The organism is Microtetraspora malaysiensis (genome assembly GCF_001528665.1).
Lineage (GTDB): Bacteria > Actinomycetota > Actinomycetes > Streptosporangiales > Streptosporangiaceae > Microtetraspora_A > Microtetraspora_A malaysiensis.
Window position 1 is genome coordinate 176,992 of record NZ_BBYJ01000014.1, and the last position, 56,945, is coordinate 233,936.

Genomic DNA, 56,945 nt, shown 5'->3' on the forward strand with positions numbered 1-56,945 from the left:
CCAGAAGGTCTCGTTGCCGAACATCCGCCGGAAGTTGTCCAGCCCGACGAAGTCGAGCCCGGCCGAGACTCCGCGCCAGTCGGTCAGCGCGATCTGGAACGCCTGCACGTACGGGCTGATCACGAAGACGACGTAGAGGAGGACGGGGAGGAGCAGGAACCCTGCGACGAAGCCGTGCCGCCTCATCGGTCAGACGCTCCGGGTCTGCTTGGCAATGGAGGAATCGGCCTTGAGCTCGTCCGCCTTCTTCTGCATGTTCGCGCAGAACTGGTCGGGAGTGATGCGGCCTGCCATGACCGAGTTGGTCTGCGTCTGCCCGTAGTCGAACAGTTCCTTGTACCAGGTCTCGAAGCGGGCGTCGGTGATGGTGTTCTTCCCGGCGGCCTCCTGGGCCTTGGCGGCGCTGTTGACCGCCGAGGTGAGCTGCAGGCCGTCCACCAAGCCGTTGACGATGGTGAGGTTCTTGGTCATCTCGGTGTAGCCGCGCGCGCCCTCCCTCGAGAGCATCATGCGCAGGTACTCCAAGCCGCCCTGCGGGTTCTTGCCCTTGGCGGCGACGAAGAAGGCCTCGGAGACCCCGATCATGATCGCTTCGTACGGCAGGGCGTCCGCGGAGGTGATGCTGGGCACTGGTGCGATGGCGTACTCAAAGGTGTCCGGCTTGTCCTTCGCCATCTCGTTCTCCAGCCAGGAGCCGCACGGGTAGAAGAGGACCTTGTCCTGCAGGTGCTTGACCTGGGTCTGCGTGTGGTCGAGACCGAAGTAGGCCTTGTCTCCGTAGTCCTTCTGGATCTGCGCCCAGGCGGCGACGGCCTGCCGAACTGGCTCGGCGGTCCAGGCGCCGTCGGCCAGGTTGTCGATGTCGATGATGACCTTGTTGCCACCGATCTTGGCGGCGCTGTAGATGAGGTTCCACAACTGGTAGAACGGGCCGACCTGGCCGGGGTAAGCGAACAGGGCGATCCCCGCCTTCTTCGCCTCCTCGCCGAGGGCGTTGAACTCCGCCCAGGTCCTGGGGACCGACCAGCCCTTGGCCTCGAAGAGCTTGGCGTTGTACCAGAGGGCGCGATGGGCGACGGTGTACTGCAGGACCCGCGGCACGCCGTCGATCAACGAGTTCTCGTAGGCGCCGCCGACGAGAGTGTCCTTGACCTTCTTGCCGGGGAAGGCCAGGGAGGGGGCCTCGAAGAGCGGGGTGAGGTCGGCCAGGTGTCCCTCCTGGACCAGCGACTGCAGGTCGAGCGCCTCCGGCCCGGAGTTGTTGACCACGTCGGGCACGTCACCGGCGATGAAGCGCGGGCGCAGCTGGGTGCCGACCTTCTGCGTGGCAACGTGCTTGATCTCGGCCTGCGGGTAGGTCCTGCGGTAGGCGGCCTCATGCAGGTCCACGGCGTACTTGTCGCCGTTGCCGCCGCTGAAGATGACGACCTCCAGCCGCCGGGCGGCGTCCACCCCGAGTGGGTTGTTCGCGGAGGTCGCGGCGGCGGAGGCCGTGGGGCCGGGGGCGGCGTCGCGGGCGGCGGTGGCGCAGGCGGCGAGAGGGGTGGCGAGCGCGGCGAGACCGAGCCCGCGCAGGACGTCGCGGCGGGTGGGGGGCATGCTTCCTCCTGGGACGCTAACCGTCCGGATACCTTCCAGACGGTTAGCGGCCGACTATAGGTTGCGCTTCCGTTGCCCGTCAAGGACGCGGCGGGCCTGGAATCACCGGAGCTCAGAACCGCCGGCGCAGCCGGGCTTTCGCATCCTCACCTGCGCCGATGTGGTCCAGGGCGCTCAGTGCCGCGCCCGCGATGGGCGGCAGTTCGGCGACGACTCGCTCGGCCAGCGGCGCGCGGGCCGCGAACCGCTCGTCGAGCAGTGCGGTCAGCAGCGGATCACGGGCTCGCAGAACTCCCCCGCCCAGAACCACCTCGGTCGGCGTGCCGAGCAGGTCGAGACGGGCGAGGCAGACCTCGGCCATCGTGGCGATCTCGTCGGCCATTCGCGAGACCAGCCCGAGCGCGATCTCATCCCCTCCGGCGGCCACCTTGAACAGCCCCGGCGTCAGCTCCAGCAGCCGTTCCCGCTCCAGAGCGCCGAGGTGCACGTCGATCACCACCTGCTCGACCGTGCCCGCGCCGAAATGCGATTTGACCAGCTTGGCCAGCTCGGTCGGGGCGCCCCTGCCGTCCTCGGCGCGGATGGCGTACCAGAGCGTCTCGGCCGACAGGCCGAGACCGCCACCCCAGTCGCCGCTGATCGCCCCCAGGGACAGAAAGCGAGCGATCCGCCCCGTCGGCGAGACGCCGACCGCGTTGATCCCCGCGCCGCAGACCACCGCGACGCCCCACGGGCCGGATGCTCCCGACCGGAGGAGGGCGAAGGTGTCGTTCCGCACCACGACGTCGCGGGCCAGCGCGCGTCCCGAGATCTCGGCTTCGATCGCCTGTTCCTCCTCCGGCAGGTCCGCCCCGGCCAGAAAGGCGACCAAGTGGTCGGCCTGGCCGGTGAAACCGACCGCCTGCCGCACCACGCTCTCGATGACGTCGGCGGCGGGCCCGACTCCCTCGCTCTGCGGAACGAAGGGCCCGCCGCGGCCACGAGCGAGGATCTCCCCCAGCTCGTTCAGCAGCACCACGTCGGTCTTGCTGTTGCCTCCGTCGACGGCCAGCACGTTCACCACGACAGGAACCTTCCGTTCTTCCCCAGCAGAAGCGTGGTCAGCTCGGCGGCGATCGCCTCCTGCCCCACCAGCGGGTGCGCCAGAAGCGCGTTGCGCACCCGGTCCGCTCCGCCGTGCAACGCCGCCTGGAGAGCCAGCTCCTCATAGGCGGAGACGCCCGCGATCAGACCGGCGTAGAGCGGCTCGATCGGCTCGACCGGCAGCGGTACGGCTCCCGCCTTGGTGATCTTCGAGGGCACCTCGATGACCGCGTCGTCGGCGAGGAAGGGCAGCGTGCCGTCATTGCGGGTGTTGACCACCTGCACGTCGCCACGGTCACCGAGCAATGAGGCGATGAGCGCCACGGCCGCCTCGGAGTAGAACGCTCCGCCGCGCTTGGCCAGCTGCTCGGGTTTGGTGTCGAGGCTGGGATCGGCGTACAGCGTGAGCAGCTGCTCCTCCAGCGCCGCAACCTCGGTGGCCCGGGAGGGCAGAGTCTTCTGTTCTTCGACCACGAGATCGTGGGCGTAGAAGTAGCGCAGGTAGTAGGAGGGCACGACCTGGAGGCGCTTGATCAGCTCCAGCGGCAGGTGCAGGTCGTCGGCGATGGCCTGCCCGTGCTCGGCGATCAGCTTGGGCAGAACGTTCTCGCCGTCCACGTGGACCGCACGCTCCCAGGTCAGGTGGTTGAGCCCGACGTGACCCAGCTGGACCTGCTCGGGGGCCAGGCCGAGGTAGCCGGCGAACCGGCGCTGGAAACCGATCGCCACGTTGCACAGTCCGATCGCGCGGTGCCCGGCGTCCAGCAGTGCCCTGGTCACGATGCCGACGGGGTTGGTGAAGTCGACGATCCAAGCCTCGGGCGCGTACTCCCTGACCTTGGACGCCAGGTCGAGCACGACCGGTACTGTGCGCAGGGCCTTGGCCAGGCCTCCGGCGCCGGTGGTCTCCTGGCCGACGCAGCCGCACGCCAGCGGGAACGTCTCGTCGACGTCGCGTGCCGCCTGGCCGCCCACTCTGAGCTGAAAGAGCACCGCCTGCGCACCTTCGACGCCCTGCCGGACGTCGGCGGTGGCGACGACCTTGGCCTGATGTCCGGCCCGAGCCAGCATGCGGCGGGAAACCCCCGCCACCAGCTCCAGACGGGAGGCATCGGGATCGACGAGCGCGATCTCGGTCAGCGGGAGCTCGTCGCGCAGGCGGGCGAACCCGTCCATCAGCTCCGGTGTGTAGGTCGAACCGCCTCCGACAACGGCGAGTTTCACTCTGACATCCTTCCTGAAGTTAGGAAACTTTCCTAACATTTGCCTCAATTTAGGAAGGCGAGGAGTATTCAGTCAACCCGGGGCATCGATGATCGAACGGTCCGGCGGAGGCCCGCCCCACAGGCTTCGGCGGTCAGCGGCGCCGGCGGGATGACGCCGCCGACATCCTCCCGTCAGGACGTGGACCGGCTGAGACTCTCGATGCGCAGGCCGTCGAGGAGCGCCTGGAGCCCGGTCTCGAAGATGTTGTCGAGGTCGAAGTCGTAGCCTCCCGCACCGAGTCCCGTGATCGTCTTGGTGAACATGGGGTACCGGCCGGAGGTGACGAAGGCGCTCATCGTCCGTCCCTGGGTGTCGAGCCACTGGTCGCTGGACAGCCCGGTGGCCGACATCGCCTGCGCCTCCCGTTCGATGTGCACGGCGAGCCCCTGCACGTAGGCGTAGATCAGGACCTCGATCGTGAACATGGCATCGGACGCGAGCCCGAGGCCGTCCAGCGCGCGCAACAGCTGCTCGCCGTGCCGGAGCAGTCCGGGCAGCGGAAGGGGACGGTCGAGCGGAGTCAGGTTGGGCAGCCACGGATGCCGCCGGTAGATCTGCCACAGCGTGCGCGCGACCGTCTCAATCCGCTCCCGCCTGCTGAGCGTGCCGGCCGGGTAGCGCCACTCGCCGTAGGCGAGATCGGCCATGCCGAGGACCAGCTCGTCCCTGCCCCGCACGTGCCGGTGGACCGCCGCCGCCGCGACACCGAGCCGCGCGGCCACCGCCCGGACGGTCACCGCGCCCAGCCCTTCGGCATCGGCGATCGCGACCCCCTCGCGCACGATCCCCTCGCGCGTCAGCTCCACCGGCCCGGCGCGCCGTCGCGGCCGGCTCCGCGTGGCGGCCACCACCGTCGCCGACCTCGGCCTGGCCTCCACGAGGCCCTCTTCCTTCAGTACGGCGAGCGCCCGCGCCGCGGTGGCCAGTGCGACCTTGAAGTCACGGGCGACGGCGCGGGTCGAGGGCACCTTGTCGCCGGGGGCGAGTTCGCCTGAGTGAATGCGCCGCCGGAGCTCGGCCGCGATCCGCAGGTACGGGGGCTCCATCGATCTGTCCTAGTACAGATAAGGCGGGAGACGGGCGGACCTGTTCTAGCACAGTTGGGCGTCGCGCGGCGGACGGGGATACCAAGGACTCATGACTTCCATCCTGATCTCCGGTTCGAGCGTCGCCGGGCCCGCGCTCGCGTACTTCCTCAGCCGGCACGGCTTCACCGTCACCGTGGTCGAACGAGCCCCCGCGCCGCGCCCCGGCGGGCAGGCGATCGACGTACGCGGCGTCGCGCTCACGGTCGCCGAGCGCCTGGGAATCCTCGCCGACCTGCAGCGGTGCCGTACCCACATGAAGGGCATGTCCATGCTGGACGGCGACGGCAACGAGCTGTGGCGGTCCACGGAGGTGGCGCTGTCCAGCGGGCGGCTCGACAGCGAGGACGTGGAGGTGCTCCGCGACGACCTCTCCGGCCTCCTCTACGACAGGACGCGCCAGGACGTCGAGTACGTCTTCGGGGACTCCATCACCTCGCTCGTCCAGGACGAGCACGGCGTGCACGTCACCTTCGAACGCTCGGCTCCGCGCACCTTCGACCTGCTGGTCGGCGCGGACGGCCTGCACTCGAACGTGCGCAGGCTCGCCTTCGGCCCGGAGCGGGACTTCGTCCGTCACCTTGGGACCTACGTGTCGATCTTCTCCATGGAGAACTACCTGGGCCTGGAGGACTGGCAGACCTGGTTCAACGACGGCACGGTGGGCGGCGTCATCTATCCCGTGCGCGGCAACGCCGAACTCCGCGTCAACATCGGCTTCCAGAGCGAGGACCCGGTCGAGTACGACCACCGCGACATCCAGGCGCAGAAGCGGCTCGTGGCCGAGCGCCTCACGCACGCACGCTGGGAGGTGCCCCGGCTGGTCAAGGCGATGTGGAGCGCGCCGGACTTCTATTTCGACTCGATGGCCCAGGTCCACATGGACCGCTGGTCGGCCGGCCGGGTGACACTGCTCGGCGACGCCGGCTACTGCGCCTCGCCGCTGTCCGGGCAGGGCACCAGCCTGGCGCTGATCGGCGCGTACGTCCTGGCCGCCGGGCTTGCCAGGTCCGGGTACGAAACCGCGTTCGCCGCCTACGAGGCCCGGATGCGGCCGTTCGTCGAGCTCAACCAGGCGCTGATCGAGCAGAACCGCGAGCACATGGAGCAGAACCCGGAGGGCAAGAGCCCGCTGGACGACGTCAAGAACGCGATCGAGCTCCCGGAGCTGTGAGAAGCCGGGCGGGCGGGACCGGCGCCGTTCGAACTGATCCCCTTGGCCGGCGAGGCGTGCGTTAAAGGGCTTAAAGGGCGGCGCAAGGCAGCTGAAAGGCCCCCGGCCTATCACTGAGGAACACCGACCCCGAGGAGCCCCCCCATGAGCAGCCTCTTACCGTTCTCCCGCACGCCGCGGCGACTCGTCCGCGACAGCTCCGTGGCATGCCGCCGACGGACCGCCGTCGCCGTGACCGGCGCCCTCCTGTCGAGCCTGACCGGCGCCGTTTCCCTGGCACAGCCGGCGGCCGCCGCGGCCCCGGCGCTGAAAGGCGCCGGAACCTGCGCGAACATCGACATGATCTACCAGCCCGCGTCCGCGTTCCCCGACACCGTTCGGGGACGTTTCGACTTCAGGATGCAGGCGAACACAATCGAGTTGGCGGTTCTGTGCCTGGTCAACGCCGAACGGACCACCATGCAACCGCTGACGAGGCCCATCGGGCTGGGCAAAGGGACCCTCACGCTCGGTGCCGCCGCGGCCCGGCACGCCGCGGACGCCGTCGCCCTGCACTGGTGGGGGAAAGTCGAACCGGGTAAGAACTGTCGCCCTATGAAGGGCGACCCCACCACGTGCGATCCGCACATCAATCCGGAGACCGGCTCGACCCCGCTCAGCCGGGCCCAGGCTGTGGGCTACGGCCGCCGCTGCGCCTCGTTCTCCGTCGCCGAGAACACCTACGTGGGATGGGGGTCCGCTTCCGTCACGCCGCGCGCGGCCGTCACGTGGTGGATGAACAGCAAGCCGCACCACGACAACATCCTCAACCCGGCTTTCACCGTGATGTACGCCAGAACCGCCCTGGGGAGCGCGGATCCGGCCGCCGGGTCCATCACTCCCGCAGTGACGTACGTGCAGATGTTCGGCCGCTGCACCTGACGCCGTCGTCATTCCTGCCGAGTCGCCCGGGGGCGGAGCGTGCCGGCACGCTCCGCCTCCGGCCTCGATCAGGTCGAACCTGTGGAGTCCGTCGTCAGAAGCGGAGCCAGGTGGCTCCCGTCCGCTGCTGGGACACCCCCGGCTTGGAGTGGTCGTACACCCCGCGAGGGAAGATCGTCCGCAACCGGTCCCATTGCCCGCCGGTCCACGTCACCACGTAGTCCAGGACGACCCACCGAACGGTGACGGCTGCTCAATCGCATCGGGGGACAGAGTGGGCGTCCAGGCAGGCGGTCAGCGCCTTGCGAGGCGGACCAGGAAGACCGTGGCGGCGACGAGAAGCAACGCGACTACCAGGAACGGCCATGGACTCCACGCCTCTATGCATGACGTGTCCGTGTCCGTGGTCTCGCACACCCGCCCAGGCCCCCCGCGGTTCAACCAGGCCAGATAGAGCGCCGCCACGCTGAGACCAGCCGGAACCGCGGCAGCCGAGTGGTTCCGCAGAGCCTTGAGCAGGATTCCCGCCACAGCGAGCACACAACCCACGAGCAGTAGTACAAGTCCGATCGTGAGGATCGACGCGAACCCGAAGCCGAGGAGGACTCCCACGACCGCCCACCAGGCGAACGCCCAGAGTGCTGGACGAGACCTCGAGTTCGGTGACGAGATGTGCTCAGCCTTCATCGGAATCTCCCGACTTGTCGGCGGCAGCGAAGTTGAAGACCACCTTCCAACCCGTGGCATCCTCTCTTGCCAGGTGCACGAGGAATACCGGCGAGTCCGTCTTCGGATCATAGTTCTCGATGCAGTCGGTGACCGGCGCCGAGGTCGAGTTCTTGGAAGCCACCTCGGTACGGCACATCTTGCCGAGGATGGAGACGGTGGCACTATCTCCATCCTCGACCACTTCACCTAATGACACCTCACCTGTGACCTCCGGCAGGGTTCTGGGTCCCTGTCCGAGCGCGACGGCCTTCAGAATTTCCCGCTGGCTCGGGGCAACGAGCGGGATCGCGGCCTGGAAGTCACCGCGAGCGACGGCGCGCGTGTACTCCAATGCCACCCGTCCCGACCCAGAATCGACCGCACTCGGCAACGTGTGCCCAGAGGTCGTGCCCATCTGGTCGACGCAGGCTGTCACGCAAGAGATCAGCAGTACCCCGGTGAGCCAGGCAGTCAGTGTCCGCCGCGCAATGGCCTGGCTCACCAGGCAGTCCCCTTGCGGTCAACGTCAGAGCCGCCGGGGGCCGGGCCGAGTGGACCCAAGGGGATGTCAGAACCCGTAGGACGCACCGGTCTGATTACCATGATGGACGAGGTTCGTGCACGCGCCGCTCTTGGAGTCGCTCCAATTCCACGCTGAGCCTCCGTTCTTGTAACCCGTAACCGAGTCCGTGTGATAGAAGTCCGCCTGAGAACTGGTCGGGAACCCGCAGGCCGCCCAGCCCGATGCGCCGAGAATCGCGACGACCCATTTCGCGAACGACGTGTTCCTGAAATGGACGTTGGCAGTCTTCTTCCATCCATTGGACAGCGTGGAGAAACTGTCGGAGCCGGAGTAGATGTAGGTCTTGTCGAGACAAACGCCGCCGATGCAACCCTTAAAGGAGTCGCGTTTGTAGGCCCAATTAAGCCATGACGAGCTCGTCCATTTGAGCCCCACCTTCTGCGACGAGATAGTGATGTTGATCGGGTCGATCCAGGAGGTCTTCAGGTAGCGGCCATACGTGGCAGCGAGAGGTGCCACGCCCCCGGCTTCCTGTGATGCGGCCGCGTCTTCTGTGGACGACACGTCGCTGGGCGCGGCGTCGCTCATGGAGTTCAGATCGGCGGCCTGTGATGGCGTCAGGTCGGTGACAAGGATGTCGAACTCGCACGTCGCGGGGTTGTAGGCCACTTCTTCGGTGTATGTCGCCTGCATCGAACCGAGCGACGCCTCGTCTGAACCGGAGAGCGTGCAACCGCCGTCTTCCTCGCGCTTCCCCGCGACGCGAGACGTCTTGCCACTTGCGCCCACACTGCGAAGCATGGACTTGTACTCGATCCAGCCATCCGGCCGTACTGTGATCCCCACGGCCGACAACGCGTCGGCCACGCCTTGCCCGCTGTCGTCGACCACCGGAGGGTCCTGAGGCGTCGCATAGGACGTTCCCTGGGTCGCCGCCAAACAACCAACGGTGATGGCGGCAATGAACGCGGCAGCCTTTGGCGTCCGTCTCGCACCTGATGAAACGCGCACCGATTTCCTCACAGCGATATCTCCTGGGGGGTGAGAGATGGGTTGAGGACTCGCAGCCAGCGACGCTCTAACGTCACGGGCAACCCTCATTACTCGGTGACCAGAGCCGGCCATCCGTTGATGCATGATCCCCGTCTGTTTCCGTTGCCTGATCATTCTCGGCCAACAAGCAACTGTCAAGAATTATGGATGAGAGGATTCAAATAGCCGCTTGCACCCAACGGCGATGTCTTCAGACGGCAGTTTGGGGAGGCCGCGTCAAGTGTCCATCCATGGCGGCCCCGACCCGACGGCCTTAAGTTAGGGGCCTCGACCGCCCGAATGTCCGTTTTTCGGATCTTGATTACAGCTTGATCACGATCGTGATTCGAGCTGCGGAAATGACAAAACCCCTGGCAGCTGGATTGTTGTCGAGACAGTCCACGTATACAGGAGCCTTGCCTTGATCAGTCATGGGCCTTGATCAGTCATGGGTGAGGCGCATGGGACTTGCTCTGGTGTGAGGCCGATCTTCGACTGCACTGTCGATCATGTTGTCAAGCTGCTTCGCCGGTGTTGCCGGAGAAGGAGGCCAGGGGGTGGTGGCCGTACCCCTTAAAGTTGGCCGCCGCCCCCTCGTGGCGCCGGGGTGCCGGCCGCGTCCCGCCGGGCGCTTCGGGGTCATCCGGTGGCGGCGTGGAAGATCAGGACGCCGAGGGCGACGCCGCCCGCGATCGCGATCACGTGCAGCACGATCGACAGGGCGCGGATCGCGGTGTGGTTCATGCGTCGGGTCCGTTCAGCAGGAGGTTCTTCGCCCAGGCGTACTCGGCGTCGTCGATCCGGCCGGCCTGGTGGAGCGCGGCCAGCCGCTCCAGCTCGCCGACCAGGCCGCCTTCGGTCGGCGGCGTACGGGGGGCTCCTCCCGCCGGAGCCGGGATTCTCGCCGGGGCGGGCACGCGCGCGGGGGCCGCGACGGCCCTCCGGGGGATCGGGAGCGGTCCCCCGGCGGGCCCGGACGGCGCCGGCCCCAAAAACACGCCGAGGAAGACGTCCCCGTTGCGCAGGAACAGCAGCGGGACCCCGCCCATCAGGATGAAGAGCACCGCGCAGACCATGAAGCCCCCGTCGACGCCGTCCCCGGCATGCAGGGCCGAGTCGAGGAAGGCGTATCCGAGGCTGAGGAACAGCGCGGGCCAGGCCAGCGGGGTCAGCCGGGGCCCCACCGGGAGCGAGCTCGCGATGTAGAGGCCCAGCCCGGCTATCCCGCCGAAGATCGAGCCGGGGATGATCCAGCCGATGCCCTCGGGACAGGGCGTCGCGATCTCGTACGCCCCGCCGGAGGCGCAGGCGCCGCCGATCGACATGACGGTGGAGGAGCCCAGGTAGAGCAGGGTCAGACAGCAGCTGACGGCGCCCAAGCCGACGAGCGTCCCAAGGGAGCGCCGGACGAACCGCAGGGGGTAGCCGCGTCGCGGTGCCCGCACCGGTGGCAGGTCTGTGACGTGCCCGAGGCGGGAACCTTCACCACCAGCCCGCCGCGATCACGGATCTTGTACTCCAGCAGAGCGAGGGTGCGACCCCACGCCTCTCCGGTGATGGCGCGGTTCAGCCCTGCCTTCTGCCTCACGTTCCGGCCGGGGGCTTCGATTGTGCCCTTGGCAGAGCGGACCATGTTCGCGATCTTCAGATCCTCCACCACGACCACGCTGAAGGTGTCGGCGAGTTCGGTGGTGGTCTGGTGCTGCCAGTTGACGGCTCGGCGCTTGGCTGTCGCGCGGAGCCGGGCTATCTGGCCATAGGTGCGGGTCAGCCGATGAGAGGCGTGCTGTCCGGGGGTACGGGCAGCGCGCTGGCGGGCGGATTTCTTCTCCAGGCGGCGCAGGTGTTCACGCTCACCGCCGGTGAGCCAGGGGCCGTGCTCACGCGTGGTCTGGTCCGACAATGCCAAGGCGACGGTGACCCCCCGGTCGATCCCCACGGCTGGACCGGGATGGGTGTCGGTGACCGGAGCGGCCTCGTTCTCGGTTCGGAACATGATCTGCCAGCCGAAGGCGTCCTTGACCAGCCGGGCTCCCGTGATCCGCCCGGTCGGGCCGCCCTTGGTGACGCCGGGCAGGTCCTTGGTCCACCGAAACCGCACCCGCCCGACCTTGGGCAGGTTGACCGCACCCCACCGCCGATTGATTCGCTTGATCTGCAGGTCGCGGGCCTGAGGCACATCGACGGCCAATCGGGAACCGAACCGGGCCTTGAACGTCGGGCGTTTGGCGGGGTGATCAGGGTTGAAGAAGTTCGCCCACGCCTGCCGGTAGGTCTTCAGCACGGCCTGCGCCGCCTGGGCGGGCAGTTGCCCCATCCAGTCGATCTCATGACGCGCTACCCGGATCGCGGTGTCGCACTCCTTCAACGTCGCGAACCGGCCCTGCCGGAAGGTGACGTACTCGTGCAGCAGGTTCCACAGGGCGCGAGCGGTGTGCGCCTGGCCGTCCAGCACCGCCACCTGGGCCGTGCTCAACTCCAGGCGGGCCACATGCGCCCGCGTCTGCTTCGCCTTCTCCACACCCTGATCGTATCGTTTGGTTTATGTCACCGAGATGGGAACCGAACCCTGATGTGCGCACGGGACGGCACGTCGTCGACCACCTGCATGCCCATTTGGTGTTCGTCACTAAGTATCGGCGGGGGGCCTTCACCGACCCGATGCTGGTCCGATGCGAGCAGATCATGCGTGAGGTCTGTGCCGATTTCGAGGTCGAGCTTCGTGAGTTCAACGGCGAGGATGATCACGTCCACCTGCTGGTCCATTACCCGCCCAAGGTCGCCTTGTCCAAGCTGGTCAACTCGCTGAAGGGGGTCTCGGCACGGATGCTCCGCAAGGAGTTCGGCACCCACGTCCACAAGTACCTGTGGGGCGGGCGTTTCTGGTCCGGCTCCTACTTCGCCGGGTCGGTTGGCGGGGCCCCGCTGACCGTGCTGAAGCAGTACATCGAGCAGCAGAAACGGCCGGTCTGATCGGGGTGGACGCCGGTTCGCCTGACGACGAATCGGCTGTTCTTGCCCCGCTACGCGCGAGAGTCCGCTTCGCCCCGGCCTGAAGGCCGAAGCACTACGAACGAATCCGGTAGAAGTGGCGCGCCCCCTCAGACCAGAGGAAGGAACGATCCCACGATCCCTCCGGTGGTGGTCCGGGTTGAGGCGGCCGGGCGCACGGTCCTGGAGTCCGTGCGCCACAGCCACCGTTTCCCAGCGCGTGCCGCTCCGCAGGTTGTCCCACTCTTCGGTTGGCGAGCTTGCGCTGCTCGGTGCGGAGGAAGAGAGCGGCGAGGAGGACGCCGAGGAGGACGAGGGCGGCGTTGACGGCTATGGCCACGGTGACGCCGTGCAGGATCGCACCCGCGGTCGCACCGCCGGCGGTGGCGGCGGTGACCATGAAGCCGACGATGACGAGCATGTTGCCGACGCCGCCGAAGAAGGTGGCGGGCAGCAGCAGCCCCATCGACGCGGTCGTGCTCGTGCCGAGGAAGAGCAGGGCGGCGGTGACGGCGCCCAGGCCCAGGACGCCGAAGGAGATCCCGGCCGCCAGCGGGAGAAGCCGAGCGTCTCGCGCTCCTCAACTCGGGGGAACGGCTTGACAGCGAAGCCGCCGACCGCGCGGCCGCGGCGCGCGCCGGGGTGTTCGCGTCCGCGTCATGACCACCACTCACCGGAGTTCGCAGCGGAGCCTTTACAACGTAGATCACAGGGATCCGCGCGGCCGGCCGGGTTCAGACAGCCGGAACAAGCCCTCGCCTCGGGGGCAGCGGGCCATCGGCGGACGAGGGTGTGCGGCCGACTGGGCAAAGTGCCCACCCTCCCACTGGGCATATGGTGCGACATGCGCAGAATGCTCAAGCGCCGGCCACGTCCTTGAGCGCGGCCAAGGTCGTTGCTTGAATTTTGCGCATCCGAAATGTCAGTGAAGGGTGTGCACATAATGACCAGCCCGGTGACCGGCCCGCGGACGACCACTGAGTTCGCGGTGCTACGCGAGGTGGAGAACCGTGTGCTCTGGCTTTCCTCGGCCGTCATCCACCACGCGAACCGGGTGCGGGAGAACCCCTCGGGTTTGAAGGTCGGCGGCCACCAGGCGTCCTCGGCGTCGATGGTGTCGATCATGACGACCCTGTGGTTCCGCCATCTGCGGCCGGAGGACCGGGTGTCAGTGAAGCCGCACGCGTCTCCGGTGCTCCACTCGATCAACTACCTGCTCGGCCGGCTGGACGCGTCGTACCTGCCCCGGTTGCGGGAGTTCGGCGGGCTGCAGAGCTATCCGAGCCGGATCAAGGACCCCGACCCGGTGGACTACTCGACCGGCTCGGTCGGGATCGGGGCGACCGCGCCGATCTGGGGCGCCCTGTCGCGTCGCTACGTCGACACCGTGCTGGGCGGCGCCGGCACCGGCCGCCAGTACTCGCTGGTCGGCGACGCCGAACTCGACGAGGGCGCGGTCTGGGAGGCCGTGCTCGATCCCACGGTCGGCGAACTCGGGGAGGTGGTGTGGGTCGTCGACCTGAACCGGCAGTCGCTGGACCGGGTGGTGCCCAACATCGCGGCCGACAAGCTGCAGGGCATGTTCGCGGCGGCGGGCTGGCAGGTGATCACCGTCAAGTACGGGCAGCTGCTGGAAGAGCTGTTCGCCCGGCCGGGCGGGGCGGAGCTGCGCAGGCGGATCGACGAGATGCCCAACCCCGAATATCAGCGGCTGCTGCGGTGCGGCGCGCAGGAGCTCCGGCGGCGGCTCGCCGGGGTGGGCCGGGGCGCGGCGGAGATCCAGGCGCTGGTCGACCAGGTCGACGACGACACGTTGGTGGACGCGATCGCGAACTTGGGCGGCCACGACCTGGAGGCCCTGGACCGGGCGTTCTCCTCCATCGACGACACGCGTCCCACGGTGATCTTCGCCTACACCGTCAAGGGGTACGGCCTGGCGACCAGGGGACATCCGCAGAACCACTCGGCGCTGCTGACCCAGCAGCAGATGCAGGAGCTGGCCGACCGGGTGGGCGGCGACCTGGACGACCCGTGGCGAGCCTTCTCGCCGGACAGCGCGGCGCACGCCCTCTGCGCGCGGACGGCGGAGCGGCTGCGGAGGCCGGAGACACCGTCGATCCAGCCGCCCGACCTGCCCGCCGACATCGGGCGCACGCCGTCGGGCACCGCGACCACCCAGGCCGCCCTGGGGCGTACGCTGCTCGACCTGACGCGGGCGGCGCCGGAGGCGGCCAAGCGGGTGGTCACCGTGAGCCCGGACGTCAGCTCGTCCACCAACCTCGGAGGCTGGGTGAACAAAGTCGGCGTCTGGTCGGCCAACGAGCGCCTCAACTGGTTCGCCGACGACGCCGAGACCATCCTGCACTGGCACGAGAAACCGACCGGCCAGCACATCGAACTGGGGATCGCGGAGACCAACCTCGTCAGCCTGATCGGGGAACTGGGCACGACCTGGAGCCGGTGGGGCCAGCCGCTGCTGCCGATCGGCGTGCTCTACGACCCGTTCGTGGAACGCGCGCTGGAGCCGTGGTCCTACGGCATCTACGCCGGCGGGCAGTCGATCCTGGTCGGCACGCCGTCCGGCGTCTCGCTGGCGTCGGAAGGCGGCGCGCACCAGTCGATCAAGACACCGTCGATCGGCCTGGAGCAACCGGGCTGCGTCTACTACGAACCGGCGTTCGCCATCGACACCGAGTGGACGCTGCTCGCCGGCCTGGCCCGGCTGGGCAGACCGGACGGCACCTCGGCCTATCTGCGGCTGTCCACGCGTCCCGTCGATCAGACCCTGGCGGCCGTACCCACCGACCCCGCGGCGCGGGAACGGCGGAGGCGGCAGGTGGTCGCGGGAGCATATCCGCTGCGGCGCGCGGCGAACCCCAAGGTCACGCTCGCCGCGATGGGCGCGGTGGTGCCGGAGGCGCTGGCCGCGGCGGACCGGCTGGACCTGCTCGGCATTCCGGCGGACGTGGTCTGCGTGACGAGCCCCGACCTGCTGTACCGGGCGGTGCGGGCCCGGCAAGGCCATGAGCAAGCCGAGTCGTGGGTGCTGGACCAGACGTTCCCCGCCGATCGAGCCGCTCCCCTCGTCACGGTGCTCGACGGGCATCCCCACACCCTGTCCTTCCTCGCGACCGTCAACCGGGTGCCGACCACGGCGCTGGGCGTCACCCGCTTCGGCCAGTCGGGGTCGCTCGACGACGTCTACCGGTACCACGGCCTGAACGCCGACAGCATCGTCGCCGCCGCGCTGGACCTGGCCGGCTGACGAACGCCCAGGCCCGCACCACGCACCGGGGCTCCGGACTTTCTTCCACGGAGCCCCCGTGCATGGCGACCAACAGTCCCGACGCTTACCCGACGAATACCCACGCTCACCAATGACCGCCGACGACGCCGGCCGCCGTCGCGCAAACCCCGCGGCCGGCGGGCCTCCTGCCAATTTGCTGACAGCTCATGAGGCCAACCGTCACCGGCGACCCTCCCTACCTGGCTCGACGTAGCTTCGGGAGTTCCGGGGCCGACACGAAACCTCCACCACGACAGCCAAACGCAATACTTCGATTACTCTCAGTAACATCACCGTGGATTCGATCAACACGAATTGCCCTGACAGATCGGGAGCTCCATGGTGATAGCACAACGACCCAGGTCCGCACTCGCCACACTGGCCTGTGCCCTGACGGCACTGCTGGCCGCATCGGCGACGTCGGCGGCAGCCGACACCGGTGCACACACCGTCACCACGACGCGGCAGGCCACCACACACGCCGCCCCCGCGCCCTGCGTCCGGCAGGGGCAGGCGAACTACCCCGTCGACTACTACTGGAAGAACGCGCTCGGCATGAGGCTGGGCAGCGGGTCGGTCTCGGTCGTCACCTCCCCCTCCCTGTGGGGCGGGCAGATCGCACCGGGCAGCACCTTCACCCTCACGCTGACGCACCGCACGGCCCAGTGGCCGCTGCTGGTGCGCACCTACACCACCACCTGGGACCTGTCCTCCCTGTTGGCCAACGCCGACATCGTCAGCCAGTCGGGGACCGGCACCATCAACGGCACCTCCTTGTCGATCACCTCGCCGGGCTCCAAGACCGACCCGCCCGCCAAGGTCATCACCTTCCAGGTCCGCCAGGGAACCGTCGGAAACAGCATGACCATCCGGCCGACCGGGATCAGCAGCGTCATCGCCGCGCCGGGCCAACTCGGCAACAACACGCCCGCCCCGCCGATCCAGATCGTCAGCGGCCAGTCGATCTCGCCCACCCGGGCCGCCGACGACACCGCCACCACCCAGGGCAACCCCGTCAGCATTCCCGTCCTGGCCAACGACACCGGCACCGCACCGGTGATCAGCAGCGTCACCGCTCCCGGCCACGGCACCGCGACGATCTCCGGCGGCAACGTGGTCTACACGCCCGGCCCCGGCTTCGTCGGCGCCGACACCTTCACCTACACCATCACCACCGACTGCGGAACCAGCACCGCCACGGTCACCGTCGCCGTCCCGTGCACCGACACGCCCGTCACCTTGGCGAACGGCAGCTTCGAGTCACCCCCTGTGACCGGGTTCCAGATGCTCCCCGACGCCACGACCAACCCGGGCATCGGCTGGCAGACCACCGCCACCGACCACCTGGTGGAGTTCTGGCGTACCGGCTTCCAAGGGGTCCCAGCAGCCGATGGGCAGCAGTTCGCCGAACTCAACGCCAACCAGTTCTCCACGCTGTATCAGGACCTGCCCACCGTTCCCGGAACCGTCATGACCTGGTCGCTGTATCACCGGGGCGTCGCGGGCACCGACACGATGCACGTGCTCATCGGCGCCCCCGGCGCGACCGTCGCCCAGACCCCCGCCGGAGCGTCCTCACCCGACATCACCGACGGCAACACCGCGTGGCGTCGCTACACCGGGACGTACGTCGTCCCGCCGGGACAGACCGTCACCCGGTTCTCCTTCGAGTCGGTATCGACCGCGGGCGGTAACCCGGCGACCGGCAACCTCCTGGACGGCGTCGTCTTCGAGACCCCGCGCTGCCCGGTAAGTTGACGCCCTCCTAACGGATCGGCGATTTCGTCGTGGGGCCGCCGGCCGGCCGGCGGCCCCACTCACTCCTCGCTCGGACGACGGGTCGCCGGCTCGTCGGAGGCCACCTCCAATCGCTCCAGTCGTTTTCGCACCTCGGCGACCTGCTCACGGACCAGGGAGACGGCGGTCTCCCCCGACGTGACAGGGGCGGGCAGGTTGACCAGCGTATGGGGGCGGCGACCGATCCCGGCGAACACCGGCAGCGACAGCACCGCCCACGCCAGCACGGCCACCCCGGCTGCCAGGGCCTGGCCGGCCGGGGGGCTTCCGGCGTAGACCATCGCCACGGTGCCCGCGCCGTACAACGTCCAGGCCAGGCGCACGCCCCAAGACCGGAACAGGCCGAGCAGCCACAACACCACCGCGACTGCCACCCAGGCCTTCCACAGCGCCTCAGCGGTGATGGGCAACCCTGCGGCGTGTTCATTGAGGTAGGTGCGGACCGGCTTGGTGATGACGTCCATGAACTGCGAGGAGGTCGCCGCGTCCACTCCTTCGGCGGCGGCTCCCGTGGCGGCTCCCACGAGGGCTTTGCCGATCGCGATCACAACCCACAGCACAGTGGTCACGAGGGCGAGGAAGGCCAGGACCACCGAGACGACCACGGCGATGAGCACGATCCGGCCGCGCTCGCTGTCCGCTCCATACCGGCGATCGACCTGGTCCAGGAGTCTGTCGTACAGACCGAGCAGCCTGATCAGCAGGGGTTGGTCGGTGTCAGCTTGGCGGGGGCCGGGCGATGGGGTCATAGGCAGTGCTCCCTCATGCCGAGATCATCGCTCATACCGCTATAGGAACATTTCAGCGAGGCTGTTGCACCCCTCAACAACCTGCCAGGGGTCAGCTGTGCCGGCTAGGCGTGGTCCGGTGCGGGGTCGGCGAGCCATCGGTCGAACCAGGCGCGGGTGCGGCGCAGCACGTCGAGCTGGTGGTTGCGTTCCAGGATCGGGTGACCTTCTCTCGGGTAGACGACGAACTCGTGCTCGACCCCGAACCGCCGTAGGGCGCGGTGGAAGTACGTGGCCTGGCCGACCGGCACATTCGGGTCGTCCTCGCCGTGCAGGATCAGCACCGGGGTACTGATCTTCGAGGCGTAGGAGATGGGGCTGACCTGATCGTGGCGGTGTGGGCCGGCCCCCTCCCAGCCGCAGCTGCCACCGAGCCCCGCGTCCCAGATCCCCCATTCCCCGGTGGCGAGGAGCATGCCCCAGTCGCTGATGCCCGCGCCCATCACCGCGGCCTTGAACCTGCTCGTCTGCCCGACGGCCCAGGCCGCCATGAACCCGCCGTGGCTCCACCCGCCGATCCCGAGCCGGTCGGGGTCGGCGACGCCGTCGGCGACCAGCAGGTCGATGCCGCTGACGATGTCCGTCCACTCGTCCATGCCGACCGCTCCCGCGACGCTCGCCGCGAAGGCGTGCCCGCGGCCCTCGCCGCCGCGCGGATTGGGCAGGAAGACGGCGTACCCCGCGGCCGCGAGCCACTGCGCCGACGGGCTCGTGCCGAGCAGGAACTGGTCGGCGTACCTGTCGTACGGGCCACCGTGCACCAGCGTGATCAGCGGGAACGGGCCGTCCTGACGGGTCCTCGCGACGGGCAGGATCAACAGCCCGTCGAGGTCGAGCCCGTCGGACGCCTGGTAGGACAGGCGTTCCTGCGTTCCCCACGTGATCCCGCGCAGTTCGGGCCTGGTGTCGCTGAGCCGCGCCAGCCGGCCGGTGGGTGGCCCCGCGTGAACGTTTTTCGGCTCGTAGGCCGTACTCGCCACCACGGCGACGACGTCGCCCGATCCGCTGGCGGTCATCAAGCCCCCGTAGCCGTCCAGGCGCGACATCGGCTGGAACCGCCGCGTCTTGGGATCGAGCCGGTGGATCGCGGTGTCGAGCCTGTCGGCGAACAGCGCCAGTGGCGGCCCGTCCGCGACCTGCGCCAGGCCGGACGGGCAGACGGCCATGCCGCTGGTCAGGTTGTGCTGCTTCTCCGCGGCACCGTTCTCGGGCACGGTGAGATCGAAGACGGCGCGGCCCCCGACCGGGCCGGGCGGAGTCGTCGCCAGGTAGCACAGGTGCCAGCTGCCGTCGGTTTTCCACCAGGTCAGGGCGGACGGATCCAACTCGGCCGGGCCGAGATCCCGGACCTTGCCGGTTTCCGGGTCGACCAGGTGCAGCTCGCCGGCGGGGACGACCGGATCGAGATCGGGGGTGGCCCGGGTGAGCACCGCGAGCGGACCGCCGTCCGGGCGCTGCGCCAGTTCGACGACGTGCCGGTCGCCGAGTCCGTCCACCACGCGTAACCGGCCGGTGTCCAGGTCGAGCAGCCGCAACCGTCCGTAGGGCACCCGCTCTCCCCACACTTTGGCGTCGTCGCGTTCGGCTTTCCTGCGCTCGTCCTCATCGGTCGGCTCGTCGGCGGCCACCACGGCGACCCGTCGGCCGTCGGCAAGCGGGAGGCAGTTGGAGACCCCGCTCTTCCAGGTGGTCAGCGCCTGCGCCTGCCCGCCGCCGACCGGGATCCGATACAGCTGGGTGGTGCCGCGCGTCAGCCGGTCGGATCCGAAGAAGAGCGAGGCCGAGTCCGGCGCCCAGCGGGGGTCGGAGTCCCCTGCACTGCCTTCGGTCAGTTTCCTGGGTGGTGAGCTCGCGTCGGTGGCGGCGACCCAGATGGCGCTGCTCGGATGCTGCTCTTCACGCGTGTACGCGGCGACCGTGTAGGCGACCCGGCGGCCGTCGGGAGAGATCACCGGATGCCGCGGTATGGCGCCGTCCACGATCAGGTCTGGCGTGACCGTACTCATCGAGCTCGTCCTCCAGCGTCGGCGTAGGCGAGTCCCCATCACATCAGGCGAGCACGGCGGGCGACAGACCCTTGATCATCACAGGCGGAAGAGCCGCCAGAACGCCAGGGTCACCTCCGCGGCGGGGGCCGGACGGTCGCCGGTGACCCAGTGGGCGATCACGCCGGTGAGGGCGCCGGCCAGGTAGGTGGCGTGCACGTCGGCGGGGACCTCGTCGAACCCCCCGGGTCGTGCCCCGGCGACGAAGCGCGCGGCCAGTTCGGCGGTCAGCCGTTCACGCATGCGCGTGGCGAACAGCGCGCTGCCCTGGGCGCCCAGCATCCGCCCGTACAGCGTGGCGCGGGCGGCCACGTGCTCGAACAGGTCGATCAGCGGCTCGGGCGCCCGGTCCGGGGGCGCGTCCCGTGGGCACAGTGCGGCGGCCCGCGCGATCTGGGCGATCGTGTCCTCCATGGCGTCGGTCACGAGCGCGTCCACGTCGGGGAAGTGCAGGTAGACCGTCGCCCGGTTCACCCCGGCGCGCCTGGCCACCTCGGCCATCGTGATGGCGCCCAGCTCCTTGCCGGCTGCCAGGTCGAGTATCGCGGCCCGCAGGCGGGCCCGGGTGCGTTGCGCGCGGGGATCATCCGGGTTCACGATCCCGACTATACGACACGTGTTGCTTAATCGACATATGTCGCATAGATTCTGGGCATGCGAATCGAGATCTGGGCGGACGTGGTCTGCGCATGGGCGTACATCGGCAAGCGGCGGCTGGAGACGGCCCTGGCCGATCCGGCCCTGGACGGCCTCCCCGTCGAGGTCGTGTGGCGGCCCTTCCGGATCGACCCCACCGCTCCGGCCCAGGCCATCCCGATCGAGGAGATGTACCGCGATCCGATGGTGGACGCCGCGCTGAGCCGGTGCGCGCCCGGCCTGTCGCCCGCGGAGAACCGGGTCCGCGTCTCCGAGATCGCCGCCGAGGAAGGGCTGGGGCCGCGCTGGGGAGCGGCCTGGCGCGCCGACACCCACGACGCCCACCGGCTGCTCGCCCTGGCGTTCGAACACGGCGGAGCGGCCCGGCAGGACGCCGTGGCCGAGCAGGTGATGAAGGCGCACTTCATCGAGGGTCGTGACATCAGCGACCGCGATGCCCTCGCGGCCATCGCGGCCGAGGCGGGCTTCGCCGACGGCGCCGCGCTGCTGGACACCGACGCGGGCGAGGAGATGGTGCGGGAACTGCTGCTCATCGGCAAGGCCAGGGGTGTGGCGACCTCGCCGACGATCGTCGTCGGCGACCGCGCGCTGGCCGGCGCCCAGCCCGCCGAGGTGATCAGGGACTTCCTCCTCCAGGGCGGCCGGCGGCGCGAACTGCCCGAGGAGGTGGAACGCCTGCGCTACGCCGAGTCCCTGCTCGACCAGCGTGATCCGCTCGGCGCGCTCGTCCTGCTGCGCCCCCTGCTCGAGGCGCACGGCGACGACCGGGGCGTCCGCATGCTCGCCGCCCGCGCCTACTTCGTCTCGGCGCAGCTCGGGCGGGCCCGCGCCATGCTTGAGCTGTTGGCGGCCGACGTGCCGGACGACTCCTACGTCCGCCACCTGCTCGGCCGTACCCTCCAACGCCAGGGCCTGGTCGCGGAGGCCGCCCCGCACCTGAGCATGGCCGCCGCCATGTCCCCGGAGTTCGCCTGATCGGCCCCGATCCCGGGTCGTTGACGCCTTGGCAGGAACGAGTCCTCGTTGTTGAAGCGCTCGCCGAGACGTGGGCCCCATCGGAAAGCCTTTGCACGCGATCCTTTTGCTCCGTCATGATCGAGCATGGCAGTGACACAAGAACTGCTCGCCTACTACGAGCAGGACAGAGAGCACGGGCGACTTCGGGAAGACCGCGGCCGGTTGGAGTTCTGGCGGACACAGGATGTCCTGCGCCGGATGCTTCCACCGGCGCCGGCTCGAGTGCTGGATGTGGGCGGTGGCACCGGGGTGCACGCCGAGTGGCTGGCCGCCGACGGCTATGACGTCGAGTTGCTGGACCCCGTCCCGCTTCACGTGGAGCGGGCGCGCCGGCTGACCGGGGTAGCGGCGCGTGTGGGCGATGCACGGCGACTGCCCGTTCCGGATGAGAGCGTGGACGTTGTTCTTCTCCTGGGCCCGCTCTATCACCTGACCGAGCGAGCTGATCGCGTCAGTGCTCTGGCAGAAGCCCGGCGTGCCGTGCGTCGCGGCGGGCTGGTGGCGGCCGCGACCATCAGCCGCTACTCGGCCGTCCACGATGGCGTGCGTCAGGGCTTCTACCTCAACGACGAATTCCGCGCAGCCGCCGATGCCGCCGCCACGGGCAGCATCATGCGGTCACCGAGGTCAGGATTCACCGCCTATTTCCACGACCCGGCGGAGATCCCGCTGGAGTTCGCCGACGCAGGGTTTCCCAGCGTGGAGCACTACGGACTCCAAGGCGCCTTCTGGCTCTACGGAGACGTCAACGACTGGCTCGACGACCCAGAACGCCGCAGCCTCATGCTGGACGCCCTGCGTTCAATGGAATCGGTGCCGTCGCTTCTCGGAGTCAGCGGGCACATACTCACCATCACCCATCGCGGCTGAAAGCGTTGACGGATCAGCCGACGGCGGGCACGGACGGCCGCCGGGCGCACTCGCCCAGCGGAAGAGCGCGCTGGTTCCTGTGTGACTTGCGTCATAGTTGGTGATCATCCGCCCACCCGTGAGACATGATTCGAAGCGGCGGTTACCAACCAGTAGGCAGCAAGTCGACCGCCTTTCACCACGTCGTTCTCCCATGCCGGAGGGGATCGTTGTCGTTGATCACCATCAAGAACGCCGTCCATGGCGAGATCGCCGTCGGCACCGTACTGGTCTGGACGAAGCAGTACACGGACCATGAGGTGGCCGAATACTGCGAGTTGAGTGGCGCACCGGCGGATCCGCTGCCCGAGCACCTGCCGTACCTGCTGGCCGTCGCCCCACTGACCAAGCTCGGAGGGGATCTCAACTACCTTTCCCGCCAGATGGATTGGACAGCCGCTCGATCGATCCGGCGGAACGAGGCGATCACCGCCGAACTGGAGGTCACCCGCCTGGAGCCGACCGACGGGATGACCAAGATCGCTTTCAACGCCCGCATCCGGTGCGGGGACGAGCTGGTGATCACCGGCCACAGTAAGGGCCTCATCGTCGGTGAATAGAGAGATCGGACGTACTGCCGTGAGCATCACTCGCACCGCCACGCGCGCCTTCACCCCCGAGGACATCGACACCTGCGCCCGCCTCACCGGCGACCTGGGGTCGCACCACATGATCGGCTTCGGCGACCGCCGGATGACCCAAGGCGTGCTCACCCTCTCCGCGGTGCCCCTGCTCGCCGGCCCGGGGGTGCACATGCGCGAGCTCTCCTTCGCCTTCCTCGCCCCGGTCTACGCGGGAGACACCGTCACCGCCACCGTCCGCCTCACCGAGTCCGAGGATCCGCTTCTTGCGACCTGCGAGGTCAGCGTGGTGAAGGACGACGGCACCACGGTCCTGACCGGCACCGGCATCGCCGAACTGTCCCGCGCGCCGGCCGGCGAACTCGCCACCGAGACGGTGACCGGCGGGGGCTGAACCGCGCCCACCACGAGCCCGCCGCGCGGTGGGCATCATCAACCCGGGCGGCAGGCCACGCCGTACCAGGGCGGACGTCACCGGACGCGGCGCTAAAGTGGGTTCATTCGTTCTCTTGTATAATTCGTGTTTATGAAGGTAGGTTTCGTTCCATGACCGCACCGGGGACCCCGACCACCGCCGAAGAACTGCGCGGTGTAGGCCTGCGGGTGACGGCCGCCCGTGTCGCGATGCTTGAGACCGTCCGGGACGGTGACCACCTCGACGTCGAGGCGATCGCCTCCGGGGTGCGCGACCGTGTGGGCCATGTCTCCCTCCAGGCCGTGTACGAGGCCCTCCACGCGCTCACCGCGGCGGGACTCGTCCGCCGCATCGAACCGGCCGGGAGCCCGGCCCGGTTCGAGGGACGTGTCGGGGACAACCACCACCACGTCGTATGCCGGTCGTGCGGCGTCGTCGCCGACATCGACTGCGCGGTCGGCCAGGCGCCCTGCCTGACCGCGTCCGACGGCCACGGCTTCGCCATCGACGAGGCCGAGGTCATCTACTGGGGCCTGTGCCCCGCCTGTTCTACTGCCCGAAGTTCCTGAACATCGTGATCCGCCCAAGTCCGGAGGGATTCCATGTCTGAGAACCACGACGCGATCGTCGTAGACACGAATACGGAGACCGAAGGTGGCTGCCCCGTCGTGCACGGGCGCGCCCCGCACCCGACGCAGGGTGGCGGAAACCGCCAGTGGTGGCCGGAGCAGCTCAACCTGAAGATCCTCGCCAAGAACCCCGCCGTGGCCAACCCGCTCGGTGGAGAGTTCAACTATGCGGAGGCGTTCAAGACCCTCGATCTCGCGGCCGTGAAGCGGGACATCGAAGAGGTGCTGACGACCTCGCAGGACTGGTGGCCGGCCGACCACGGCCACTACGGCCCGCTCATCATCCGGATGGCCTGGCACAGCGCGGGCACCTACCGGGTCAGCGACGGCCGCGGCGGCGCCGGCACCGGCCAGCAGCGCTTCGCCCCTGTGAACAGCTGGCCGGACAACGCGAACCTCGACAAGGCCCGCCGCCTGCTCTGGCCGGTCAAGAAGAAGTACGGCCGGAAGATCTCGTGGGCCGACCTCCTGATCCTCGCCGGCAACGTCGCGCTGGAGTCGATGGGCTTCACGACCTTCGGCTACGCCGGCGGTCGCGAGGACGCCTGGGAGCCCGACGAGGACGTCTACTGGGGCCCCGAGACCACCTGGCTCGCCGACGAGCGCTACACCGGCGACCGGGACCTCGAGAACCCCCTCGCCGCGGTCCAGATGGGCCTCATCTACGTGAACCCGGAAGGCCCGAACGGCAACCCGGACCCGCTCGCCGCGGCGCGCGACATCCGGGAGACGTTCCGCCGGATGGCGATGAACGACGAGGAGACGGTCGCCCTGATCGCGGGTGGGCACACCTTCGGGAAGACCCACGGCGCCGGCCCGGCGGACAACGTCGGCCCCGACCCCGAGGCCTCCCCGATCGAGCAGCAGGGCCTCGGCTGGAAGAGCGCGTACGGCACCGGCAAGGGCGGCGACACGATCACCAGCGGCCTCGAGGTCACCTGGACCAACACCCCGACCACGTGGGACAACAGCTTCTTCGAGATCCTGTTCGGCTACGAGTGGGAGCTGACCAAGAGCCCCGCCGGCGCGAACCAGTGGAAGCCGAAGGACGGCGCCGGAGCCGGCACCGTCCCCGACGCCCACGACCCGTCGAAGAGCCACGCTCCGATGATGCTGACGACCGACCTCTCGCTCCGGGTCGACCCGATCTACGAGCCGATCTCGCGGCGCTTCCTGGAGAACCCCGCCGAGTTCGCGGACGCCTTCGCCCGCGCGTGGTTCAAGCTGACCCACCGCGACATGGGCCCGGTCGCGCGCTACCTCGGCCCGGAGGTCCCGGCCGAGCCGCTGCTGTGGCAGGACCCGCTGCCGGCGCGGACGTACGAGCTCGTCGACGCCGAGGACATCGCCGCGCTCAAGGGCCGGATCCTCGACTCGGGCCTGCCGGTGTCCCAGCTGGTGTCCACCGCGTGGGCGTCGGCCGCGTCCTTCCGCGGCAGCGACAAGCGCGGCGGTGCCAACGGCGCGCGCATCCGCCTCGAACCGCAGAGTGGGTGGGAGGTCAACGACCCCGACCGGCTGGCGACGGCGCTGCGCACGCTGGAAGGGATCCAGGAGGCGTTCAACTCCGCCCAGACCGGTGGCAAGCAGGTCTCGCTCGCCGATCTGATCGTGCTCGCGGGATGTGCCGCCGTGGAGAAGGCCGCCAAGGACGCCGGCTTCGACGTCGAGGTCCCGTTCACACCCGGCCGGGTGGACGCCTCGCAGGAGCAGACCGACGTGGAGTCGGCCTCCGTACTCGAGCCGTCCGCCGACGGGTTCCGCAACTACCTCGGGAAGGACAGCCGGCTGCCGGCCGAGTACCTGCTGATCGACCGGGCGAACCTGCTGACCCTGAGCGCGCCGGAGATGACGGTGCTCGTGGGCGGTCTCCGCGTCCTGGGCGCGAACCACCAGCAGTCGCCGCTCGGCGTCCTCACCACGACTCCGGGCTCGCTGAGCAATGACTTCTTCGTCAACCTGCTCGACCTGGGCACGACGTGGAAGGCGACGTCCGAGGACGCGAACACGTTCGAGGGGCGCGACGCCGCCACGGGCGAGGTCAAGTGGACCGGCAGCCGGGCCGACCTCGTCTTCGGGGCGAACTCCGAGCTGCGCGCGGTCGCGGAGGTCTACGCGAGCGACGACGCGAAGGAGAAGTTCGTGCACGACTTCGTCGCGGCGTGGAACAAGGTCATGAACCTCGACCGGTTCGACCTCGTCTGATCACAGCGTCCAGGCCGGCCACCGCGCCGGCCTGGACGTCCTCGATTCGCATGAGCAAGCCCCGCGTGGCCGCCGGATCCGGCGGCCACGCGGGGCTTTCGTCATCCCTCCGGATCGGCGCCGCCGGCGAAGCGGGACCGTGATCGTCGTTTGGAACCACCCGGTTGTAGATAGCTTCCACCGGGGGGAAGGAACCCACCTCAGCCACGTCGACACCCTCGGCGTCCATGCGATTACCCAAAGTAATCTACTGCTTCATGGCAACGATGGATCGCGAAACGCTCCTCGAACTCGTCCGCAACCGCCCCCTGCTCGCGGCCGAACTCCTCTGGACCGCCGTATCCATGAGCGACGAGGAGCCGATCGACGCGGATGCGCTCCGGCGTCGACCTCCGTGGACGGGACTCACGAGCACCGACGAGCCCGCCCTCGCCGCCCGCTACCGCGAGATCATGTCCGAGGCACGCCGGTCCCGCGCACAGTCAGGCAGTGTCTTGCACGAGGGGTTGATCGCGTTCCTGCATGCCCGACTGGCCGAGGATCTGGACCAGGCCCACAGGTCAGCCGAGGCGAAGGACCCCGGCTGGCGCAAGGCGGAGCGGGAACTGGCCGCGAAGCGGAACCGCGTGAATTTCCTGGAGTCCGTGCTCGTCGACGAGCTCTACCTGTCGGTCGAAGAGCACGCCCAGGCGGAGCACCTGCTGAAGCTGGAGGCGTCCGCGTACGACTGGCATGCCGACTACCAGGACGACTGGTGCCCCTGAGCCCGACCGACCGCCCGGAACCCGAATCGCCGCACGCATACCGAGAGACGAACGTAGAGTAATCGATCGCGTCCAAAGAGTCGCGGGCGTATGTAGACGAGTCCATGCGTCTCGATGGTGGTCTTTACGTGCTCGCGGCTGTCATCGTCCCGGACAGCCGGATCGCCGAGCACCGAGCAGCCTTGCGCGACCTCCTCCTGACGAAGCAACCGCGGTTGCATTGGCGAGACGAAGGACAGAAGCGGCGCTTGCACATCACGCGCGCCATCGCCCTCCTGTCCCCGACCACGGTCGTCGTGATCGGTACCGGACTCACGCCGGCGAAGCAGCGACGAGCCCGGCGTAAGTGCCTGGAGCGGCTGCTGTGGCAGCTGGCGCTTCTTGACCTACATCAGGTCCTCATGGAACGGCGGAACGCCGAAGGCAACAAAGAGGACCTCGACATGGTGAACGCCCTCCGCGCTCAGCAAGCGCTGCCTCAGGACATGCATGTCGAGTGGGGCGACCCCCTGGTCGAGGAGCTCCTTTGGCTTCCGGATGTCGTCGCAGGCATCGTCGCCAGAGCTGAGATGGGCGACGACACCTTGAGGAGCCTGCTGCTCGGCGAGCATCTGATCGAGCGCGTGATCTGCGACTGATACGCAAAACGCGAAGCCCGGGTTCCCGTCAATTCCGGCGGTAAGCCCGGGCTCACTTCCTCTCCCCCTCGCAGGGGGCGGCATCAGGAAGCATACCCCGGGAGACCGTTCCGCACATCACGTTGAGTAACATTCGCGTGACTTGCCAAGCCCGGCCGGGACGCTCAGAGGGGCGGCCCAGCGAGTATGTCGGGTGAACTGGGCCCAGGCTCCTCCAGATCGAACAGCGAGGCCGGGTCAGGGGGCGAGCGGTTCGTACGCGGTGACCTCCCGGGAGGCGAGGCGGGCGAGGCAGTCGCCGACGACGTACTTCTGGAAGTGCTCGGAGGCCCGGTGCGCCTCGAAGGCGGCGGCGTCGACGTACCGCTCGTAGATCATGAACCGCCGGGGGTCGTCGGCGCAGACGTGGGCCTCGTAGCCGAGGTTGCCCGGCTCCGCGCGGGACAGCGGGGTGATGGTCCGGATGATGTCGGCGACGGCGTTCTCCTCGCCGTCACGCGCGGTCCAGATAGCGAGCACGACGTAAGCCATGACGGGGGACTTTAGGGTGAATGTCCCTAAATGTCACGCCCACCCCCTGGTGCTTGACATATCGAACGGGCTGGGAATAACGTCCCGTCAACCGACAGGCACAGACGAAGACATCCCTGTCAGTGGTCTTCGTCTGTGCTTTTTGTCGTTCCTGGACCGCTGGCAAGGGACTCACCCCCCGAAAGGCGGCCGGGCATGCACGACAGCCCTGCGAACACGAGAGCGACGGTCATCCGCGACGCGGGAGACGCCGCCGCCCTCATCGACACCCTCAAGCGCCTGAGCCCCCGGGCGAACTGGATCTGGTTCCTCGCCCTGGCGGGCCTGTTCCTGGACGCCTACTCCAACGCGGCGCTGGGCGCCGGCCTGTCCCCCATGGTCAAGCAGCTATGTACGACGCGCACGAGAGCGGCACCCACTTCGGCGAGCCGGGCACCAACCTGCTGCTCATCGCCGACGAGGGGGACCCGGCGCTGGTGGACGCCGCCATGGCCGTGGTCGAGGAGGTCTGCGCGGAGCGGGCGCCGGTGACGCTCGACGGCCAGGCGGTGCTCGCCCGCTGGCTGGACGAGCGGATGCTCGTCGGCAAGTCCGGCGACGGCTTCGCCAAGGGCCCCGGCTTCGTCGCGGACACCTGCGAGATCGCCGCCCCCTGGTCGTCCCTTTCGGCGATCTACGACGAGGTGGTCGCGGCCATCGAGGCGGTGCCGGGGACGCTGCGCGCCTCCGCCCACCAGTCGCACGCGTACACCGACGGCGCCTGCATTTACTTCTCGCTGCGGGGCGACGTGGAGCGGACCCGCCGACGCGAGTGGTACCGGGCCGCGTGGGACGCCGCGAACGCGGTGCTCATCCGGCACGGCGCGGCGATCAGCCACCACCACGGCGTCGGCCTGCTGCGCTCGCCGTACATGGAGCGCGCGCTGGGTGGCGGCTTCGCCACCCTGGTGGCGGTGAAGCAGGCACTCGACCCGGCCGGGATCATGAACCCCGGGAAGCTGGGGCTGCCCAGCCGTTTCGGGGCCGGACCGTACGAGCAGCGCTAACGAATAAGGTGGATCGGTGACCATTCGTCCGAAACGTCCCGTTGATCGGCGGCTGCTGGCCGCGCTTGCGGAGCATCCGGTTATGGCGTCGCTGGTCGGTGTCGAGATGGCGGACCGGTTCACCACGACCTCGACCCCGCTCGGCGACCTGGAGGCGACGGTCCGGCGGACGGCCGCGGCCGGCAAGATCGTGTTCGTCAACATGGACTCGACGCCCGGCCTGGGCCACGACCCCGGCGCCCTGACCTACCTCAAGGGCATCGGGGCGGTCGGGATCTGCTCCACCCGAGCGGCGATCATCGAGCGGGCGACCGGCCTGGGCCTGCTGTCCATGCAGAAGGTGTTCGTGACCGACCGCTCCAACCTGCACCGCAGCCTCCAGTCCATCGCCCGGTCCCATCCGGACCTGGTCCAGCTCATGCCGGCGGTCGTGCTGCCCTACGTGGAACGGCAGGCCAAGGAGCTGGGGGTGCCCTACCTGGCCGCCGGGTTCGTCCAGAGCCCGGCGGACGTGGTCGCGGCGCTCGGCCACGGCGCCGCCGGGGTCTGCACGTCGGACGAGAACCTGTGGGAGCTGCGCCGGTCGGCCCTGCGCGCCTCCTGAACCACCTCCCCGCCCGCCCCGGCGGGTGTCACGTACCGCACCCGCCCGCGTCGTGCGTCCGCGTCGCCTCCCCACGCCCAAAGGCGGGGTCCTCAGGCTCAAGGAGATTCGATGACACCGGTGACACCGGACCTGTCCGGTCCGCGACCGGGGACACCGTCGCCGCCGGTTCCCGGCGAGCCGCCCGTACCGGCAGGCGGGCCGGGCGAGACGGCGTCCGGCGCGGCGGCGCGGGCGGGCGGCGGCACGCGGCTGATGGCGGTCGCGCCACCCGTGTTCGTCGTGCTGTGGAGCAGCGCGTTCATCGCCGGCATCCCGGGGGTCACAGCCGCTCCGCCGCTGCTCCTGATGTTCGCGCGCTTCGCCCTGGCCGGAGCGCTGCTCACCGCGTACGCGCTGATCACCCGGGCGCCGTGGCCGCGCGGCCGGGCCCTGGCGCACATCGCCGTCTCGGGCCTGCTGATCCAGGCCGTGCAGTTCGGCGCCTTCTACACCGCGCTCGGCATGGGCTTCCCCGCCGCCGTCATCTCACTCGTGCAGGGGCTCAGCCCGGTCGTCGTCGTGCTGGCCTCCCGGTTCCTCGGCGAGACGGTCTCCCGGCGGCAGGCTCTCGGCTTCGTCCTCGGCGCGGCGGGTGTGGTCCTCGCGGTCGCCGACCGGGTGAGCCTCTCCGCCTGGGGCGTGGCGCTGTGCCTGGTCGGGCTGTCCGGGCTGAGCGCCGGCACCCTCTACCAGAAGCGCTTCGTCCCGGTCATGGACGTCCGCACCGGGACCGCCGTGCAACTGCTGGCCAGCGCCCCGGCGGTCGGGTTGGCGTGCGTCGCGCTGGAAACCCCGCGGGTGTCGGACTGGGCGGCCTTCGGCGGATCGGTCGCCTGGATGGTCGTGGTGAACTCCATCGCGGCGTTCATCCTGCTCAACACGATGCTGCTCCGCTGGTCCGCCGGCCGCGTGAGCACCCTGTTCTTCCTGACCCCCTCGGTGACGGCGGTGCTGGCCTGGCTGATCGTCGGCCAGACGCTGCACCCGCTCGCCGTCGCCGGGCTGGCCCTCGGCGCCGCCGGCGTCCTGCTCGCCAACCATCGGGCCTCCGCGACGTAGCCGGCCGGCCCGTGTTTCCCCGGCGTCCCGGCGAGGCGCCGCCGAACACAATCCCCCGGAAACCCCCCTGGAGAGATGAGATTATGAGGATCCGCGGAGCCGTTCTGGAGGAGGTCGGCCGGGCCCGCCCCTATGCCGCCTCCCGGCCGCTGTCGATCTGCGAGCTGGAACTGGCCCCGCCCGGACCCGGCGAGGTCCTGGTCCGGATCGAGGCCGCGGGCGTCTGCCACTCGGACCTGTCCGTCGTCGACGGAACACGGGTGCGGCCCGTCCCCATGCTCCTGGGCCACGAGGCGGCCGGTCGGGTGGAGCGGGCCGGCCCCGGCGTCGACGACATCGAGGCCGGACAGCGGGTCGTCATGACCTTCCTGCCGCGCTGCGGCGCCTGCGAGGGCTGCGCCACCGACGGGGTGACACCGTGCGTCCGCGGCAGCGCGGCGAACAACGCGGGGACGCTGCTGTCGCGCGGCGTCCGCCTGCGCCGTGACGGCGCGCCGGTCCTGCACCACCTCGGGGTCTCCGGCTTCGCCACCCACGCCGTCGTCGACCGGCACTCGGTCGTCCCGGTGGACGACGACGTCCCTCCCGAGGTCGCCGCGGTCCTCGGCTGCGCCGTCCTGACCGGCGGCGGCGCGGTCAACGCCGGCCGGCCCGCCCCGGGCCAGACGGTGACGGTCGTCGGGCTCGGCGGGGTCGGCATGGCCGCGCTGATCACCGCCCTCGCCGTGGACGGCGTCACGGTCATCGGGGTCGACGGCAACCCGGACAAGCTCGCCGCCGCGCGGAGGCTGGGCGCGCACGCGACGTACCGCCCGGCCGAGCTGGCCGCGTCCGGGATCAGGGCGCCGATCGTGATCGAAGCGGCCGGGAACGTGCGGGCCTTCGAGGCCGCCGTCGCCGCGACCGCTCCCGGCGGCCGTACCGTCACCGTCGGGCTCCCGGCGCCCGACGCGCGGTCGTCGATCTCGCCGCTCGGGCTGGTGGCGGAGGGCCGGACCATCGTCGGAAGCTACCTCGGCTCGGCGGTTCCCGCCCGCGACATCCCGGTCTTCGTCCGGATGTGGCGCGAGGGCAGGCTCCCGGTCGAGGCGCTGGTGTCGGCGCGGATCCGGCTCTCCGACGTGAACGAGGCGATGGACCAGCTCGCCGACGGGACGGTCATCCGGCAGGTCATCGTGTTCGACGCGTTCTGATTGCGCTCGCTCCGCTCGCGCGGCTCGGGGCGCCCTCAGTCGATGTCTTCCCTCGTCGCTCGGAGTCACTCGTCCCTCGCTCCCCACTCGCTCCTCAGTCCAGACACCGCCGCGCCCCGAGCGTGATGGTTGGGCACCGTAATTCGCTGCCCCGGCCGGTCAGCGCCAGCGCCAAACCGGTCGGGCACGTCCGCCTCGGGGTCAGCACCAGGTGTAGAGGTGCTCGGGGCGGCCGGTCGCGCCGTACCTGAGCGTCATGGCGACCCGTCCGGACTCGGTGAGGCCCGCGAGGTACCGCTGCGCGGTGGCCCGCGAGACGCCGATGCGGGCGGCGATCTCCGCCGCCGACAGCGGGTTCTCGCTGGCCTGCAGGATGTCGGCGATCAGGCGGACGGTGACCGGGGAGTGCCCCTTCGGCCCGCGCGCGGGGGCCTGGTCGACGCGGTGCAGCGCGCGCATCGCCTCGTCGATGGACGACTGGTTCATGCCCGTCGACGAGCCCAGCAGGCGGCGGTAGCGCGCGTACCCCCTGAGCCGGTTGCCCAGGTCCTGCGCGCCGAAGGGCTTGATCACATAGTGCAGGGCTCCCCTGGAGAGGGCGGCGCGCACGGAGGCGGCGTCGTCGGCCGCGGTCAGCACGATGACGTCGGCGGACAGCTCCCGGATCAGGTCCAGCCCGGACCCGTCGGGGAGATAGACGTCCAGCAGGACGAGGTCGGGGCGGAGCCGGGCGGCCAGCTCTGACGCCGCCGCGGCGGTGTGGGCCTGCCCCGCCACCCGGAACCCGGGGACGAGCTCGACGAACCCGGCGTGGACCTGGGCCACGCGGAAGTCGTCGTCGACCACGAGCACATCGATCAACTCAGGACCCCCGGCAGACGAGCGAGGAACATGGTGCCATCCCGTTCGGACCGGGGCGTGCGGCCGGGCGGCTCGGACGGCCGCGCCGCGTCGGCGCGCTCCGTCTCCCCCACGGTCACGACGGCTCCGTGACCGAGGACGATGTCTCCGCCGCGGGCCCGGGCGACCTGACGCGCCAGCGCCAGGCCGAGTCCGCGCGGCCGATCTCCGCTCTTGGTGGTGAAGCCGTCCTCGAACACCGCCTCGGCGAGCTCCGGCGGGACGCCCTCCCCGGAGTCCGTCACCGTGACGTGCAGGTCGGCGCCGTCGCGGAGCAGCTCCACCTCGACGTGCGCCGGCCGGTCGGGCCCCTCCTGGGCCGCCTCGAGCGCGTTGTCGACCAGGTTCCCGACGACCGTCGTCACGTCCAGAGGGCTGACGATCTCGCCGGGCGCCCAGCTCCCCGGCGCCACGATGAAGCGGATGCCGCGCTCCGCCGCGACGGCGGCCTTGGCCGCGAGGAAGGCCAGCAGGTGCGGGTCGGTGATGACGTCCCCGGCCGCGCCGGGGACCGCGGCGAGCGGCTCCACCGTGAGCATGTGCAGGTAGTCGGCGGCCTGCTCGTGATGGCCGAGTTGCAGCAGGCCGGCGACGGTGTGCAGCCGGTTGGCGTGCTCGTGCCGCTGCGCCCTGAGCGCGTCGAGCAGGTCGCGTTCCGCGTGCAGCTCCCGGGTGAGCTTCTCAAGGTCGGTGCGGTCGCGCAGGGTCAGGACGGTGCCGAGCTCCCGGCCCTCCCTGCGCACCTGCCGCCGCCCGACCACGAGCACGCGGTCGTCCGCGACGACGAGCTGGCTGGCGGCCTCGTCCGCGCCGCCGAGCGCGGCCTGCAGCCGGGGCGGCAGCGGCAGATCACGGAAGGGCCGGCCCAGGACCTCCGGTGACTCCTCCCCCAGCCCGAGGAGCCTGACCGCCTCGGCGTTGCACACGGTGACCCGGCCGTCGGCGTCCACCGCGAGCACGCCCTCACCGATGCCGTGCAGCACCGCCTCGCGCTGCGAGATGAGCTCTCCGAGCTCGGACGGCTCCAACCCCAGCGTCTGGCGGCGCAGGCGGTGACCGATCGCGGCCGAGCCGACCACCCCGAGCAGCAGCGCCGCCCCGGTGAAAAGGGCGGCCAGCACGAGGACCCGTCCCACGCGCACGTGGATCTGCTGGACGGCGAAGCCCACGCTGACCTCGCCGACGATCCGGCCGTCCGGCGTCCGCAACGGCACCTTGCCCCGCGCCGACAGGCCGAGCGTCCCCTGCTCGACCGTCACCACGTCGCGCCCGGACAGCGGCCCCGACGGGTCGGTGCTGACCCGCCTGCCGATCAGCTCGGTGCGCGGGTGCGACAGGCGGATGCCGCGCCGGTCGGTGACGACCACGAACAGCGCTCCGGTGGCCGCCCGCACCGCCTCCGCCCTCGGCTGGATCAGGTGCGCGGGGTCGTCCAGCGCCGCGGCGACCGCGACGGAGGGGTCGGCGGCCAGCGCCCGGGCCACCGACACCGCGCGCTCGCCGTACTGGACGGTCAGCTCATCGCGCATGAGCCACGCGGCCAGCGCGAAGCCGGAGCCCGCGACCAGCATGACGACGACGATCTGCAGCGCGAGCACCTGATGGGCGAAACGGAGCGAGCGCACGCGTGCACGTTAGCCGAGGTGAGGCGCGAAAGGACCGTGCGGATAAAGCGCAAAACCCCGGCAATCGCGGTTAACAGCGCGAAAGATGACTTGCGCGGCTTAGCTGCGCAAGGGTTCACCGCGTCCCGGCCGCTCCGTACGGTCCCGGCCATGACATCCGAAACTGTGCCGGTGATCGAACTCGTCGGCGCGACGAAACGGTTCCGGTCCGCGTCGGGCGGCGTTCACACCGCCGTACGCGATCTGGACCTCACCGTCGCGGCGGGCGAGTTCGTCGCCGTCGTCGGTCCCACCGGGTGCGGCAAGTCCACCACCCTCTCCCTCGTCTCCGGGCTGGAGCCGCCCTCGCACGGCCGCGTCGCCGTGAACGGCCGGGAGGTGACCGGCATCCCCGAGGGCGTCGGGTACATGTTCCAGGCCGACGCCGTGTTGCCGTGGCGCACCGTGCTGGACAACGTGACCCTCGGGCCGCGCTACCGCGGCGCCACCACGTCCGACGCCCGCGACCGCGCCCGCGACTGGGTCGGCCGGGTCGGCCTCGGCGGATTCGAGGACTACTACCCGCACCAGCTGTCCGGCGGCATGCGCAAGCGCGTCGCGCTCGCCCAGACCCTCGTCAACGAACCGCGGATCCTGCTGATGGACGAGCCGTTCTCGGCCCTGGACGTGCAGACACGCGGGCTGATGCAGGCCGAGCTGCTGCGGCTGTGGTCCGGCACCGGCGCCGCGGTCGTCTTCGTCACACACGACCTGGAGGAGGCGCTGGTCCTCGCCGACCGGGTCGCCGTGATGACCGCGGGGCCCGCGACGGTCAAGCAGGTCTTCGACGTACGGCTGCCGCGCCCGCGCGACGCGGAGGAGATCCGGCTGACCTCCGACTTCCTCGACGTCTACCGCGAGGTGTGGGAGTCCCTCCGCGAAGAGGTCCAGATCACCAGGGAGAGGATGTCCGGCCGTGTCGCATGACGTCGCCCTGCCCGGCGCCGCCGCGCCCACCGACGAGGATCTCGCCGTGTCGTCGGCCCGTGCCGCCGTCCGGCGCAGGAAGCTGGCCGTCACCGGCGTACGGCTGCTGCTCGTCGCCGTCTGGCTCGGCTCGTGGGAGTTGTCGGCCACGTACCTGATCGACCCCTTCTACTACTCCAAGCCGTCGGCGATCGGGGGGAAACTCGTCGACTGGTTCACGCAGACGACCGCCTTCGGATCCATCTGGACGCAGATCTCGTACACGCTTCAGGAGGCCGTCGCCGGGTTCGCTCTCGGCGGCGTCGCGGGCGTGCTGCTCGGCATCGTCCTCGGGCGCAGCCGGTTCGTCGCCGACGTCCTCGCCCCGTTCATCAAGGCCGCCAACGCGATCCCCCGCATCGTGCTCGCCTCGCTGTTCGTGATCTGGTTCGGGCTCGGCATGTCCTCCAAGATCGCGACCGCGTTCATCCTGGTGTTCTTCGCGGTGTTCTTCAACGCCTTCCAGGGGGCGAGAGAGGTCGACCGGGGCCTGGTCAACAACGCCAGGATCCTCGGCGCGGGCCGCGCGCAGATCCTCTGGACGATCGTGGTGCCGAGCGCCACCTCGTGGATCCTCGCCTCGCTCCACTCGGCGTTCGGCTTCGCCATCATCGGCGCCGTCGTCGGCGAGTACTCGGGCGCCGACAAGGGCCTCGGCCTGCTGATCAACAACGCGCAGGGCACGTTCGACTCGGCCGGCATCTACGCCGGAATGATCATCATCACGCTGATCGCGCTGGTGGCCGAGTGGCTGCTGACGCTGCTCGAACGCCGCCTCCTCCGCTGGCGGCCCGCCGCCTCCGGCTCCCACGACGTGCAGATCTGAACCACCCGAAAGGCGACCCCCCACATGAAGAAGCACCTCGCGCTCTCCGCCGCCGGTCTCGTCCTCGCCGGCGCGACCGGCTGCAGCGGGTCGGCACCGTCGGCCTCCGAGCAAGTCAAGATCATGGTCGGCGGCATCGACAAGGTCATCTACCTGCCGGCCAAGCTGAGCGAGCAGCTCGGCAACTTCACCCAGGAGGGCCTGAACGTCCAGCTGCTCACCGAGCCCGCCGGAGCACAGGCCGAGAACGTGATGCTGTCCGGCGACGTCCACGGCGTCGTCGGCTTCTACGACCACTCCGTCGACCTGCAGGCCAAGGGGAAGTGCGTGAAGAGCGTCGTCCAGTTCGCCGACGTCCCCGGCGAGGTGGAGATCGTCGCCGCGGACAAGGCGGACGCCATCACCGGGCCCCAGGACTTCGCCGGCAAGAAGCTCGGCATCACCAGCCCCGGGTCGTCCACCGACTTCCTGACCCAGTACCTCGCGGTCAAGCACGGCGTGGCGCCCGAGTCGTACACGCGGGTGAAGGCCGGGGCGGGCGCCACCTTCATCTCCGCCATCGAGAACGGCGGCATCGACGCGGGCATGACCACCGACCCCACCGCCGCGCAGCTCGTGACCACCGGCAAGGGCAAGGTGTTCATCGACATGCGCACCAAGGAGGGCACCCGGGCCGCGCTCGGCGGCCTCTACCCGGCGAGCTCGCTGTACATGACCTGCGAGTGGGTCGACGGGCACAAGGAGATCGCGCAGAAGCTGGCCAACGCGTTCGTGCGCACGCTTCGGTGGATCAACGCGCATTCCGCGCAGGAGATCGCCGACAAGATGCCCGCCGAGTTCAAGGGCGCCGACGAGACGCTGTACGTCAAGGCGGTCAACGACTCCAAGGGCATGTTCACCGACGACGGCATCATGCCCGACGACGGCCCGAAGAACGTGCTGGAGGTGCTGTCGGCGTTCAGTCCCGACGTGAAGGCCAAGAAGGACCAGATCGACCTGTCCAAGACCTTCACCACCGAGTTCACCTCCAAGGTCCCCCAGTCCTGACGGTTGCCCGACGTCACGGCGGCCCGGCTGTTCCCGGCCGCCGTGACCGGCGTCTCGTCGCCCCGATAACGATAGAGACGAACGATTGATCCCGGCATGCGTTCCAGCCAACCGGCGGCGGGCGGTGGACGCCAACCGTCAGCCGGTCAGCCGGTGCGGCGGGCGCGGGCCAGAACGAGCCCGCCGAGAACCACGGCGATCAGCCCCACCACCAGGGCGACGAAGCCTCCGACTATTCCGTAGCCGGTGCCGGGGCCGCCTTTGGCGGCGGCCACGATAACCCCGCCGATGACCAGGCCGGCCAGTCCCGCCCCCACGGCCACGACGGCCCCGCGTCTCCCGTCGCCGGTGCCGATGCGACCGGTGGAGCGGGCCAGAGCCAGCCCGCCGATGACCACGCCGACCAGCCCCAGCAGCGCGCCGCCCAAGGACCAGAGACGCCCGGCGGTCAAGGTGTAGGCATCGACGTCGGCCGACTGGACCAAGACGTGCGCGGCCGCCGGTCCGGCGAACCCGAAACCTCCGAGCAGGGTGGCAAGCGGGGGACGGACGGACATGCGGTGCTCCTTCTTCTCTTACGACTGCTTCTCTTACGACTGGACCTCGCCGATCATGTCCGCCGGCACCGTCGCCGGTCGTCCTGCTGACGCGGGCAATTCGCGCTGCCGCGGACGCCGCAGGAGCCGCGAAGATACTGCGAGCGCGGTAGCGGCCGATCGTCCGCGCGCAGGAGTTGGCCGCGCGAACATCCCGCTAAGGTGCGCGCATGAGCACAGGACGGTCCGGTGTCCCGGCGCGTGTCATGGATTGGGCGATCGCCGTCGGCGTGGCGGCGACGCTGCTCGTCACCGGGCTGTCCAAGCAGCACTCCGCCACCTACCTCGAGCTGCCCGGCTACGCGCTCCTGACGGCCGGCGGTCTGGCACTGGCCGCGCGCCGCCGGACTCCGGTTCTCGTCCTGGCCGCCACCGGGCTGTGTGCGGTGGGTTACCAGGCGGCCGGTTTCGACGCGCCCGCCGTCGCGTACCTGTTCGCGGTGTACGCGGCCGTGCGGGCGGGGCATCGCACCGTCACGGTGGCGGCGAGCGTGACCATGCTGCTCGCTCTCCCGCTCGCGGCCCTCGCCTCGGGCTTGCACGACACCGGCGAGGCGTTCGCGCAGGCCCGGGGCGCCCTCGAAATAGCCTGGCTGATCGCGGCCGGTGCCGCGGGCGAAGCGCTGCGGCAGGCCGAGCAGCGGGCGGACGAGGCCGAGCGCACCCGGGAGGAGACCGCGCGGCGCCGCGCCGACGAGGAGCGGCTGCACATCGCACGAGAGCTGCACGATTCGCTCACCCACCAGATCTCGGTCATCAAGGTGCAGGCCGAGGTCGCCGTCCATGTGGCCCGCAAGCGGGGCGAGCAGGTGCCGGAGGCGCTGCTGGCGATCCAGGAGGCCTCTCGGGAGGCGACGCGGGAGCTGCGGGCGACCCTGGAGGCCCTACGCGACGACGACACGACCCCGCCGCATGGCCTCGACCACGTACCGGAACTACTGAAGCGGGCCCGAACGAGCGGACTGGACACGACGCTGACGGTCGAAGGGCAGCGGTGCGACGTGCCGGCCGCGGTGGACCGGACCGCCTATCGCATCGTTCAGGAGTCGCTCACCAACGTCGCCCGTCACGCCGCCGCCACCACGGCCTCGGTCCGGATCGACTACCGTGCGGACGCCCTCGCCGTACGCGTCGACGACGACGGCACGGCCGCGCCGGGCAGCGCCCCGATGCCGGGCATCGGACTGCTCGGGATGCGCGAACGCGTCACGGCCCTCGGCGGGCACCTGCGCGCCGAACCCCGCGACGAGGGCGGCTTCACCGTACAGGCCGAGCTCCCCGTGGACCGTACGTCATGATCCGTGTCCTGCTGGTCGACGACCAGCCGCTCATCCGCAGCGGATTCCGCGCGCTCCTCGACCTCGAGGACGACATCGAGGTGGTGGCCGAGGCCTCCGACGGGAAGGAGTGCCTGGCTCTGGCCAGGGAACACCTGCCCGACATCGCGCTCATCGACATCCAGATGCCCGTCGTCGACGGCATCGAGGCGACCCGGCGCATCGCCGCGGACCCGGCCCTGGCCGGAGTGCACGTCGTCATCCTGACGAACTACGGCTTGGACGAACACGTCTTCAACGCGCTGCGCGCCGGCGCGGCCGGATTCCTCGTCAAGGACATCGTGCCGGAGGACTTCCTGCACGCCGTACGCGTCGCCGCGCGCGGTGACGCCCTGCTCGCACCGTCGATCACCCGCAAGCTGATCAACCGGTACATCACCCAGCCGCTCCACGCCGATGCCGGCACGGGGCTGAAAGAGCTGACCAACCGCGAACGCGAGGCCGTCGCCCTGGTCGCGCAGGGCCTGTCCAACGACCAGATCGCCGACCGCATGGTGATCAGCTCATTGACCGCGAAAACCCATATCAACCGGGCCATGACCAAGCTCCATGCGCGTGACCGCGCCCAGCTCGTGGTCCTCGCCTACGAATCCGGCGTGGCGGTCCCACGCGGAGGCTCCTGACCTCCACGGGCCGGCCCGCTCTGTACTGCTCGCGGACGCTCAACCAGCCGTCCCACGCCCGCTCCGGAAATGACGTGAATTCATTCCGTTAATTCGCCGAACAATTCCAACATGCTAGGTTCGGGGCATTACGGCAGCTAAATAAGCATGAATTCATTCCGACGGGAGAATCATGGAGTCGCTGGTCGTCGAGCGGGTGGAAACGTTCGTCGTGGAATTGCCGTCCATCCGGTCGTTCAGCATTTCCGGAGGAAGCGTCACCACGGCGGGCAAGCCCACGGAACGGGTGCTGGTCAAGGTCACGGCCGGCGACCGGACCGGCTGGGGTGAGGCGACCCCGACGCCCTCCTGGACGTACGAGACCGTGGAGTCGATCTCGACGACGATCCACGGCTACCTCGCCCCCGCGCTGATCGGACGGTCGGCGTGGGATCTGGACGGCGCCTGCGCGGCCTACGAGAAGGTGATCAACCGTGGCCTGACGATCGGTTCTCCCATCGCCAAGTCCGCGCTCGACATCGCGCTGCACGACCTGATCGGCCGGACCCTCGGCGTCTCCGTCGGTGTGCTCTGGGGCCAGCGCCGCCTCGACCGGATCAAGCTCGGCTGGATCGTGGCCGGTCAGACCCCCGCCGAGGTGCGGCAGGCCGTCGAGGAAGGGCGGGCGCAGGGCTACCAGGCGTACAAGGTGAAGGTGGGCCTGCACGACGAGGCGACGGACGTCTCGGTCGTGGCGGCGGTCCGGGAGGCGGCGCCGGACGCGCCAATCTGGGTGGACGCGAACCAGGCCTACACCGTGGACGGCGCGCTGCGCATGGCGCGCAGGCTGGTCGACCTCGACGTGTCGGCGTTCGAGCAGCCGCTGCCCGCGAACGACATCACCGGCCTGCGCCGGCTGCGCGACCACAGCCCGCTTCCGGTCGCGCTGGACGAGAGCCTGCGCCACCCCTCCGACATGGCCACGTTCGTGAAGCTCGACGCGGTGGACATCGCGATCGCCAAGGTGCAGCGTTCCGGCGGGCTCACGCTCTCGCGGCGGCTCTGCCAGCTCGCCGAGGACGCGGGGCTGCGCATCATGGGGTCGGGGCTGACCGACACCGATCTCGGGTTCGCCGCTTCGCTGCACCTGTTCGCCGCGTTCGGCGTGGACACCCCCGTCGATCTCAACGGGCGGCAGTTCGTCCACTCGGCCTACGTCGGGGACAGCACGGTGGAGGTCGTCGACGGCACGGCCCTGGTGCCCACGGGACCGGGCCTCGGCGTCGAGGTGGACGAGGACGCGGTCCGCTCCCTCGCCTCGGCGCACTGGGTCGCCTGACCGGGAGACGTTCAGGGGCGGCCGGGAGGCGGGGTCAGCCGGCGGGTCGAGTGCGGGAGCCCGGCCCGGGCGAGGACGTCTCGTCGACCTGGCCGCCCCCCAGCAAAGCTTCGGCCGTCGTCGTACGGGCGTAGAGGATGTACCGCCCGGTGCGGTGCGCGGTGCACAAGCCGGCGTCACGCAGCGCGGTGAGGTGCTGGTTGACGCCGGGCTCGGAGAGCCCGACACGCAGGGCCAGGTCGCGGGTGGAGGCGGGCTGGTCCAGCTCGGCCAGCAGACGTGCCCGCGTCCTGCCGAGCACGGCGGCCAAGGCCCGCGGCGGCTCCAGTCCGCGACGCTCCCAGAGCGTGCCGATGCCGCGCGGCGAGTAGCGGACCGTGGGCTGGTACGGCGGGGTCGTGACGGAGAGGACGCGCGGCCAGACGAACACGCAGGGCACGAGCAACAGCCCGAGACCGCGCAGTGAACGGGTCCCCGACACGTAGCGGTGTTCCACCCGCAGCGTGCCGTCGTGCCAGGTCACGCTCGGGTCGAGGTCGGTCAGCATGCGCTGCGCGCCACCCTCCGCCAGGAGCTTGGCACGGTAGAGGATCTCCCCTTCGAGCAGGGACCTGATCCGTGGCCAGTACGGGGCGATGGCCGCCTCCCAGTAGTTCTCCACCTCCTGCGCCAGGCGTTCCAGGCCCTTGCCGGGGTCGGCGTAGAGGGCCTCGACGCGCTTGGTGCGGGGGGTACCGGCGTCGTCCAGGTCGGTGCGGACCCGGTCGGCCGCGGCCCGCATCGTGGCCAGCTCCAGTTCCAGGTCGGGGATGGAGGTGGCGGGCGGGGTGCAGGTGAAGCCGGCGATCGAGATCGTGGGCACCGGCACGAGGTCCGACAGCAGGCGCCAGTCCACGTCCGCGAGGCGCCGCCGTACCTGCTCCACCCAGGGACGCAGCAGCGGGTGCGCCGCGGGGTTCTTCACGACGCGGACGCTCGCGACGACCTCGCCGAGCGGGGAGATGGCGAAGCGGATGTTGGCGATGTCGCGGGTGGTGAACGTCAGCTCCAGCGTCATGGATTCGCTTCTCACTTAATCGATGGCCCTTTGCGCGAAATATCAGCATCTTTGCGGCATGACGGCAACACAAGTGGAAACTCCCCTGCTGCGGCTTCCCAACTTCCGTAACCTCTACATCGCGGGCGCGATCAGCCAGGCGGGCAGCCAGATCAGCTACGTGGCGCTGCCCCTGCTCGCGGTCACCGCGCTGAGCGCGGGCCCCGCCGAGGTCGGCCTGCTGAGCGCGCTGAGCACGCTCACGGTGCTCGTTCTCGGATTGCCCGCCGGCGCCTGGGTGGACCGGGTCAGGCGGCGTCCCGTGATGCTGGCCACCGACCTGGCGCGGGCGCTCGTCCTGCTGTCCGTGCCGGTCGCCTGGTGGGCGGGATGGCTGTCCATGGCGCAGCTCTATCTGGTGGCCATGCTGGTCGGCGCCGGAACGCTGTTCTTCGACGTGGCCTCGTTCAGCCTCGTGCCGGGCATCGTCGGGCGGGACCGGCTGACATCTGCCAACTCGCTGCTCGTGGGCACGAACTCGGGCATGGACGTGGCGGGACGCAGCCTGGCGGGCGTGCTGGTGCAGGCGGCCGGAGCGCCCGTGGCCATCCTGCTCGACGCGCTCAGCTACCTGTGGTCGGCCGCCTGGCTGCGTCGCGTCCGGGAGCCGGTCCAGGCGGCACCCGACACACCGCGCCCGCCCGTCCGGCGGCAGATCTCGGCCGGCGTGCGCTTCGTGTTCGGCAATCCGGTGCTCACCGCGGCCCTGCTTCAGGGCTCGATGACCAACCTGGCGTACCCCCTCTGCTCGGTCCTGCTGCCTGTGCTCATCGTGGATCGGCTCGGGCTGCCGGAATGGGTGCTCGGGGTCTACCTGGCGGCCGGCGGCCTCGGCGTGCTCGCGGGATCGTCCGCCGCGCACCTGATCGGCCGCCGGCTCGGCACCGGCCGGGCCGTGTGGGTGGTCGGTCTGGTCACCTCGCCGCCGGCGTTCGTGATCCCGTTCCTGGACCGCGGGCCGTGGCTGTGGGCGGCGACGGCGGCGTGGTTCGTGCTGACGTTCCGGACCGGGCTCAACAACGTGCTGCTCGTCAGCCTGCGGCAGCGCGTCACGCCCGACGACATGCTGGGCCGGATGACGGCCACGATGCGCCTGCTCCTGATGGGCGCGGTCGGACTCGGCGGACTGCTCGCCGGGGTGCTCGGGGAGCTGTGGGGGGTGCGGGCTCCGATGTGGCTGGGCGCCTTGATCCAGGGGGTGAGCTGGGTGCCGATCCTCCTCTCGCCGCTACGCCGCGAACCGTGACCGACCAGACCGGACCGCCGATCACGAGCCCTGCAGTATGCGCGCGATCGGTCGTGACCAGCTCGGGGTCATGCGACATCTGGGCTACGACCAGTTCGGCATCATGGGACACGATCGCGGGGCGCGCTGCGCCTACCGTTCCGCCCAAACGATCAGCGCGCCGATCTCCCCGCCCTTGGCGTCGACCACGCCGATATCCAGGGCAAGGGCTGAGTTAGGCGCAGAGGCCCGTCCCGCCCCAGCAACGCCGAGCCAAATGCTTGGAGACCGGTCATCCTGGACGCCGGCGACTTCCACCTGATCGAGCTGAGAGCACCACCAGGGAACGCCACCCATGGGCAGCGAGCATTACCAAGGCGGAGCTGGGGGCCAACATCAGATGAAATGTCAGCCGTGACGGATATCGTCACCCGCCATGAGTATCCAGTACGCATGGTCTGACTTCTTCCCGGCAGAGGAGCCGGTCGCCGAAGGTCCTGACCGCCCGCCATTAGGACCGGACCACGATCTCCACCCCCCGGCCAGTGAGTTAGAAGTCAGTCAGCTCGAAGAGCGGTTGGGCCTGAGCCTGCCGCCGAGCTATCGGCAGTTCCTCCTGTTCGCCAACGGCTGGGGCGTCGATGAGTACTCCCTACGGCCGGCCGCGGACGTCGGCTGGTTCCGTGATCTTGAGCCCAGGATTGTCGAAGCGTGGTCATCGCCCGAGGGTGAGAAGCCTTGGAGCGTGCCCGATGACCTCTACTTCGTCTACGGAAAGGAGCAGGACTGCGTCCATCTGAGAGAGGAGTATCTGCCTGGCACCCTTCTGATCGGGCACTGGGACGATGGAGAATTTCTCCTCAACCCCTACGTCAAGACCTCTGATGGCGAATGGGAGGCCTGGTATCTCGCGCCCTGGTTGCCCGGCGCGAGACGCCACAGGTCCTTCTGGGACCTGATGAAGGACCAATTGTTTTAGTCCACATTGACTGCCACGGAATGTCACGGTGGGTACATGGTCATCACCTGCGTGGACAGCTTCAGCCCCGCATCACATCCGCGACGGCACCTACCGCGAGGATTTCTCCCAGGTCGTACCGGCTCGGGACCTGATGTAATGGCAGCCCTGCGCAACGTAGCCATCGGAATCTTGAAGCTCCTCTGCGGCTGGACCAGCATCGCTCAAGCCAATCATCGCCAGACCCAAGACCCTACGCGTTGCCTTGCAACCCTCGGCCTCGCGTGATCAAACCGTAAAAACGCGAGAACGCCGGAGCCCTGCGACTCCCCCACTTGCGGGGATGGATGGGCTCGGCCTCCGGCTTCCGGTTCGAGCGCCGCGCCACCATCGGCCTGGGCGGCACCCACTGCCCTTCCATTTCGCCAGAAACGAGGCCTAACCCTGAAACTCCGGCTGTTCGCGCCACGTTGAACCCGATGATGGTGGGTGGAAAGGGGAGCACGTGGCGCAAACGGGGGCGGTTTCCGGTGCGGAGGGACGGATCGAGCGTGAGGCGGTGGATCGGGTCGTCGCCGCGCTGACCTCGGGGGAAAGCGGGCTGGTGCTGGTGGTGCCGGAGCCGGCGGGGGTTGAGGGGATGGGCGTCACCGCCGTCCTGGCGGCCGCGCTGCGCAACCCCGAGGTGATCGTACGCTTCCCGGAGGGCATCGGCTGGGTGACCGTCAGCACCACGACACACCCGGACCAGTTCGTCGAGGAGCTGACGGAGGTCATGACCGGCCTCTTCGAGGGCGTGGAGCCGTACTCCGGGCTCGACCCGGACGAGCTCTTCGAGGCCATCGCGGCGGCTCCACAGGACGAGGAAGCGGGGGCCCGCCTGATCGAGGAGCGCATCTCCCGGCCGGGCGAGCGGTTGATGGTGCTCGACGGGCCGGTTGCCGGCGTCGTGGTCGGCATGGCGTTCATGTGGCCGGACTGCACGTGGCTGGTGACGGCGGGCACCGACGAGGAGGCGCCGCCGTTCGCGATCACGGTGCCGGTCGGGCCGATGACCCCGGCTGAGAGCACGGCCCTGCTCCGGCACGACCTGCCGGTGCTGGACGAGGGGACGGCCGTGCGGCTGGCGGAGCTGACCTGCGGCTGGCCGTTCGCCATCACGCTGGTGCGCTCGGCGATCATCGCCCAGGGCGACGTGGGGATCGTCGGGCGGCTGCCGGAGGGCGTGGACCTCGCCGACCCCGATTCCCGGGCGGCGTTGATCGGCGCCGCCGTGGATCATTCAGTCGGCTGGCTGCGAACGATCGACCCCGCGGCCGCGGAGCGCTTTCTCGACCTGGGTCTGTTCGACGAGCGCGAGTCCATCCCCATCGGTGTGGCGGCCATGCTGTGGTGCTCGGACGCGGGCATGACGAGTGACGAGATCGACGCGTTGATCGCGCGGCTGGAGAGCCTGTCGCTCCTCAGGCACGACACTGACGAGCAGGTTCTCGTGCTCCCGTCCACGGTCCGCGCCCACGTACGCGGGCTCCTTGGCGAGGCGGGGCTGGACCGTGCGCGGCGCAGGCTGATCGACGCCGACCCGGGCGACATCCCGGAGGCCTGGGGCGACCTTCCGGGCACGGTCACGTGGATGCTCCGGAACATCGTCAGCTACCAGGCGGCGGCCGGCGCCACGGAGGAACTGGCCGCGACGGTGGGCGACGTGTCATGGCTCGCCGGCCGGCTGCAGCTGTCCGGCGTCGAGGCCGTCCTCGGCGACCTGGACAAGGCGGGTGAGCGCGAGACCGAGCCGCTCCGCCGCACCGTCGCCGCCTCCGCCCACCTGCTCGAGACGGCGCGCGAGCTCGGGGACGCGTTCCCCACGCTCGCCTGCCGCCTGCACGCCGTACCGGGCATGGCGGAACGCGCCCACGCGTGGCGGCACGAGATCGGCGGGCCCTGGCTGGAGTCGCGCTGGACGCCACCGGATCTGCCGCACCCCGCCCTGGTGCGTACGCTGCACGGCGACACGGGCAAGCTGACCGACGTCGCCGTCGCCCCCGACGGCACCTGGGTGGCCGCATCGAGCGAGAACGAACGGGTGCTGCGTTGGCGGCCGGACGGCACCCAACTGAACAGCCTCTTAGGGCATGAATTGATGGTCACCGCGGTGGCCGTCTCCCCGGACGGTACCTGGCTGGCCAGCGCGAGCTGGGACGACAGCGTACGCCTGTGGCGGGCCGACGGGAAAATGATCGACGCCCTCGATGATCACCCCGATAGCGTGTCCGCCGTCGAGATCGCTCCCGACGGCACCTGGCTGGTCTCGTCCGGTGATGGCTTCATCCGGTTCTGGAACGCCGACGGCACGCCGCGCGCGGCTGTGGACGGGCTGGAGGGCAACCGTGAGCACATCGCCATCGCGCCCGACGGATCGTGGGTCGCATTCGCCGGCTTCATGGCCGCCGAGCTGCGGAACTCCGACGGAACCCTCAGGGCGGACCTCGGCTCCACCGACGCCGTCGCCATCGCGCCCTCGGGAGAGTGGCTCGCGACGACCGACATGAGCCTCCGGTTGCTGAACCCTGACGGCGGCCTGCGCGCCGAATTCGACGACGTGAAGTGTTACGGCGGTGGCCTGGCCATCTCGCCCGGCGGCTCGTGGCTGGCTGTGGGCGAGATCCACAACGACGTCGTCCTCCGGGACGTCGACGGCACGATCCTCGCCCGCCTCCACGGCCACACGGACGACATCACCGCCGTGGAGATCGCGCCGGACGGCACCTGGCTCGCGTCGTCGAGCGAAGATCGAACGGTCCGGATCTGGGACGTGGGCATCGCCCTGCGCGAAGACGTGCCGGGGCGGGCCGGCGAGCGGCAACTGTACTCCGTCGCGGTCGCCCCGGACGGCTCCTGGCTGGCCACCACCGGCCGGCGCGGCCTCACCCTGTGGAACGCCGATGGCAGCGTGCGGCACCAGGGCCCCGACCTTTCCGGCGGCAGCGTGGCCATCGCGCCTGACGGCACGTACCTGCTCACCGGCGACTGGGACGGGACCGCGCGGCTGCACGACCTCGACGGCACGGTACGCGCGAGCAGGTCCATGAGGCGCCGGCCGGAGATCGAAGCGGTGACGATCTCCCCCGACGGCGCCTGGACGGCGATGGCGGTCGGCGACAGGGTGCGCATCGCGACGGCGGGCGGCAGGCACGTCACGACCACGAAGCGGCACGGCGACGACGTGAGTGCCCTCGCCATCGCCCCCGACGCGTCGTGGCTCGCCGTCGCGGCGGACAGTGACGTGCGGAGATGGGATGCGAAGGGCCATCCGCTGGGACCGCCCATGACCGCCGAAACGCTGATCAACGCGCTGGCCATCGCCCCCGACGGCCGGTCCGTGGCCGCGGCGACGTACGACGGCGTCGAGCTGTTCGATCTGGACGGCGAGCAGGTCTGGGAGGCCGCGTACGACGGGATGCTGACGGGCGTCGCCTTCTCACCCGACGGCGTCCACCTCGCCACGACCGCGGAGCGGGGACGGCTGCGGGTCTGGGAGGCCGCCACCGGAAGGTGCCTGACCATGGTGATCGTGGACAGCACGCTCAAGGGCTGCGCGTGGACGCCCGACGGCTCGGGGATCTACGCGGCCGGTACCGCGGGCCTGTTCGCCTTCACGTTCCATCGCTGATCTGCGCGCGTTGTCGATTCCGGGCCGCGGCGCGCAGCGGAGAGCCTCAAGTTCCATCTGCGTGAGCTGGACCCCGACGATCACGCTGCGCAGTGGGTTCGCGTTCGGCTGGATGAGATGGGCGACGACTACGTTTCTCTCCTGCCTGAGCGTGCCAAATGGCGGCATACCTAGCCAGGCGATCAACAGAAGCGCCCGGGGCGAATCTCCCGGGCACTTCGACTTGCTTTGTGTCGCTTCAACCGAGCGCGTCACCAAGCTTTCCAAGGCCTGACGCTTGCAACTCCTGGTCGCCGTACGGCGCTGGGCCTACACCCTCATGACGGTGCAGGCCCAGCGTGGTGGTGTCACCTAGGTGATACCAGGGTCAGTTCACTTGATGACTGCGAGGGCGTCGACGACGCCAGCGCCGAAGAAGCTGTTGTCGTCGACGGTGCCGATGCAGGCCGCGGTGTTCTGCGGGCACGGCTTGGATTCGGCCCGCGCCTTGAGCTCGCTGATCATCTCAGCCGGCGACCAGGACGGGTGCGCCGACTTCATCTGCGCCATGACGCCGGCGACGTGCGGGCTCGCCATCGAGGTACCGCTCTTGGTGCCGTAGCCGTCGGCCCCCGTCCGGGTGTTCCACGTCGTCGAGTAGATCGACGAGCCGGGAGCCGCGACGTCGATCTTGCCGAGGCCGTAGTTGGAGAAGGACGACCGGATGCTGTCCAGCGTGGTGCCCACGCGCTGCAGGGATGCGACCGTCACGACACCGTCGAACTCAGCCGGGATGTCGTTGCAGCGGTTGTTGATCGTGCGCACGGTCGGCCTCGGCGCGTCATTGGGGCTGCCCGTGTCCACGGTCTTGTTGGCCATGTCGTAGTTGGAGTTGCCCGCCGCAGCGACGTGGACGACGCCCTGCTTGGTGGCCCACTCCACAGCGCGCCGGACGGCCTCCTTGCTGGCAGCCTGGTCGGACTGGTCGTCACACCAGAACTCGAACGGGTCGACATAGTAGGAGTTGTTCGTGACGTCCATGTGCTTCAGACCCGCCCACATGAAGCCGCAGATGGCGTACTCCGGGTAGATGAAGCCGTCGTTGTTGACGACCTTGACGGCCGCCATGCGCACGTTCGGCGCAACACCGACGATGCCGATGTTGTTGCGTGCGGCGGCGATGGTGCCGGCGACGTGCGTACCGTGGTCACTCGACGTCGGGCGCCAAGCCAACGGCGTCTGATCCGGACGGCCGACGTTAGTGCAGTTGACCGAGTTCGCGACGTCGATGTTGGCCTTGAGGTCCGGGTGTGTCGGCGAGATGCCGCTGTCGAGCACCCCGACGAGGACGTTGCGGTTGCCGTCGGAGACCGCCTGCGCCTGCGGGGCCTTGATCATTTGCATGTCCCACTGGACGCCCTCGTTGGGGTCGAGGCCCTCGCCAGGCTGCGGGTCGGACGGGATGTCGCCGTTGTCCGGCTTCTTGGCACCCTTCTTGTACCCGTTGGCGCCGGGGCCCCACGGCGGGGCCAGGTCGGTCGGCGTCCCCTCGGAGACCCCGGCCGTGCGGGTAGCGCCGACGGAGGCGACCGCGTTGGCGCCCTTGGCGGTGACGTTCTCGCGGAAGGCCGCGCGGTCGGAGTGGGCGACGACCACGCCAATCTCGGGCCAGGACTGGACGACGACACCTCCGGCGGCCTCGACCGCGCGCTCAACGAGACGAGTTTGGCCGGGGTTGGCGATCCGGGAGTTGACGACGTAGCTCATGAGCATCCCGTCGGGGATGTCCACGTTGACCGGTGTCGACGTCGGCTCGTCGGTGGTGGCCGCGCTGGCCGAGTCGATCGCGCCTCCAAGGAAGGCGGCACCCACCATGGCAAACGCCGCGGCGGTGGCCGCGAGGCGTCGCTTGGGGAGGGCATGCTGCATGCGTTGCTCCTTGAACGGTCAGGCCGCGGCACCCATCGCCGCGGTCTGGCTGGCCCCGATTCCGAAAGCCCGAAATCGCCCCGAATCCAGCCTTTAAGGTTGATTGGTGACCGTAACAGCTCGATCATGAATTGTTCAAGAGTTCACCAAGGCGCAGGGCTGACCGGATCTACCTGCCGACCGACGATCAAGCGCACAAGATGGTCTTCTTCCGAATGGCGCTTCGGGCTTCGTGTGGGTCCGGTGGGGGTGATCAAGCGCCGGGGCCCAGGATCGGGGTAGGCGCGACACGGAGCGCCGCCGACGACTGAGCCTGTAGGAGACCCTCCTGCCGGGACGACCGGAGCGTGATCTCACCGATGCCAAGACCCGGCCACGAAGAGCCGTCCATTCCAGGATCGGAGGGTGGGGAACGGCCGCGCGAACACGAGGTAAGGGCGCCGCCGCAGATTAGTGAGGGCCGCAAATCAGTTGCGAATCGGCGGTCAACAGGTTGAGCGGAACAGAGCGGAACAGGCCCTTACAGACAGGGGTGGTCTCCGCCAACGCGTTGCAGCGCTCAACGGCGGCAGTCGTCTCTTCCGTACGGTGACGGTTCGTAAGCGCGGCCCCGGGTCCGGGGTCGGGAGGACACTCCCGACCCCGGACCGGAGATCGGCGGTCAGCGCAGCCAGTCGTCCAGGTGGGCGGCGACGAAGTCGTCGTCGACCAGCCAGGGGTAGGCGGCGCCTACCCGGGCGAGCTCCTCGGCCTGTCCCGGGGACAGCCCTTCATCCGGGTTGAGACACCACGTGCCGGCCAGGAGGCCCTGCCCGCGCAGCACCTCGTGGACCCCGGCGATGCAGCCGTGGAAGCCGTTCGCCACGTCGAAGACGGCGCCGTTGGCGTCGGTGAGGTCGGCGGCGCGGGCCAGCAGGGAACGCAGGACCTCGTCGTCCCCGGCCCAGGCCCGCCGTACCTCCTCGAACATGAGCACCGCCGCGCGGGTCCACACCGCCCACTGGCCGAGCAGGCCGCCGACGACGCGGCGTCCCCCGACCGGCGTGAGCAGGTCGGCCAGGATGTTGTCGTCGTTGCCGGTGTAGAGCGCGATGTCGTCACCGCGCCCGGAGGCGGCGACCGCCCTGACCACGTCGACCGTGCGGTACCGGTCGAAGGGCGCCATCTTGATCGCGACCAGGGACTCCTGTTCGCTCAGCGACCGCCAGAAGGACGGGCTCAGCCTGCGGCCGCCCACCGCCTCCTGGAGGTAGAAGCCGATGACGGGCAGCACCTCGCCCACCGCCTTGGCACGCTCCAGCAGCTCCGGCTCGCCGGCGCCGGGCACCTTCGGCGACAGCAGTACGGCGTGGTAGCCGAGCGAGGCGGCCAGTTCCGCCTCCGCGACCGCCTGGGCGGTGTCCCCGCACGCTCCGGCGACCATGACGAAGGGGCGGCCGGCCTCCTTCGCCACCACCTCGGCGGCGAGCTCCAGCACCGGCCTGAGCAGCCCCGCGTCGCGGATCTCGAACTGCGTGGTGTGGACGGCGACGGCCGCCCCGCCCGCGCCCGAGTCGAGGTAGTAGCGGGTGAGCGCGCGCTGGCGGCGTTCGTCCAGCGTGCGCTGCTCGGTCAGCGCCAGCGGGTGGGCGGGGATGACCGTCCCCTCCCTGAGCAGGTCGATCGACATCTCAGAACCTCCCGTCGCGCACCGCGAACTTGGTCGGCTTCCCGGACAGCGGCAGCCCGCGCGAGATCCAGTCGGCCTGCCACGCGATCAGCGTGTCCAGCGGCACGTCCGGGTAGCCGAAGAGACCGTGGCAGCGGGAGGCGTCGTTCAGCAGCGCGGTGCCGCTCTCCCGGCCGGTGAAGGTCGCCTCGACGCCGAGCGCGGCGGCCAGGCGGGTCGCCGTGCGCCGCACCGAGGCCGTCTCGGGCCCGGTCAGGTTGAGCGTGAACGCCTCCGGAGCGCGCGCGTGCCGCAGCGCGCGCAGCGCCACCTCGTTCGCGTAGCCCTGCCACACGACGTTGACGTGGCCGGTCGTGACGTCCACCGGCTCGCCCGCCGCCAGTGCGGCGGCGATGTCCGCGACCACGCCGTAGCGCAGGTCCACCGCGTAGTTGAGCCGCAGGATCGCGACCCGGGTGCCGTACGCGGCGGCGGCATGCTCGAAGACGCGTTCCCTGCCGAGGCAGCTCATCGCGTACTCGCCGACCGGATCTGGCCGGTCCTCCTCCGCACTGCCGCCGGAGGCGACGTCCACCAGCGGGTAGACGTTGCCGGTGGAGAAGGCCGCGATCGCCGAGTCGCGGTAGCGCCGCGCGACGGCCGCGGGCAGCGCCGCGTTGACCGCCCACGCCTGGTACGGCGCGGCCGACGTGCCGAACTTCGCGCCGACCATGAAGACGACGTTGGCCGCGTCGGGCAGCCCGGCGAGGTCGTCGCCGTCCATCAGGTCGTGGCGTACCACGTCGACGCCCTGCTCGGTCAGAGCTTTGGCGGCGGCCTCGTCGGACCACCGCGACACCGCGTACACGCGGGCGGAGCCGCGTCCCGCGGCGTCCAGGGCACGCCGGGCCAGCCGGACCAGGCTGGGCCCCATCTTGCCGCCGGCGCCGAGCACGACGAGGTCGCCGTCCAGTCGGCCCATGTCGGCTACCAGGTCGGCAGAGGGGGTGGCCAGCCGGTCCTCGAGCTGCTGTTCAGAGGTGAACATCTCGCACTCCTTCGTCGTGGGGCCGCCGGTATCGCACGCCCATCTCATCGAGGAGCGGCAGGTGGGCGGTCAGCCGGCGGGTGAAGTCGCCCAGGTCGCGGCCGGAGGACCAGGCGGCCTCGGCGACGGCGCAGAGGCGGGGGAAGGCGTTGTAGTCGAAGCGTTCCTTCGTGGGGAGGTACTCGCTCCAGAGCTGCGCCTGCATGCCGAGGACGCCCTCCCCCGCGTCGAATTCGTAGGCGGTTTCCAGGGACAGGAGCGGCCCCGTTATGCAGAGCGGCTCCCCTGGAGCGTCCGACTGGGCGTAGTCGAGGTAGGTGTGCGTGTGCGGGGCCGCCACCACGTCGTGCCCGGCCCGCAGGGCGGCCTCGATCCGGTCCACGCCCCGCCACGCCATGATCACCATGTCGTCGGGCGGGTCGTGGTCGAGCATGTCGTCCCAGGCCACGGCGCGGCGGCCGAGCCCGCCCAGGTGGTCGGCGAGGAGCCGCCCCCACCAGCCGAGCAGGGCGGCTGGGCCGGTGAGCCCTTCGCTCGCCACGCGCCGCGCCGCCTCGGGGCTGGCGGCCCACTCGCCGCCGCGCACCTCGTCGCCGCCGATGTGGACGTACCGGGACGGGAACACGTCGCACAGCTCGTCGAGCACGTCGCGGGCGAACCCGGCGGCGCGGTCGCTCACGTTGAGAACGTGCGACGAGATGCCCCACGAGGTCCGCACCTCGACGGGCTCCGCGGGCGAGTGGCCGAGCCACGGGTAGGCCGCGAGCGCGGCCGTGGAGTGGCCGGGGAACTCGACCTCGGGGACCACGGTCACGCCGCGGGCGGCCGCGTAATCCACGAGGTCGCGCAACTCCCGCTGGGTGTAGCAGCCACCGTGCGGGGTCCCGTCGAATCTGCCGTCCCGCGCCAGGCCGGCCGAGGACTCGGCCCGGTGGGCCCCGACCTCGGTGAGCCGCGGGTGCCCGCGTACCTCGAAGCGCCAGCCCTGGTCGTCGGTGAGGTGCAGGTGCAGGACGTTGAACTTGTGCAGCGCCAGCAGGTCGACGTACGCGCGCAGGAAGGACATCGGCCGCCACCAGCGCGCGACGTCGATCATGACGCCGCGCCAGGCGTACCTCGGCACGTCGCGGACGGCGCAGCACGGGACGCCGCCGGGCCCGTCGAGCTGGCGCAGCGTCTGGACGCCCCAGCGCAGCCCGGCGGCGGTCGCCGCGGCGATCCGGACCTCCTCGGGGGTGACGGTGAGGGTGTATCCCTCCTCCCCGAGGGACGGGTCGTCCACGAGGCCCAGCACGATCTCGCCGGGGCCGTCGCCGTCCGCGGCGGTGCCGAGCAGTTCGCGCGCCGTCGCGGCGTGCGGGCCACTGACCCGCACGCCGCGATCCAGCGGGAACCGCCCCTCTCCCGGGATGAAGGAGGCGACCTGGGGGATCACAGCCCGAGCACCTCGCGGAAGGCGGCGAGCGCGTCGCCGACGGGCGGCGCGTCGGGGTACCACGCGCGCTCCCATTCGAGCGCGAGATATCCGGAGTAGCCGATGCGGTCGAGCTCGGCGAGCACGCCGGCCACGCCGACGGCGCCCTGTCCGGGCAGCACCGGCGCCAGCTCGGTGGGCGTCGCCGCGTCCTTGATCTGCACGTGCCGCAGGTACGGCGCGAGCACGTCCGCGGTGGCCGCGGCGCTCTCCCCCGCCCGCCACGGGTTGACCACGTCCCACAGCGCGCCGACGCGCGGCGAGCCGACACCGGCGAGGACCCCGGCGATCGCCTCGCCGGTGAGGAAGACGTCGTGGGTCTCCAGCAGCACGTCGACGCCGTTGTCCGGCAGCCGCTCCGCCACCTCCGCGAGCCTCCGAGTCGCGGCGGCGGCCGGGTCCTCCTGCCCTTCCACTCCGCCGAAGACCCGTACGAACGGCGAGCCGAGGGCCTCGGCGATCTCCACGTGGCGCAGCACCTCGGCGACCGGGTCGCCGTCCGGTCGCGCCACCCGGGTGTAGGAGCAGACCGCGACGATCTCGACCCCGGCCGCGGCGAACGTGCGGGCGACCTCGCGCAGTTCGGCGGTGGGCGTGTCCGGCGCGATGATCTCGCCGTCGGCGCAGCGCAGTTCCACGCCGGCGCAGCCGTACCGGGAGGCGGTCTCGATGACGTCGGCGGCGGGGGCGCCCGGCATGCCGAGCGTGCTGAACGCGAGCGGGTTCACAGGAGTCCCTTCACTGTGACGGTGGAACCTTGACGGGATGACTCGTAGACCGCGAGGGCGACGTCGAGGACCGACAGCGCGTACTCGGGCGTGACCTCGGGGGTGCTCCCCTCCGCGCAGGCCCGCGCGAAGTCGGAGAGCTGCGCGGCGAACGCGGCCGCCATCTCGCCGGGCTCGGGCGCGGCCACCTGGGTGGCGGCGCCTCTGCGGAAGGACCAGACGCCCTCGCCGCGGCTGATCCGCACCGCGCCCTCGCCGCACACGATCTCGGCCTCGTCGGTGAACGGCAGGCCGGTTCCGGTGACGGAGATCGTCGAGCGGGTGCCGTCGGCGTGCCGGGCGAGCGCGACGGCCTCGGTCTCGACCGGCACGCCCTCGGGCGCGGCCGTGTGGGCGGTGACCTCGACGATCGGCGAGCCGACGAGCATCTGGAGCTTGTCGATGCTGTGGGTGCCGACGTTGAGCACGATGCCGCCGCCGGCCATGCCCGCGTCGAGGAACCAGCGGGGCCGCGCCGGGTCGGCGTAGTCGGCGGTACGCCGCTCCGAGGCCACCACGACGCCGCCCAGCTCGCCGGAGGCCAGGTAGGCGGCCGCGGCGCGCAGTGTCGGGACGAAGCGCAGGACGTGCCCGACCGCGAACACGACGCCGGCCGCGCGGCAGGCGTCGATCATGCGGATCGCGTCCTCGCGCGTGGTGGCGATCGGCTTCTCCAGCAGGACGTGCAGCCCGGCCGCGGCCGCGTCCAGGGTGATCGGGGCGTGCAGGGCGTGCGGGACGGTGATCACGACGGCGTCGAGGCCGCCCGCGTCGATCATCGCCTGGTGGTCGGTGAAGGCACGGGCCCCGGCCTCGGCGGCCAGCTTCTCCGCCGCCTCGGCCCGTACGTCGCACACCGCGACGACGTTGACCCGTCCGGCCGTCCGGCGGGCGGCGGCCACGTGGAACTCCGCGATGGTGCCCGCGCCGATAACGCCCAGGCGCAGCCCGGATGATGTGGTCACGATTTCCTTTCCAGTAGGGATGGGGGCGCTTCAGCCCTTGATTCCCGCGGACATGGTTCCGCGGACGAAATAGCGCTGGGCCAGGATGAACACGACCAGCATCGGCAGCAGGCTCATCATCGCGGCGGCCGTCACGAGCTGGTCGTTCCCGACGAACTGGCCCTTCAGGCTCAGCACGCCGACCGGCAGCGTGTAGTTCTCCGGCGAGGTGAGGTAGATGGTCGGCTCCAGCACGGCCTTCCACGAGGTGGTGAACGTGAAGACCGCGAGCGTGGCCAGGGCGGGCTTGGCCAGCGGCAGGTGGATCCGCCAGAACACCTG

53 protein-coding genes (2 of these 53 only partly in view) are annotated in these 56,945 nt (G+C 70.1%); 26 read left to right on the plus strand and 27 right to left on the minus strand.

Annotated features, from left to right (window positions below; translation table 11 throughout):
* The 5 genes from AWQ71_RS19305 to AWQ71_RS19325 form a co-directional block, all read right to left on the minus strand.
* On the minus strand, positions 1-186 hold the beginning of the coding sequence (locus AWQ71_RS19305) for a carbohydrate ABC transporter permease (protein WP_067135104.1). Its footprint begins 720 nt before the window's first position; 186 of the gene's 906 nt are visible here — the first part of the coding sequence; the start codon lies at positions 184-186; its stop codon lies beyond the left edge, outside the window.
* A 3-nt stretch (positions 187-189) separates the two neighbouring features.
* On the minus strand, positions 190-1,599 hold the full coding sequence (gene ngcE, locus AWQ71_RS19310) for an N-acetylglucosamine/diacetylchitobiose ABC transporter substrate-binding protein (RefSeq protein WP_067135106.1): 1,410 nt from the start codon (positions 1,597-1,599) through the stop codon (positions 190-192).
* A 112-nt stretch (positions 1,600-1,711) separates the two neighbouring features.
* The gene (locus AWQ71_RS19315; protein ID WP_157570438.1) at positions 1,712-2,662 is read right to left on the minus strand and encodes an N-acetylglucosamine kinase; all 951 of its coding nucleotides are present in this window, start codon (positions 2,660-2,662) and stop codon (positions 1,712-1,714) included.
* Positions 2,656-3,906: a 6-phospho-beta-glucosidase gene (locus tag AWQ71_RS19320; RefSeq protein WP_067135108.1), complete on the minus strand. Its 1,251-nt coding sequence runs from the start codon at positions 3,904-3,906 to the stop codon at positions 2,656-2,658. The genes AWQ71_RS19315 and AWQ71_RS19320 overlap by 7 nt, the downstream gene beginning before the upstream one ends.
* A gap of 173 nt (positions 3,907-4,079) precedes the next feature.
* Complete coding sequence (locus AWQ71_RS19325; protein WP_067135110.1) at positions 4,080-4,994, minus strand: TetR/AcrR family transcriptional regulator C-terminal domain-containing protein; 915 nt, start codon at positions 4,992-4,994, stop codon at positions 4,080-4,082.
* A gap of 91 nt (positions 4,995-5,085) precedes the next feature.
* Here AWQ71_RS19325 and AWQ71_RS19330 point away from each other — a divergent pair, with 91 nt between their 5' ends.
* Both AWQ71_RS19330 and AWQ71_RS19335 read left to right on the plus strand, forming a co-directional pair.
* Positions 5,086-6,207: an FAD-dependent monooxygenase gene (locus AWQ71_RS19330; protein WP_067135112.1), complete on the plus strand. Its 1,122-nt coding sequence runs from the start codon at positions 5,086-5,088 to the stop codon at positions 6,205-6,207.
* 144 nt (positions 6,208-6,351) lie between these two features.
* Positions 6,352-7,128 (plus strand): CAP domain-containing protein, encoded by a 777-nt coding sequence (locus tag AWQ71_RS19335; protein WP_067135114.1) that lies wholly within the window; start codon positions 6,352-6,354, stop codon positions 7,126-7,128.
* A gap of 94 nt (positions 7,129-7,222) precedes the next feature.
* On the opposite strand, the gene AWQ71_RS43900 is transcribed toward AWQ71_RS19335, so the two are convergent.
* The 6 genes from AWQ71_RS43900 to AWQ71_RS19360 form a co-directional block, all read right to left on the minus strand.
* Complete coding sequence (locus AWQ71_RS43900; protein WP_245658364.1) at positions 7,223-7,345, minus strand: DUF6351 family protein; 123 nt, start codon at positions 7,343-7,345, stop codon at positions 7,223-7,225.
* A gap of 77 nt (positions 7,346-7,422) precedes the next feature.
* A complete protein-coding gene (locus AWQ71_RS19340) occupies positions 7,423-7,815 on the minus strand; it encodes a hypothetical protein (RefSeq protein ID WP_067135116.1) in 393 nt (130 codons plus the stop codon).
* Positions 7,805-8,338, minus strand: a complete 534-nt coding sequence (locus tag AWQ71_RS19345; protein ID WP_067135118.1) for a hypothetical protein — start codon at positions 8,336-8,338, stop codon at positions 7,805-7,807. The genes AWQ71_RS19340 and AWQ71_RS19345 overlap by 11 nt, the downstream gene beginning before the upstream one ends.
* A gap of 66 nt (positions 8,339-8,404) precedes the next feature.
* The gene (locus tag AWQ71_RS19350; protein ID WP_157570439.1) at positions 8,405-9,382 is read right to left on the minus strand and encodes a hypothetical protein; all 978 of its coding nucleotides are present in this window, start codon (positions 9,380-9,382) and stop codon (positions 8,405-8,407) included.
* A gap of 749 nt (positions 9,383-10,131) precedes the next feature.
* Positions 10,132-10,770, minus strand: a complete 639-nt coding sequence (locus AWQ71_RS19355; RefSeq protein WP_067135122.1) for a hypothetical protein — start codon at positions 10,768-10,770, stop codon at positions 10,132-10,134.
* On the minus strand, positions 10,746-11,912 hold the full coding sequence (locus tag AWQ71_RS19360; protein ID WP_067135124.1) for an RNA-guided endonuclease InsQ/TnpB family protein: 1,167 nt from the start codon (positions 11,910-11,912) through the stop codon (positions 10,746-10,748). The genes AWQ71_RS19355 and AWQ71_RS19360 overlap by 25 nt, the downstream gene beginning before the upstream one ends.
* Before the next feature lie 23 nt (positions 11,913-11,935).
* On the opposite strand from AWQ71_RS19360, the gene tnpA reads away from it, so the two are divergent.
* A complete protein-coding gene (gene tnpA, locus AWQ71_RS19365; protein WP_067135126.1) occupies positions 11,936-12,364 on the plus strand; it encodes an IS200/IS605 family transposase in 429 nt (142 codons plus the stop codon).
* Positions 12,365-12,458: 94 nt separating this feature from the next.
* Here tnpA and AWQ71_RS43310 read toward each other — a convergent pair whose 3' ends face one another.
* Positions 12,459-12,848: a hypothetical protein gene (locus AWQ71_RS43310; RefSeq protein WP_067135128.1), complete on the minus strand. Its 390-nt coding sequence runs from the start codon at positions 12,846-12,848 to the stop codon at positions 12,459-12,461.
* Between the two features lie 477 nt (positions 12,849-13,325).
* On the opposite strand from AWQ71_RS43310, the gene AWQ71_RS19375 reads away from it, so the two are divergent.
* Positions 13,326-15,647 carry a thiamine pyrophosphate-binding protein gene (locus tag AWQ71_RS19375; RefSeq protein ID WP_067135130.1) on the plus strand — a complete coding sequence of 774 codons (2,322 nt, stop codon included), beginning with the start codon at positions 13,326-13,328 and terminating at the stop codon, positions 15,645-15,647.
* A 360-nt stretch (positions 15,648-16,007) separates the two neighbouring features.
* Entirely contained in the window at positions 16,008-17,426 is a 1,419-nt protein-coding gene (locus AWQ71_RS19380; RefSeq protein WP_067135132.1) for an Ig-like domain-containing protein, read from the plus strand.
* 59 nt (positions 17,427-17,485) lie between these two features.
* Here the strand turns inward: AWQ71_RS19380 and AWQ71_RS19385 are convergent, their stop codons facing one another.
* From AWQ71_RS19385 to AWQ71_RS19395, 3 genes are all read right to left on the minus strand, one after another.
* Positions 17,486-18,214: a hypothetical protein gene (locus AWQ71_RS19385; protein ID WP_067135134.1), complete on the minus strand. Its 729-nt coding sequence runs from the start codon at positions 18,212-18,214 to the stop codon at positions 17,486-17,488.
* A gap of 104 nt (positions 18,215-18,318) precedes the next feature.
* Complete coding sequence (locus tag AWQ71_RS19390) at positions 18,319-20,259, minus strand: S9 family peptidase (protein WP_067135136.1); 1,941 nt, start codon at positions 20,257-20,259, stop codon at positions 18,319-18,321.
* Between the two features lie 78 nt (positions 20,260-20,337).
* Positions 20,338-20,895 carry a TetR/AcrR family transcriptional regulator gene (locus tag AWQ71_RS19395; protein ID WP_067135138.1) on the minus strand — a complete coding sequence of 186 codons (558 nt, stop codon included), beginning with the start codon at positions 20,893-20,895 and terminating at the stop codon, positions 20,338-20,340.
* A 57-nt stretch (positions 20,896-20,952) separates the two neighbouring features.
* Here AWQ71_RS19395 and AWQ71_RS19400 point away from each other — a divergent pair, with 57 nt between their 5' ends.
* From AWQ71_RS19400 to AWQ71_RS19435, 8 genes are all read left to right on the plus strand, one after another.
* On the plus strand, positions 20,953-21,930 hold the full coding sequence (locus tag AWQ71_RS19400) for a DsbA family oxidoreductase (protein ID WP_067135140.1): 978 nt from the start codon (positions 20,953-20,955) through the stop codon (positions 21,928-21,930).
* Positions 21,931-22,056: 126 nt separating this feature from the next.
* The gene (locus AWQ71_RS19405; protein WP_067135142.1) at positions 22,057-22,842 is read left to right on the plus strand and encodes a class I SAM-dependent methyltransferase; all 786 of its coding nucleotides are present in this window, start codon (positions 22,057-22,059) and stop codon (positions 22,840-22,842) included.
* A 215-nt stretch (positions 22,843-23,057) separates the two neighbouring features.
* Complete coding sequence (locus AWQ71_RS19410) at positions 23,058-23,441, plus strand: hotdog family protein (RefSeq protein ID WP_067135144.1); 384 nt, start codon at positions 23,058-23,060, stop codon at positions 23,439-23,441.
* A gap of 19 nt (positions 23,442-23,460) precedes the next feature.
* On the plus strand, positions 23,461-23,856 hold the full coding sequence (locus tag AWQ71_RS19415) for a hotdog family protein (RefSeq protein WP_067135146.1): 396 nt from the start codon (positions 23,461-23,463) through the stop codon (positions 23,854-23,856).
* Between the two features lie 152 nt (positions 23,857-24,008).
* Positions 24,009-24,446, plus strand: coding sequence for a Fur family transcriptional regulator (locus tag AWQ71_RS19420; protein ID WP_067135148.1), 438 nt, complete (start codon positions 24,009-24,011; stop codon positions 24,444-24,446).
* Between the two features lie 33 nt (positions 24,447-24,479).
* Positions 24,480-26,711: a catalase/peroxidase HPI gene (gene katG / locus AWQ71_RS19425; RefSeq protein ID WP_067135150.1), complete on the plus strand. Its 2,232-nt coding sequence runs from the start codon at positions 24,480-24,482 to the stop codon at positions 26,709-26,711.
* Between the two features lie 257 nt (positions 26,712-26,968).
* Positions 26,969-27,475, plus strand: coding sequence for a hypothetical protein (locus tag AWQ71_RS19430; protein ID WP_157570440.1), 507 nt, complete (start codon positions 26,969-26,971; stop codon positions 27,473-27,475).
* Positions 27,476-27,579: 104 nt separating this feature from the next.
* Positions 27,580-28,113 carry a hypothetical protein gene (locus AWQ71_RS19435; protein ID WP_067135152.1) on the plus strand — a complete coding sequence of 178 codons (534 nt, stop codon included), beginning with the start codon at positions 27,580-27,582 and terminating at the stop codon, positions 28,111-28,113.
* Positions 28,114-28,350: 237 nt separating this feature from the next.
* On the opposite strand, the gene AWQ71_RS19440 is transcribed toward AWQ71_RS19435, so the two are convergent.
* Positions 28,351-28,644 (minus strand): putative quinol monooxygenase, encoded by a 294-nt coding sequence (locus tag AWQ71_RS19440; protein WP_067135154.1) that lies wholly within the window; start codon positions 28,642-28,644, stop codon positions 28,351-28,353.
* A 389-nt stretch (positions 28,645-29,033) separates the two neighbouring features.
* Between AWQ71_RS19440 and AWQ71_RS19445 the strand changes: the two genes are divergently transcribed.
* From AWQ71_RS19445 to AWQ71_RS19460, 4 genes are all read left to right on the plus strand, one after another.
* The gene (locus tag AWQ71_RS19445; RefSeq protein WP_245658365.1) at positions 29,034-29,690 is read left to right on the plus strand and encodes an FAD-linked oxidase C-terminal domain-containing protein; all 657 of its coding nucleotides are present in this window, start codon (positions 29,034-29,036) and stop codon (positions 29,688-29,690) included.
* Between the two features lie 16 nt (positions 29,691-29,706).
* A complete protein-coding gene (locus AWQ71_RS19450) occupies positions 29,707-30,294 on the plus strand; it encodes a glycerol-3-phosphate responsive antiterminator (protein ID WP_067135157.1) in 588 nt (195 codons plus the stop codon).
* A gap of 111 nt (positions 30,295-30,405) precedes the next feature.
* Complete coding sequence (locus tag AWQ71_RS19455; protein ID WP_245658366.1) at positions 30,406-31,395, plus strand: DMT family transporter; 990 nt, start codon at positions 30,406-30,408, stop codon at positions 31,393-31,395.
* Between the two features lie 83 nt (positions 31,396-31,478).
* A complete protein-coding gene (locus AWQ71_RS19460; protein WP_067135159.1) occupies positions 31,479-32,588 on the plus strand; it encodes an alcohol dehydrogenase catalytic domain-containing protein in 1,110 nt (369 codons plus the stop codon).
* A 201-nt stretch (positions 32,589-32,789) separates the two neighbouring features.
* On the opposite strand, the gene AWQ71_RS19465 is transcribed toward AWQ71_RS19460, so the two are convergent.
* Together AWQ71_RS19465 and AWQ71_RS19470 are read right to left on the minus strand one after the other, a co-directional pair.
* Entirely contained in the window at positions 32,790-33,440 is a 651-nt protein-coding gene (locus tag AWQ71_RS19465) for a response regulator (RefSeq protein ID WP_245658368.1), read from the minus strand.
* Positions 33,441-33,445: 5 nt separating this feature from the next.
* Positions 33,446-35,113, minus strand: coding sequence for a sensor histidine kinase (locus AWQ71_RS19470; RefSeq protein ID WP_218001865.1), 1,668 nt, complete (start codon positions 35,111-35,113; stop codon positions 33,446-33,448).
* A gap of 150 nt (positions 35,114-35,263) precedes the next feature.
* On the opposite strand from AWQ71_RS19470, the gene AWQ71_RS19475 reads away from it, so the two are divergent.
* From AWQ71_RS19475 to AWQ71_RS19485, 3 genes are read left to right on the plus strand one after another with little or no spacing between them, the layout of a single operon-like run.
* Positions 35,264-36,079 carry an ABC transporter ATP-binding protein gene (locus AWQ71_RS19475; protein WP_067135163.1) on the plus strand — a complete coding sequence of 272 codons (816 nt, stop codon included), beginning with the start codon at positions 35,264-35,266 and terminating at the stop codon, positions 36,077-36,079.
* Positions 36,069-36,944, plus strand: a complete 876-nt coding sequence (locus AWQ71_RS19480; protein ID WP_067135165.1) for an ABC transporter permease — start codon at positions 36,069-36,071, stop codon at positions 36,942-36,944. The genes AWQ71_RS19475 and AWQ71_RS19480 overlap by 11 nt, the downstream gene beginning before the upstream one ends.
* A gap of 24 nt (positions 36,945-36,968) precedes the next feature.
* On the plus strand, positions 36,969-37,991 hold the full coding sequence (locus AWQ71_RS19485) for an ABC transporter substrate-binding protein (protein ID WP_067135167.1): 1,023 nt from the start codon (positions 36,969-36,971) through the stop codon (positions 37,989-37,991).
* 146 nt (positions 37,992-38,137) lie between these two features.
* On the opposite strand, the gene AWQ71_RS19490 is transcribed toward AWQ71_RS19485, so the two are convergent.
* The gene (locus AWQ71_RS19490) at positions 38,138-38,548 is read right to left on the minus strand and encodes a DUF6223 family protein (protein WP_067135169.1); all 411 of its coding nucleotides are present in this window, start codon (positions 38,546-38,548) and stop codon (positions 38,138-38,140) included.
* Positions 38,549-38,757: 209 nt separating this feature from the next.
* On the opposite strand from AWQ71_RS19490, the gene AWQ71_RS19495 reads away from it, so the two are divergent.
* The 3 genes from AWQ71_RS19495 (at position 38,758) to AWQ71_RS19505 (ending at position 41,865) form a co-directional block, all read left to right on the plus strand.
* Positions 38,758-39,885, plus strand: coding sequence for a sensor histidine kinase (locus AWQ71_RS19495; protein ID WP_067135170.1), 1,128 nt, complete (start codon positions 38,758-38,760; stop codon positions 39,883-39,885).
* Positions 39,882-40,547, plus strand: a complete 666-nt coding sequence (locus AWQ71_RS19500; RefSeq protein WP_067135172.1) for a response regulator — start codon at positions 39,882-39,884, stop codon at positions 40,545-40,547. Before AWQ71_RS19495 ends, AWQ71_RS19500 begins: the two co-directional genes overlap by 4 nt.
* Positions 40,548-40,719: 172 nt before the next feature.
* Positions 40,720-41,865 carry a mandelate racemase/muconate lactonizing enzyme family protein gene (locus AWQ71_RS19505; RefSeq protein WP_157570441.1) on the plus strand — a complete coding sequence of 382 codons (1,146 nt, stop codon included), beginning with the start codon at positions 40,720-40,722 and terminating at the stop codon, positions 41,863-41,865.
* Positions 41,866-41,899: 34 nt separating this feature from the next.
* Here the strand turns inward: AWQ71_RS19505 and AWQ71_RS19510 are convergent, their stop codons facing one another.
* Positions 41,900-42,922 carry an ArsR/SmtB family transcription factor gene (locus AWQ71_RS19510; RefSeq protein WP_067135176.1) on the minus strand — a complete coding sequence of 341 codons (1,023 nt, stop codon included), beginning with the start codon at positions 42,920-42,922 and terminating at the stop codon, positions 41,900-41,902.
* Between the two features lie 58 nt (positions 42,923-42,980).
* Between AWQ71_RS19510 and AWQ71_RS19515 the strand changes: the two genes are divergently transcribed.
* The 3 genes from AWQ71_RS19515 to AWQ71_RS19525 all read left to right on the plus strand — a co-directional run bounded on the left by AWQ71_RS19515 (position 42,981) and on the right by AWQ71_RS19525 (position 48,814).
* Complete coding sequence (locus tag AWQ71_RS19515; protein ID WP_067135178.1) at positions 42,981-44,207, plus strand: MFS transporter; 1,227 nt, start codon at positions 42,981-42,983, stop codon at positions 44,205-44,207.
* A 415-nt stretch (positions 44,208-44,622) separates the two neighbouring features.
* Positions 44,623-45,165, plus strand: coding sequence for an SMI1/KNR4 family protein (locus AWQ71_RS19520; RefSeq protein WP_067135180.1), 543 nt, complete (start codon positions 44,623-44,625; stop codon positions 45,163-45,165).
* Between the two features lie 484 nt (positions 45,166-45,649).
* A complete protein-coding gene (locus AWQ71_RS19525) occupies positions 45,650-48,814 on the plus strand; it encodes a WD40 repeat domain-containing protein (protein ID WP_157570442.1) in 3,165 nt (1,054 codons plus the stop codon).
* Positions 48,815-49,186: 372 nt separating this feature from the next.
* Here AWQ71_RS19525 and AWQ71_RS19530 read toward each other — a convergent pair whose 3' ends face one another.
* From AWQ71_RS19530 to AWQ71_RS19560, 7 genes are all read right to left on the minus strand, one after another.
* A complete protein-coding gene (locus AWQ71_RS19530) occupies positions 49,187-50,722 on the minus strand; it encodes a S8 family peptidase (RefSeq protein WP_067135184.1) in 1,536 nt (511 codons plus the stop codon).
* Positions 50,723-51,383: 661 nt separating this feature from the next.
* Positions 51,384-52,391 (minus strand): dihydrodipicolinate synthase family protein, encoded by a 1,008-nt coding sequence (locus AWQ71_RS19535; RefSeq protein ID WP_067135186.1) that lies wholly within the window; start codon positions 52,389-52,391, stop codon positions 51,384-51,386.
* Position 52,392: 1 nt separating this feature from the next.
* Positions 52,393-53,418, minus strand: a complete 1,026-nt coding sequence (locus AWQ71_RS19540) for an NAD-dependent epimerase/dehydratase family protein (RefSeq protein ID WP_067135188.1) — start codon at positions 53,416-53,418, stop codon at positions 52,393-52,395.
* A complete protein-coding gene (locus AWQ71_RS19545; protein ID WP_067135190.1) occupies positions 53,405-54,853 on the minus strand; it encodes a beta-N-acetylhexosaminidase in 1,449 nt (482 codons plus the stop codon). Before AWQ71_RS19545 ends, AWQ71_RS19540 begins: the two co-directional genes overlap by 14 nt.
* Complete coding sequence (locus AWQ71_RS19550) at positions 54,850-55,620, minus strand: sugar phosphate isomerase/epimerase family protein (RefSeq protein ID WP_084259056.1); 771 nt, start codon at positions 55,618-55,620, stop codon at positions 54,850-54,852. The genes AWQ71_RS19545 and AWQ71_RS19550 overlap by 4 nt, the downstream gene beginning before the upstream one ends.
* Entirely contained in the window at positions 55,617-56,624 is a 1,008-nt protein-coding gene (locus tag AWQ71_RS19555) for a Gfo/Idh/MocA family protein (RefSeq protein WP_084259057.1), read from the minus strand. Before AWQ71_RS19555 ends, AWQ71_RS19550 begins: the two co-directional genes overlap by 4 nt.
* Before the next feature lie 30 nt (positions 56,625-56,654).
* Positions 56,655-56,945 carry the 3' portion of a carbohydrate ABC transporter permease gene (locus AWQ71_RS19560; protein ID WP_067135194.1) on the minus strand. 522 nt of this gene lie beyond the right edge of the window, so 291 of the gene's 813 nt are visible here — the last part of the coding sequence; its start codon lies beyond the right edge, outside the window; its stop codon occupies positions 56,655-56,657.

Coding starts and splice junctions, on each gene's coding strand:
- AWQ71_RS19340 (WP_067135116.1), bottom strand. CDS start 7,815: ATGAAGGCTGAGCACATCTCGTCACCGAACTCGAGGTCTCGTCCAGCA.
- AWQ71_RS19485 (WP_067135167.1), top strand. CDS start 36,969: ATGAAGAAGCACCTCGCGCTCTCCGCCGCCGGTCTCGTCCTCGCCGGC.
- AWQ71_RS19540 (WP_067135188.1), bottom strand. CDS start 53,418: ATGTTCACCTCTGAACAGCAGCTCGAGGACCGGCTGGCCACCCCCTCT.
- AWQ71_RS19440 (WP_067135154.1), bottom strand. CDS start 28,644: ATGGCTTACGTCGTGCTCGCTATCTGGACCGCGCGTGACGGCGAGGAG.
- AWQ71_RS19455 (WP_245658366.1), top strand. CDS start 30,406: ATGACACCGGTGACACCGGACCTGTCCGGTCCGCGACCGGGGACACCG.
- AWQ71_RS19530 (WP_067135184.1), bottom strand. CDS start 50,722: ATGCAGCATGCCCTCCCCAAGCGACGCCTCGCGGCCACCGCCGCGGCG.
- AWQ71_RS19430 (WP_157570440.1), top strand. CDS start 26,969: ATGGCAACGATGGATCGCGAAACGCTCCTCGAACTCGTCCGCAACCGC.
- AWQ71_RS19475 (WP_067135163.1), top strand. CDS start 35,264: ATGACATCCGAAACTGTGCCGGTGATCGAACTCGTCGGCGCGACGAAA.
- AWQ71_RS19385 (WP_067135134.1), bottom strand. CDS start 18,214: ATGACCCCATCGCCCGGCCCCCGCCAAGCTGACACCGACCAACCCCTG.
- AWQ71_RS19505 (WP_157570441.1), top strand. CDS start 40,720: ATGGAGTCGCTGGTCGTCGAGCGGGTGGAAACGTTCGTCGTGGAATTG.
- AWQ71_RS19460 (WP_067135159.1), top strand. CDS start 31,479: ATGAGGATCCGCGGAGCCGTTCTGGAGGAGGTCGGCCGGGCCCGCCCC.
- AWQ71_RS19495 (WP_067135170.1), top strand. CDS start 38,758: ATGAGCACAGGACGGTCCGGTGTCCCGGCGCGTGTCATGGATTGGGCG.
- AWQ71_RS19535 (WP_067135186.1), bottom strand. CDS start 52,391: ATGTCGATCGACCTGCTCAGGGAGGGGACGGTCATCCCCGCCCACCCG.
- AWQ71_RS19330 (WP_067135112.1), top strand. CDS start 5,086: ATGACTTCCATCCTGATCTCCGGTTCGAGCGTCGCCGGGCCCGCGCTC.
- AWQ71_RS19520 (WP_067135180.1), top strand. CDS start 44,623: ATGAGTATCCAGTACGCATGGTCTGACTTCTTCCCGGCAGAGGAGCCG.
- ngcE (WP_067135106.1), bottom strand. CDS start 1,599: ATGCCCCCCACCCGCCGCGACGTCCTGCGCGGGCTCGGTCTCGCCGCG.
- AWQ71_RS19490 (WP_067135169.1), bottom strand. CDS start 38,548: ATGTCCGTCCGTCCCCCGCTTGCCACCCTGCTCGGAGGTTTCGGGTTC.
- AWQ71_RS19435 (WP_067135152.1), top strand. CDS start 27,580: ATGCGTCTCGATGGTGGTCTTTACGTGCTCGCGGCTGTCATCGTCCCG.
- AWQ71_RS19500 (WP_067135172.1), top strand. CDS start 39,882: ATGATCCGTGTCCTGCTGGTCGACGACCAGCCGCTCATCCGCAGCGGA.
- AWQ71_RS19510 (WP_067135176.1), bottom strand. CDS start 42,922: ATGACGCTGGAGCTGACGTTCACCACCCGCGACATCGCCAACATCCGC.
- katG (WP_067135150.1), top strand. CDS start 24,480: ATGTCTGAGAACCACGACGCGATCGTCGTAGACACGAATACGGAGACC.
- AWQ71_RS19405 (WP_067135142.1), top strand. CDS start 22,057: ATGGCAGTGACACAAGAACTGCTCGCCTACTACGAGCAGGACAGAGAG.
- AWQ71_RS19335 (WP_067135114.1), top strand. CDS start 6,352: ATGAGCAGCCTCTTACCGTTCTCCCGCACGCCGCGGCGACTCGTCCGC.
- AWQ71_RS43310 (WP_067135128.1), bottom strand. CDS start 12,848: ATGGGGCTGCTGCTGCCCGCCACCTTCTTCGGCGGCGTCGGCAACATG.
- AWQ71_RS19390 (WP_067135136.1), bottom strand. CDS start 20,259: ATGAGTACGGTCACGCCAGACCTGATCGTGGACGGCGCCATACCGCGG.
- AWQ71_RS19325 (WP_067135110.1), bottom strand. CDS start 4,994: ATGGAGCCCCCGTACCTGCGGATCGCGGCCGAGCTCCGGCGGCGCATT.
- AWQ71_RS19445 (WP_245658365.1), top strand. CDS start 29,034: ATGTACGACGCGCACGAGAGCGGCACCCACTTCGGCGAGCCGGGCACC.
- AWQ71_RS19515 (WP_067135178.1), top strand. CDS start 42,981: ATGACGGCAACACAAGTGGAAACTCCCCTGCTGCGGCTTCCCAACTTC.
- AWQ71_RS19400 (WP_067135140.1), top strand. CDS start 20,953: ATGCGAATCGAGATCTGGGCGGACGTGGTCTGCGCATGGGCGTACATC.
- AWQ71_RS19420 (WP_067135148.1), top strand. CDS start 24,009: ATGACCGCACCGGGGACCCCGACCACCGCCGAAGAACTGCGCGGTGTA.
- AWQ71_RS19380 (WP_067135132.1), top strand. CDS start 16,008: ATGGTGATAGCACAACGACCCAGGTCCGCACTCGCCACACTGGCCTGT.
- tnpA (WP_067135126.1), top strand. CDS start 11,936: ATGTCACCGAGATGGGAACCGAACCCTGATGTGCGCACGGGACGGCAC.
- AWQ71_RS19375 (WP_067135130.1), top strand. CDS start 13,326: ATGACCAGCCCGGTGACCGGCCCGCGGACGACCACTGAGTTCGCGGTG.